The sequence below is a fragment of the Campylobacter sp. RM5063 genome, assembly GCF_024723655.1.
GTDB lineage: Bacteria > Campylobacterota > Campylobacteria > Campylobacterales > Campylobacteraceae > Campylobacter_D > Campylobacter_D lari_D.
The window spans coordinates 1-57671 of the sequence record NZ_JANQDA010000010.1 but is presented as its reverse complement, the minus strand read 5'-3'; the positions used below and the strand labels follow the sequence as shown (position 1 = coordinate 57671).

Here is a 57671-nt window from a genome sequence, read left to right as displayed (position 1 = left end):
TTTTAATCCAGCTAAATTTATAGTAATTATATTGCCACTAGTGTAAAACATAGGTAATGGTATGTATTGTAATTTACCACCTTCTATTTGATAAGAATTTGCTATAAGTTTAGAATTACCATTATTTCCAAAATCAAGCTGCAAAATAGCATTGTTTTTTTGGTTATATAGACCTTCTACAATTAAATCACTTAAGTCTTGATTTCCAGGTCTCACAATTCCTTGATTGTATAAATTATTTTTTATTAAACCATTTCCGCTAAATTTACCATTAGTTAAAACTTTAACCTCTCCACTTATAATTCCTTTATTATTTTGTGTTTTTATTAGGGAAAGCTCACCCTCTTTTACTATAGTTTTACCAAGATAAGTATTTTCTCCACTTAAAATTAACCTCCCTTGACCATCTTTGATAAATCCAATATTTAAATTTTGTATTTCATCTTTTGGAGAATTTAAAGCATCGAGTCTATGTAAACTATCATCCCATTTTTTTTGAGATATGTCATTGCTAAAAATCGCGTTATATCCTTGAGTATTTATAGCATAGTAAGCTTCTTTTTCGCCATAAGTATCGGTAATATCTTGTAAATTTAATCTATTTGCATCTAAAATTCCTATACCATTTATGGCTTTTTCAATGTCTAGAATGCCTTGTCCTAAGATTTGTTCTTTTTTGAGAGTTTGTATTCCTTTGTAGTCTTCATTGGCATTTTGCATAAGTGGATATTTGTCGATTAGATTGTTTAATATCTTATCTGCTTCAAAACTCCAATATCCAGCATCTATCAAATCTTGTTTTATTTTATTTTTATCATCAGGGATAGGCGTATCTATATAAATAATAGTATAATAGGATTGTTTTCTTCCATTGGAAGTATTAAGAAGTTGAGTTTCTTTTACTGTTAGTTTTGGAGTTTTGTAATTTTTATTTGCTGTACTTAATAAAACATCAGCTATTTGTTTTCCATTTAAAAAAGGGAATTTTTCTGACACTAAAGCAGCAGCTCCACTTACCATAGGAGTTGCCATAGAAGTACCACTCATTTTAACATATAAATTTTTATCAGGTCTTCCAAAAATGGGTTGTATATTATAAGCAGCATTAACTGAATTAACAAAACTTCCAGGTGCTACTAATGAAAAATTTTCAACTCCTTTTAATCCATTGCTATACGATGCTATAGCTTTAGAGGATAATATAAGTTTTCCATTTTCATCTTTTGTAATTTTAGAAGAATCAATGGCTCCAATGCTAAGCCATGATCTTAAATTTTCATCATAATAAGGAAGAGTAGCATTAAATCCAGGTGATACTATACCCTCATTTCCAGCTGCAAATAGTATTAGAATGTTTTTTTCTTTTGCTAACTTTATAATCCCATCAAGCGGTTTATTGTTGTTTGCTAAATTTAAAAAATAATTAGAATTTTGCTTTTTAAGATCTGATACATACCATCCGAGCTGACTCATTCCTACTATTGGATATAATTGTGTATTCCAACTATTATTGATTATTTTTATTTCTTTATCTTTAAAATAATCATAAATATTATAAGGAATTATTTTTTGACTTCCATTGTTATAGCCAAAAATTTGAATTCCATACATTTTCGCATTGTAAGCAATCCCATATGGTTCTTTAATGTTTTTAAAATTACCAAGTATAATTCCTGCTACATGTGATCCGTGAGTGTCTACTGTTAGATCAGGAGTATAAGGTTTATTATTTACTGTTGAGTATTGTTGCTCTATGATTTGTCCTTGCAAACTAGGATGATTTGCATTAAAAGCAGAATCTATAATACCTACATTTATATTTTTTCCTGTGATATTAAGATCGTGTGCTTTATGAACATTAATAACTTCAAAATCATTTAAAGCTAAAATTTGAGTTATAAAAATAAATATTATTAAATATTTTTTCATATGACTTTCTTAAATTTTATTAAAGATTCTTATAATTTTTAAGTATAACAGAAATATTTTAATTTTGATTAGAAACTCTTGTTTAAGATATTTATATTATTTCTTTTCCTTCTATAAAAAGTTTTAACACTTCTTTGCTTTGTAAGATAAATTGCAAAGGAAGTTGTTTTAAATTTGCACTATTTGGTAAAGCAAAAAGACTAAAATCAGCTATTTTGCCTTTTTGAATTTGACCTAGGTTTAAATTTAAGGCTTTTGCGGCTTTATTTGTTGCCATTAAAAGTAACATTTTGGCAAAATTTTCTAACTCTAAATCATCATGTATAAGTAAATTTGCTCTCATTTCATCAAGCATGCTTAAAGAAGTATTTGAACTTAAGCCATCGGTTCCTAGATGGATATTAATACCATTTTTTAAAGCAGATTTTAATTTAAAAGTATTTTTACTCAAAAGCCTATTTGAAAAAGCACAATGCGTGATTGAGTGCAGATTTTTATCTAGCAAATTCCATTCTTTAAAATACACGCAATGTGTAAATAAAGTCCTTTGATCTTTAAAAAGTTCTAAAAAGCTTTGCGGAGTGTAAAGTGGCATAGGATTTTTGCTAAATTTAGCCAAGCTCTTTTTAAAACCACCTTTTTTAAATCTTAGCCAGTTGTTTTCATGATTACTTTCAAGAAAATGTGTGCTTAGTAAATGATCATTTTCTCTAGCAAGTTTTATAGCAAATTTAGCAAGCTCTGGGTGGGTTGAGTAGGGTGCATGCACTGAAATAGCAGGGATAAATTTAGAAGTTTTAAAGCTCATGCTTTTTTCATAACGAGTTAAAAATTCCTCTTTTTTTGCTTGGATAAAATTTTCATTTGAACCTAAAATTTCATTAAAAAATATCACTCTAGCTTGTGAATTTACACAAGGGTTTAAATCGCCCCCAAAGCTTGAAATTTCTCCTATAGTAGCAGTGCCACTTTTTAGCATTTTATGAATATTTTGTGAGATTAATTTTTCTTTGGCTTTTTCGTTTAATTGCTCGCGGTTATTAAAAACACTATCAAGCCATTTTAAAAAGTCTCCAAAGACTAAATTTCCATTATTTGCACTAAATTCTAAATGCGTGTGTGGATTGATAAAAGCAGGTAAAAGTAAGGTATCTTTTGGAGTTGGTATAAGCTTAGCTTGTGGGTAGGATTTTTGTAAATTTTCTAAGCTATCAATTTCTAAAATATTATCATCAAAAAGAATAGCTTTTTTTTCTAAAATACTAAATTTATCATCACAGGTTAGGATGATTTTGGGTGCTATTATAAACATTTTCCATCCTTTAAAAAAGTAAATTGTAGCTAAAATTTAGCTTTAAAGTGTTATAATATAGTAAATTTTACTAAATAAAGGTTAGATTATGAAAGTTATGGTAATACAAGGACCAAACATTAATATGCTTGGTGTAAGAGAAACTCACATTTATGGTAATATGAAAATGGAAGATATCCACGAGCAAATGAAACAAGCCGCAAAACAAGCTAATGTGGAGATTGAGTTTTTTCAAAGTAATTTTGAAGGTGAGCTAGTTGATAAAATTCAAGAATGCTTAGGCAGTGTAGATGGAGTGATTATTAATGCAGCTGCTTATGCACACACTTCTATAGCAATCCGTGATGCGATTGCGGCGATTAATATGCCTGTGATTGAAGTGCATATTAGCAATACTTACAGAAGAGAAGAATTCAGACAAAAAAGCATGATAGCACCAGTTTGTGCAGGTAGCGTGGTAGGTTTTGGTCCTTTTGGTTATCATATGGCTCTAATGGGACTTTTCCAAATTTTTGATCAAATCAATGCATATAAAGCAGCTCAAGCAAAAGCACAACAAGCAAATCAATGAATTTTATCTTAAAAAACGAAAATGCACTTTTTTATGAGTGCGGCTATTCTTGCGATAATGCTTTATTTTTAAAACTTGAAGATAAAGCTTTTTTCATCACTGACGCAAGATATAGTTTTGAAGCTAGCGAAATGATAAAAAATGCTGAGGTAGTTTTAGCACAAGATCTTTTTGATAGCGCTAGAGAGCTTTTAGAAAAAGCAGGAATTGATAGGGTGTATTTTGACCCAAAAGACTTTAGCTATTTTGAATTTAAAGAACTTAGTAAAAGTGCAAATATCGTTTTTGAGGAAAAATTAGACTTGAGTAAAAACAAACGCATTATAAAAAATGCTAAGGAATTACAACTTTTACAAAAGGCTGTAAATTTTGGCAAAGAATGCTTTGAAGAATTTGCTAATTTTATCAGCCAAGAAGGCTATGGAAAAAGCGAAAAAGAATTACATTTTAAAGCGTGTGAAATTTTTCAAAAAAAAGGTGCTTTAGGACTTTCTTTTTCACCTATTGTAGCTATTAATGAAAATGCGGCTAAAGCGCATGCTTTACCTAGTGATAAATGTTTAGAATATGGAGATTTGTTATTAGTTGATGCGGGTGTGGTTTATCAAAGGTATTGTTCTGATCGCACAAGAACGGCTTGTTTTGATGAGAGTGGCATAGTGTTTGATAAAAATAAGCCAAATTTTAAAGATAAAGAAATTATGCAAATTTATGAAGTGGTTAAGCAAGCCCAACTTCAAGCTATAGAAAAAGCACGCGCTGGTATGATGGCAAGTGAGCTTGATTTTATCGCAAGAGAAGTGATTAAAAACGCAGGTTTTGAAAAAGAATTTATTCATAGCTTAGGGCATGGAGTGGGACTTGATATACATGAGTTGCCAAATATTAGTCCAAGAAGTGATTATGAGCTAAAAGAAGGTATGGTATTTACCATTGAACCTGGAATTTATATCAAAGATAAACTTGGCATTAGGATAGAAGATATGGTCTATCTTGATAAAAAAAAGGCAGTGGTGTTATAACTTGCTGATTAAAGGGGCTAGAAGGTTAGAAAAAATTCGTTTTTTTCCTTTTTATTCAAAGGCTGATAAAAAAGGAAAATACATAGCCATTATAGGACTTGGAAGCAATATAGAAGATGAAAAAAAACGCTTTCGGAGTTTATTTAGGCTTTTAATGCAAGATAAACGCTTGCAAGTATTGCAAACATCGCCATTTTTGATTAATAAAGCTTTTGGCTTTGAAGAGCAAAAAGACTTTACTAATGCAGTGATGGTTGTAAGCACAAGTTTGCATGCAAGAGCACTTTTAAAAGTTTTGTTTTTTTATGAGTTTAAATTCAAAAGAAAAAGAACTTTTAAAAATGCTCCTAGAACGCTTGATTTGGATTTGTTGTATTTTTCAAAAAAAGCGCGTAAAGATGAGTATTGCATAGTGCCTCATGCGGGGGTAAATGATAGAATTAGCGTAACTTTGCCTTTGGGCTTGTTAAGATAAGGAAAAATATGGGACAATTGATTCATACTTTTACGGTTGAAAGCACAGATGAGATTATACCTAAGGTCAAGCAAGATTATGGCGATAAGGCTTTGATAGTAACTAATAAGCAAATTCGTCCAAAAACTATCAATCAAAAGCCTTTGTATGAGGTTATAGTGGCGATTGAAGAAGCTGATTATGAAGAGCATTTAAAACAAAATAATTTGCCTATGCCACCAAAGAAAAAACCAAACACAGCAAGTTTTCCTGAGGCTAAAATTCAAACTCCAAAACTTGAAGATGAAAAAAAAGAAGAAGATGTAGTGCTTGATTTTTCTTCAAAAGCTAAGCAAAAACCTATTAATCCTTATTTAAATACAAGCAAAAAAGATGATAATTTTTTAAATTTAAAAAACAAACTTTCTCAAGTTAGTTCAGAAATTAGCAAGGTTTCAAACTATCAAGATTTTTCTATGCCAAATCCAAATTATGATAAAAAAATAGAAGCTTTTGAAAAACAAATGAACAAGCTTAATGATAAAATGAATTTACTTGTGGATATGATGTGGGATGATAAGGCAGATTTACGCAAAGAATTAGCTATACCACCTGAGTTTGCAAGTATTTATAAGCAAGCTAAAGCAAGTGGTATGCAAGAAGCGCATTTAGAAGCGATTATGAAAGCGACTATTGAAAATATGCCAAGCACCATGAAATCAAATCAAGAAGCAGTGCAAAGGTATTTTTACTCACTTTTGCGTAATATGCTTCCATGTCGTTTAGAAAGTGAAATTAAAAAGCAAAAAATCATGATGTTGGTAGGTCCAACAGGAGTAGGTAAAACTACAACTTTAGCAAAGCTTGCTTTTCGCTATGCTTATGGAGATAGACGCTATAAAACCGGTATTATAACTCTTGATACTTATAGAATAGGCGCAGTAGAGCAACTTTTTCAATATGCTAAGATGATGAAACTTCCTATTATTGATAGTATAGAGCCAAATGACTTAGATGATGCGATTAGAAGTTTAAATACTTGTGAGGTTATTTTAGTAGATACAACCGGAAATTCACAGTATGATAAGGCAAAACTTGAAAAAACAAAAGAATTTTTATCGCATTCTAATGCGCAAATTGATGTGAATTTAGTGCTTTCAGCAAATACAAAATATGAAGATTTATTAGAAACTTATAATAATTTTTCATTTTTAAATATAGACACTTTAATCATTACAAAATTTGATGAAACAAAAGTATTTGGAAATGTGTTTTCTTTGCTTTATGAAACTAGCACTCCGATGAGCTTTTTTTCCATAGGTCAAGAAGTACCTGATGATATAGAAGTAGCAAATAGCGACTTTTTGGTGCGTTGTGTGTTAGAAGGTTTTAGAAGGGATGAAAATGAGTAATCAAGCAGAAAAATTAAAAGATCTAGTAAAAAATGAAAACTCAAATGTAAAACATACCCATTTTATCGCAGTTACTAGCGGTAAAGGTGGAGTTGGAAAAAGTACTTTTAGTGCAAATTTGGGCAACATCCTAGCTAAAAATGGATATAAAGTAGGGCTTTTTGATGCAGATATAGGGCTTGCAAATTTAGATGTGATTTTAAATGTGCGTGTAGAAAAAAACCTTTTACATGTTTTAAAAGGTGAATGCTCACTAGAAGATATTCTAATAGAAGTCAAGCCAAATTTATGGCTTATCCCAGGTGAGAGTGGCGATGAAATTTTAAAATACAATGATAAAAATATTTATGAGAGATTTTTAAATCAAACAAGTATTTTAGATGATTTAGACTTTTTAATCATTGATACAGGAGCAGGTATTGGTGGCAATATAGGGAATTTCTTAGAAATGTCTGATGAGGTTATTGTCATAACTGTACCTGATCCTGCCGCAATTACCGATGCTTATGCTACTATAAAAACTACTTCAAAGACTAAAGAGAATTTATTAATGGTATTTAATGTAGTTAGAAATGAAAATGAGGCTTTAAGAATTTTTGATAATATTAAAAAAGTAGCAGATATTAACATTAAGCATAATTTAAATTTAGAATTTTTAGGATTTTTAGGTCAAAGTAAAGATATTAGTTCTAGTATTAAAAAAAGAACTTTATTTAGCGATGATGATACTAATGCAAGTGATGAACTCAAAGCCATAGCTTCTAAGCTTTTGTATAGGTTGGAACAAAAAGTGCTTAATAATGTGGGAGATAAAAGCATTATGAGTTTCTTCAAAAAGCTTTTGGATCGTTTTTAGATTGAAGGAAAAAGATGAGACCAGAAAATTTTGTTGCTTTTTTTACTGTTTGTGGTTTTTTTATAGGATTAATGTTCACCATAGTTAATATAGAAGATGCAGTAGAGATAGTTGTATATACTTGTTTGATTACTTTTGTATTTTATGTGTTAATCCATATAGTAATTATGATTTTTGTAGATGCAAATAAAATTAGTGGTAGAAGCTTTAATAAAGAAAAATATGAAAATGAAAATAATAGCTTTATAGCAGAATTAGCTGCAAGAGAAAAGAAAATGGATTACTTGCTTGAAAAACTTCAAGAAGAGCGTGAAGACCTTAAAAAACTTGATAGCTCTTCAAAAAGAAAAGTAAAACATGCAGCCGCATAATGCTTATGCTTCTACGCTAAAAAAAGAACAAGATGACTTAGTCATCTCTTATATGCCCGCATTAAGAGCTATGGCTTTTAGACTTAAAGAGCGTTTGCCTGCAAGTATTGATGTAAATGATTTAATTAGTATTGGCGTAGAAGAGATGATTAAACTCTCGCGTCGCTATGATAAAGAACAAAATGACAATTTTTGGGGTTTTGCAAGAAAAAGAGTAAATGGAGCTATGCTTGATTATCTAAGAAGCCTTGATGTAATGAGTAGAAGCAATAGAAAAATCATCAAAGATATTGACGCTATTATAGATGAGTTTTATCAAGAAAATGAAAAAGAACCTGATGATGAGTATTTAGCACAAAGATTAAATTTAGAAGTAGAAAAGGTAAAAGAAGCAAGAGCAGCTCATGCTATATCGCTTGTTATGCCTTTAGATGAACAGCTAAATTGTTTTAATGATAGTAATATCATAGAACAAATAGAAAAAGAAGAATTAATAGAAAAAATCAACGCGGTTTTGGAAGAATTTAAAGAAAGAGAAAGGCTTGTGATACAGCTTTATTATTATGAAGAATTAAATTTAAAAGAAATTGCAGAGATTTTAGAGATTAGCGAGTCAAGAATTTCACAAATTCATAAGCGTTTGCTTAAGAAGATTAGAGAAAGGCTAGTTTAATGGCTGAAATACTTTCCCAAGAAGAAATTGATGCTCTTTTAGAAGTCGTTGATGATGATAGCGATGATAGTGCTGCTTCTTCAAAATTAGAAGAAATAGAAGATAAAAGAGATATTGTAGTATATGATTTTAAGCGTCCAAATAGGGTTTCAAAAGAACAACTTCGTTCTATTAAAGGAATTCATGATAAATTAGCTAGAAATCTTGCTTCGCAAATTTCATCTATGATGAGAAGTATAGTTGAGATTAAACTACACTCAGTTGATCAAATGACTTATGGTGAATTTTTGATGTCTTTACCTTCACCGACAAGCTTTAATGTTTTTTCTATTAAGCCTTTAGATGGAAATTGTGTTTTAGAGATTAATCCAAGTATTGCTTTCCCTATGATAGATAGGCTTTTGGGTGGTCAAGGTGAAAGTTTTGACACCTTAAGAGAGCTTACAGAAATAGAACTTAACTTGCTTGATTCTATTTTGCGTATTATTATGCAAAGACTTAAAGAAAGTTGGATGAATGTTACGGAAATTTATCCAAGTGTTGAAGCAAAAGAATCAAGTCCAAATGTTGTGCAAATTGTTTCTCAAAATGAGATTGTTATCATGGTGGTAATGGAGATTATCATAGGAAATTCAAGTGGTATGGTAAATATATGCTATCCAGTTGTGCATTTGGAAAGTATTTTGAGTCGTTTAGCAAATCGTGATATTATGATGGGTGAAACTTCGGCTAAAAAGTCAAGAAACAAAGAACTTAAAACTTTGATCGGTCGTGCTGAAGTGATTTATGAAGCTATGCTTGGTAAAACTTTTATCAATGTAAATGAATTTTTAGATTTAAAACAAGGAGATATTTTAAAACTTGATAGAAGTGCAGATGATAAAGCTATAGTAGCCATAGATAAAAAAGAAGTATTTTTAGCTCAAGTAGGACTTCATAGATTTAGAAAGTCGATTAAAATCTTAGAACTTATTAAAACTGATAAAGATGAGATTAAAGAAATGCTTGAAAAATATGAAGATGAAAGAAGAGCAAAGGCAAATTCTTATGATGAAAATGAAGAATTAGAAGAGGAAGAAGATGATCAATGATTTTTTAGGCATATTTGTCAACGAGTGCATAAGCACAATAGAAGGCTTAACAGGGAAAAGTGCTGAATTTAGCGAGTATTATGAGTATGATGTAAATTCTCAAGATTCTATGACTCCGCCATTAGTTAGTGCTACTTTTAGTGTCAATAATGAGATGAAAATCAAAATCTTAGCAAGTGCGGTTTTAATGAGTGCAATTGGTGAGTGGATGATGGGAGAAGAAGAAATCTCTAAAAATAGTGAGCTAAATGAAGATGAAATGGACGCGGCTAAAGAAGCTATACAAAATATCATTTCAGCATTTTCTACAACCTTAGGTGCACAAAAAGAAATTCCAAAAATGGAATTTAGTTTAGAAAATTGTGAATTTGTTGCAGATAATCTAGAACTTGGCAGCTTTCATAAAATATATTTATATAATTTAAAAATAGCTGATTTAGAAGAGAAAATTTCCTTAGTATTTGATGAGAAAATTTATAAAGTTTTAACTAAAACTGATTTAGAAGAAATTGTTACAACTCATGAAGAGCATACTCAAGACCATAAAACCTTAGCAAGCGTTGAAGAGTTAAGAAATATCGGCTTGATTATGGATGTGCGTTTGCCTATAAGAGTGCGTATTGGTAGTAAAAAAATGCTTTTAAAGGATGTTTTAACTATGGACATAGGTTCAGTTATCGAGCTTGATCAATTAGCTAATGATCCTTTAGAAATTTTAATAGGTGATAAAAAGATTGCCTATGGGGAAGTAGTTATTGTAGATGGAAATTTTGGAGTACAAATTACTGAGATTGGCTCTAAAAAAGAAAGATTAGAGCAATTAAGATGAAAAATTAGTTCTCTAATCAAAAAACAATAAAAATCAATATAAGCTAAAAGGCTTAAAATCAAAATGCAAAGATTTTGGAGTATTTAGCTTGAAAGGTTTTAACTCTTTTTTAGGAGCAACAATTAAAGCATAACTGCCTTTATTATATCTATCCCAAATGCTAAAAAATTGACTTTTAGAGCTTATGTATTCTCCATGGCTTGGATCAAGCACTTGTAAACAATTCCCCTTGTGATTAATAATTACCACAAAATGTGGGAAGCATGGGTCATCTTCAATTTTTACAAGCATTGGAATATTTACAAGCTTGTCTAAGCTTTCTCTATTGATTTGGTATGAATTGCTTTCATAGCCTAGTTTTTTAACTGCATCGCTTAAATCTGCAAAGCTTACCATATCCGTATAAAGCTTTTGTCCGCTCATGGTTTGTAAAAGTTTAAGCTCATCAAACTTTTTATCATCAAGTATATTGAGTAAAGTTGCCAAAGATGAAGCCCCGCAAGATTGCTCGTAAGTTTGTCTTATTACTCTTTCGTTTTTAATTTCTTGATAAGACTTGACTACCCATTCTGCTTTTGCATTCAAAGAAAGAATGGATAAAAATAATAAAATTTTTAAAATTTTCTCCATAAGCTTATCCCAAATATACTATCAGGCGAAGCAGAACTTCCCCCAAAACTAGCATTAACAGAAACTGCGGTATCTGAATTAATGCTATAAGTAGAACCTAAACTTAAAGTTGGAATAGAACGCACTTCAGAATTTTGATAGCCATTGATTTTTTGCTCGGTTTGAAATCTTTGCTCTGCTCCTAAATCCAAAGTAATCTTAGGACTTAGTATGATAGATAAATCCCCACCCACATAAATACTATTTCCATACTCTATTTTAAGGGTTTTAAATTTTCTTGATTGATTATAACCAAAACCGGTATAAATGCTATATACAACAGGGTCGCTATATCCCCTTAAACTAGCTTGTAAGCTTTGTGATTTTAGATAAAAGTTTTTGGTTTGATTGATTGCTTTTTCTCTTTGAATGACTGCAGTTTGAAAGGTAATTTGTGGAATTAAATCTGCAATGCTATCTCCTGTATAAATAAAACCTAGCCATAAACATCAAAACATATTCTGTTTTTACTAGAATACTCATTTGTAAAAAAGTTTGTATATTCAGCTCTTGCATAACTTCCGCCCCCTGACACAAGTATATCGAACTTGGGTGTTAGGGTATAAATGAAAGTTTGAGTTAAAAACACTTGCTTTGTATCATTCCAAATTGTAGGATCTCCACCTACAATGATGTTGGGATAAAGTGCATAAGAATTTGCATTTCCTGTACTAAGCAAAGAAAAGCTTGTGATACTTCTTAAGCCTATTTGCTTTTTAAATAAACTGTCTATACTTAGTTCATCACTAGCAAAAATACAACTAAGTAAAACCATAAATGTTAAGAAAATCTTTTTCATTGTTACCTTTCTAAATATTTTTAGATTTTTTCCATTAAAACAATAAATGTTTCAAATAACAAATTGATTTTAATATGTAATTTATGATATTCTTTAAAAAAGAGTAAAAATAGCTAAAAAAGGAAGTTATGTTAAAGAAGTTAGCAAGTTCTTTAATTTTAGGTTCTTTGTTAGTAAGTTCTGCTTTTGCTGGGGATTTTTTAGCTAAAGTTAGTAATGGTGCTTTAAGTGATAATTCTCAAGGCGTAAAAGTTCTAAATGTAGATGAAATGAAACAAGTTAAGGGTGGATATTTAGTCGGTTTTAAATTTTTTAAAGATCGTCCAAATTTAATTTCAGAAGTTTATGCAATTGCAGATTTTTCAGAATACGAACTTAGCAATCTTAACAAGGGTCTATGTGGTGCAGGAGATGAAAAATGCTCAAACCCTAGTAGAGATAGATTAATTTCTTGGTTGCAAGCGAGTGCTAATTCTCCTGCTGAATATCGTCCTGTATATAAGGTAAAAAGACAAATAAAATACTCAAATTTAGGACAGCCTTATGTTTTATTTACTTATGGAGTCGGTGTTTATAATGTAAAGAATGGACAAATATATCAATATAATTCTAGTCCTATGTTAAATAATAATACAATCATGAGAGAAATTGCTTATAAATATCAAAATTCTATACAAGATGCCATGGGTGGTTGGAATCCAAGATTATTTTAATAAAATATCATAAAAAAAGGGTTTTCTATGGTAAATTTTGATACTCAATATACAAATATTAATTATCTAAGCAATAACACGAACAATAAAAAATCTGTGCTTAAAAACGATGATAATTATTTTAATTCCGTGATAAAAAAATTTAATTTCTCTGAAAAAACCAAAGAAGAACAAGGGTATAATGGATCTCCTGATGTAAAAGAAGTAGAAAACTCTTTATATAAAAGATATACGGAAGATAAACTAAGCAAGGATGAAATAAAAATACTTAATAAATTTGGCACAGACTATCTTACAGAAGGCGTAGATTTGTCCGCACTTCATAAACGAAAAGTTGATCTTTTAAAAACTCTTACAAGTATGAATGAATTTGAGAAAATATGGGGTGCTGAAAGGGCACAAAGAGAAAAACAATTTTTTAATGAACTTGGTAAGTCACTTACTCAAGAAGATATAGATAGGTTCTTAGCTAATAAAAACAATCAAAAAGAAGACAAAGAAAAACCCTTTAAACCTATACAAGCAGAAAGTAAAAACAAAGAAACTTACAAAGATGATAGTACAAGAAACGAACTTGTAAAAAAACTATTAGAAGATAAATTTAGTACAAGCGATGAGTTGAAAATTCTTTTTGGTGTTAAAATAGATGTAAAGATTTAAATAATAACGAATTTACTAAAATCTTTTCATAATTAAGTGTGTATAATATATAAAAGTGTGGATTTGAAAGTTTAGAAATTTAAAAAAATCTAATTTAATGCAGTTTGCAAAAGAAAATTATTTAAAAATTACATAAAAGATTATTATAAAAATTTAGCTAGAATAGAATTTATTTTAACTAAAGGTTATAAAATGAATGAAAAAATAATCCAAGATTTAGAAAAATTTGCTAACATGCCAAACCTAAAAAATGCTATAACTTTTTTTGGTTCTGCAAGATTAAAAGAAGACAATGAGTATTGTATTTTGGCTTCAAAATTAGCTCAAAAGTTAGCTGATGAGGGTTATAGCATCATCAGTGGTGGTGGCGGTGGTATTATGCAAGCTGCAAATTACGGGGCTATGCAAAGTCAAGCTTCGCACTTGAAATCTTTTGGATTTAATATACATTTACCATTTGAGCAAAAAGCAAATGACTTTTTAGAGTATAATATCACTTTTAAGAGCTTAGCCATTCGCAAAATGGCTCTTATCCAAAAGAGTCTAGCTTTTGTGATTTTCCCAGGCGGCTTTGGAACATTAGATGAATTTTTTGAAATTCTTACTCTTAAGCAACTTAGTTTTAAAAAAGATGTTCCTATTATTTTAGTTGGGCAAAAATTTTGGCAACCTCTTGATGAATTTATCAAAACTTCTTTACTAGAACTTGGAACTATATCTAAAAATGATGAGTTAAAGTATAGTATAAGTGATGATTTAGATGAAATTATAAGAATGATAAAGGAAAAAGATGAAAATTCTTGTTGCAATGAGTGGGGGTGTAGATAGCACTGTAACTGCTTATAAGTTAAAGCAAGCAGGACATGAGATTATAGGTTGTTATATGAAGCTTCATGGAAAAGCTAATTATCATGAAGAAAATATACAAAAAGTTGAAAAAGTTGCTAAATTTTTAGACATCAAATATCATATTTTAGACTTACAAGAAGATTTTAAAAATCAAGTTTATATGCCTTTTGTTAATACCTACAAAGAAGGAAAGACGCCAAATCCTTGTGCTTTGTGTAATCGCTTTATTAAGCTTGGCAAGCTTTTAGAATTTGCTAAGAGTTTGGGTTGTGAGAAATTAGCTACAGGTCATTATGCAAGGATAGAAAATGGTTTGATTAAAATTGCAGTTGATGAGAGTAAGGATCAAAGCTATTTTTTAGCAAATGCAGAGAAAGAGGCTTTGGAATATTTGATTTTCCCTCTTGGAGAGATGAGAAAAGAAGATGTGAAAAAATTTGCTTCTACAATTGATGTTTTAAAATCTTTTGCAACACAAAAGGAAAGTTCTGAAATTTGTTTTGTGGAAGATACTTATGTGCAAGTTTTAGATCAGTTTATGGATACTAAAATTCCAGGTATTGTAAGAGATAGTAGTGGTAAAGAAGTAGGAAAACACGAAGGTTATATGCACTATACCATAGGTAAAAGAAGAGGTTTTGAGGTACGCGGGGCTCATGAGCCACATTTTGTGTTAAAAATTGATCCTAAAAAAAATGAAATCATAGTAGGTAAAAAAGAAGAACTTAAGATAAGTGAATTTAATCTTGATAATATTAATTTATTTGTTGATGCTAAAGAGCTAGATTGTGAAGTAAAAATACGCTATAGATCAAGATCAACCCCATGTAAAGTTTTGATTAATGAAGATAAAAGTGCAAAAATCATCTTACAAGAGCCTGTTTATGGGCTTGCTAGCGGACAAATGGCGGTATTTTACGATAAAGATTTGGTTCTTGCAAGCGGATTTATAAATTAACGCTAAAGGGTTGCACCCCTTTGGCGTTGCACCCTTATGTAATTATACTAACTTTTTTAAAAATTAAAATTATTTTATTGTAATAGAAAATAAGAAAATTGTAGTTGAGGTTTTTCTAAGATAGATTAAGCAAATCTTGTCTTAGAAAAATTATATTGCATTTGATAAGTTGATCTTATTCAGTCATATCAACAATTACTCCACGATCTTCACATCTTTCTTGTTTTACCTATTTTCGGTATGTTTATAGTTACTTTAGACTGTGTTTTTTAAAGCTAAAATATCTCCATAATGCTTATATCAAACCATAAAAGATCAAATTTAAGTAAAATTCCATAAATTACTGCACTAAATAATCCTGCGAAAATTCCTGCTAAAACATCATCTAGCATTACACCCAAACCACCTTTTGTTTTTTTGTCAATTTTACCTATGATAGAAGGTTTTGTGATATCAAAAAATCTAAATAAAACAAAAGAAAGCAAAAAAGTAAAAACACTCTGTCCGCAAATTGCCAAGGCTAAAAATACCCCAACAACTTCATCTATTACAATATGCTTATCATCGTGTATGCCTGTTTGTTTTTCATATTGATCGATGATTTTTATAGAGATTAAAAAAAGTAAAATTGCAAGTAAGATCAAAGTTCCTATACCCAAATACCTTAAAATAAAAAAAGCAGGGATTAGCGCTGCTATTGTACCAAAGGTTCCTGGAGCTTTATTAACACTACCTGAATAAAAAAAAGTTAAAAATAATTTTTGCATGATTACACCATATATGACATTTGATGAAGTTTTATAAGTTGCTCATAAAATTCTTTATCGCTTCGATACTCTAAAATACCATGTGTAGGGAAAAGATTACTATAGATATTTTGTTTATTATGAAAGCGATTTGGGAAAAGCTCAGATAAAATCAAAGCTGAAATTTCTCTTCTTATAAAAACTGCTGGTGGAATGATACCAAGTCTAAGTAAATTTTTTAAAGAATCACCATGGTATTTCATATGATGATGAGCTCCATGGGGACATGATTTGGTACTTACTACCATTTTACATTCATCACAAAATACAAATTCAGGAAGTATGGTAACTTCTATATTATAATCTTTTGCAAAATCATCAAGCACGGTAAAGGTTCTGTTTTGATTAAAATACATCCCAAGTCCTGCATGATTTTGTCCTACAAAAAGTTTATTGCAATCAAAACTTTTAGCCAAAGCACACTCAAGCACAGGGTTTAAATGCGAGGCAAAAATTTTGATATTATGTAAAGGTATAAGTAAAACCCTAGAAGATGGTAAGTAATTTTGCGCAAAAACATCAAAACAACGCTTTTTGAGTTTTAAGCTCAATCCGTTGTTTTCATAGGATTCTATAAGGAAAATAATCACTAAATCAGATTGTTCTATAGCCCATCTTAAAATTCTCTCATGTGCTCTATGAAAAGGATCAAAACTTGAAACAATGGCTGTGATATTAGAAGGATTTAATCTTTTTTTGATTTTTTCAAAATCTTCTTTAATGGCTTTGATATTATTGTGATAAATTTCAAATTCGCCACTTATACAAATTTTTCCAAAATCTTGGATCAAGCAAGCATTAGGTCTAAAAATATCATTGCTATTTTTATCATTTTCAAATTTGCTTTCTAAAATGATATGTCCTATGGGTTTATCATTGCAAATAAAGTCTATTTTATCGCCAACTTTTGCATTTTCTAAAGCAGTATTATTTTCTTTTGTACTTGCAGGTGCAAAGGTGAGAGTATAAGGAATTTTTTGTTTATGTATCATTCCTGTGGCTATAACTTCATCTCTTTCTTTTTGATTCATTAATTTTGTAAAAGAACCAAAAACTCCTTCTTTGATAAAACATAAAACTTCGTATTCTTCTTCTGAGATTGTAATACTATTTTTTCTTTGTAATGCCATATTTTTTCCTTTTTTCCCATAAAGATTTTCTAGAAATTCCTAATTTTTTTGACAAATCTGTATCAGGAAAGACATTTTGATAACTAATGATAATATGTTTAACATAATCATCAATAGTTAAAATTCCATTACTTTCGAAGTTTTTCTCATCCTCGCCTAGTTCTAAAATTTGAAAATCACTATGTTCAACATTTGTACTTGTATGTATAATAACAGCTTTTTTTAAAGCAAGGTTTAACACTTTTTCTTTGTCTGATGATTTTAGAGTTTGGAAATTTACAAGATAGTATAAACAATTATCTTTAAAGATTTTATCTAAATTTTGTTGATGTGAAAGATCTATATAAATATTTGCGACATTATGCTCATTGGTATAGTTAAATACAAAATGATCTGCAAAATTTTGATTATTAGTTTTTAAAATTAAAGGCAATTTGAATTTTTTATAATCAAAAGTTGGTAATTTAGCTGTCTCAAATTTATGTTTTAAATAAGACTGATAAGTATGATTTAAAATATTTATTTTCTTAAATTCTTGAAAATGTTTGATTTTTCGCGTTAATTCTTCTATCATAAAAGGCTTTTGTATATAATCACTCGCACCGGCTTTTAGTGGCGCTAAAACTGTATCTGAGCTTATATAAGATATGAGTAAAATAATAATTTTATGCTTAAAAATTTCTACAATATGTTCAAAATTAGCCATACTAGTAGAAAGCAAAATGATTTCATAATCATGATGAGCAAGCTCATTAACATTTGCAATAATATCACAATCATAACCTATAGAATTAAGTTTTGAACCTATGCTTTGAGCTAAATAAAATTCATTTTCTACTATTAAAACTTTCATAATTTCATCCAATCAAAATATTTTAAATTTACATTTGCTAAAACCGCAATTCCTTCTTTTCTTCCTACAAAACCTAAATGCTCTGTGGTGGTGGCTTTGATATTGATTTTATTTGGTGTTACTTTTAATATTTTGGCTATATTAAAAGCAATATCTTCTTTAAAATCTTTCATCTTAGGTGTTTGGGCTATGATAGTAATATCAGCATTCACAAGCTCAAATCCATAATTTTGCACCAAAGTATAAGCATTTTGCAATAAAAGCATAGAATCAGCGTTTTTATATTGTATATCATTATCTGGAAAAAGTTCTCCAATATCTCCAAGTCCTGCTGCACCTAAAAGCGCATCAATTAGTGCATGAGCTAGCACATCTCCATCAGAATGAGCTTTCAAGCCCATATTTTCATGTACTTTTACTCCGCCTAAAAGTAAGGCTCTTTGCTCTCCAAATTCATGCACATCAAAACCATTTCCATTAAAAATTTCCCAAGATGGTTTTGGTAAATTTAAGCTTTTTAAATCTTCTTTAAAGGTAATTTTTTTAGCTAACTCATCACCTTGTACATACCAAATCTTACCACCAATAGCTTGTATTGCTGTGCTATCATCGGTAAAATTTGCATTTTGCTCTAAAGCTTTTTTGAGCATACTTGTGCGCGAAAGTTGAGGGGTTTGTATGAGTTTTATTTTATCTCTGTCGATAACTTCTTGAGCATAAATTGCTGTATCGCTTACTTTTAAAACAGGTGTAATACAATCTGCTTTATCGTAATTTTCTATAATATTATTAAAAAGGTTTTTAGAAATCAAAACCCTTGCGACATCGCTAACTAAAACATATTCACTTTGTACTAAATTTAAAGCATTAAGTAATGATTGTGCTCTTGTATTACCGCCTTTAACAAAATGATACTCAGGTGCAAACCTTTTCATATAAGAAATATTACCAGAAGTAACAATTACTTGTTTAAAAGGGTAAAAAGAACTTAAATTTTTAGTTGCATAAAGCCATAATGGATGTTCACCTAGTCTTAAAAACTGCTTTTTTACTGGAGCATTAAATCTTGATGACTCCCCTGCTGATAGCATAATCAAGGAAATATCTAACATTTGTTACACCTTAATTTTTTATTAATGTTACGATATTATACACCATAAAAGCCAAAATTTATATTTAAGTTAGTAGAATTAATCATTTTAAACAACAAGGAGAAAAATTGAAGGAAAAAATCGAAGAAAGACTAAAACAAGTTATATATCCGGGATTTAAAAAAGATATAGTAAGTTTTGGTTTTGTAAAAAAGATTAATTTGAATGAAAAACAAGCTCATATTGTAGTTGAAATCGTTTCGGCTAATGCTCAAATTGCACAAGAACTTAGACTAAACATTGCAAATGTTTTAAAAGATTTAAATTTAGAGCTTAATTTAGAAATCATACAGCCAAAAATTCCTGAAGAAAAAAGCAATTCAAGAAGTGGTAAAAATATCGCTCCACAAATTAAAAATTTCCTTATGATTTCAAGTGGAAAAGGTGGGGTAGGTAAAAGTACTACAACTTTAAATTTAGCGATTTCTTTGGCTAAAATGGGTAAAAGGGTAGGGCTTTTGGACGCAGATATTTATGGACCAAATATACCAAGAATGCTAGGTGAAAGTAAAAGCAAACCTGAAATTGTAGGTCAAAAAATTCGTCCTATTTTATCTCATGGAGTTTATATGATGAGTATGGGTGTGTTGATAGAAGAAGGTAAGGGTTTAATGTGGCGTGGCTCTATGATCATGAAAGCGATTGAACAACTTTTAGCTGATGTGCTTTGGCCTGAACTTGATGTATTATTGCTTGATATGCCTCCAGGAACAGGTGATGCACAAATTACCCTAGCTCAAAGCGTGCCAGTGAGTGCGGGTGTGTGTGTAAGTACTCCTCAAGTAGTGTCTTTAGATGATAGCAAAAGAGCGCTAGATATGTTTGAAAAATTGCACATTCTTGTTGCAGGTATTATAGAAAATATGAGTGGCTTTTTATGTCCTGATAATGGTAAAGAATATGATATCTTTGGTAAAGGCACCACAGAAGAAATGGCAAAAGCTTATAAGTGTGAAGTTTTAGCTCAAATTCCTATCGAAATGAGTGTAAGAGAAGGTGGAGATAGCGGTAAGCCTGTAAGTTTTTATATGCCTGAGAGTGTAAGTTCAAAAAGATATTTACAAGCTGCTGAAAAAATCTGGGAATTTATAGAAAAGGTTAATCAAGAAGGTAAAGTAGATAATTCAGCTATTCAACCTATAATGAATGGCAAAAGCGCGTGCTCGCAATAAGGAGGAAAATATGCCAATAGAAAGTAAAGAAGAATTTTTAAATTTAATCAAGCAAATCGAACAAAGGATTAATTATAAAAAGCCTAAAGTTTTTGCTATAGCAAGACTTGATCTAAGTCAAGTTGATCCTAATAAAAAACTTCAAGCTAATTTTGGTGTGATTAATTTTGAGCAAAATTATGCCGCTGCAGCTGTTATGTTTGAAGCTTTTTTTAGAAGAGGGGTTGATGTTGATTTTAATGAAAGTGAGTTTGTAGCTACTTTGATTAAAGAAGATTTGGACTTTGCACTTGAATGCTTTGCGCCATTTTTACAAGAGCAAGGGCATAAAAATATAGAAGCAATCAAAGCAGCAAAGGAAAATTTTAGAGAAAATGCTTTTTCTTTTGTTTGTATTTTTGAAGATGAAGCACCAAAAAGCTTAGAAAGTGTGTATTTAAAACTTTATTTGCTTTCAAATAAAAAAGTACCTTTGAGAAGTTTAAATTTAACAGGTGCTTTTGGGATTTTACCAAATGTTGCATGGAGTGATAATAAGCCTATTGATTTAGACTTTTTAAGAGAAAATGAGATTGATTTAAAAATGAGTGGAAGGTATCCAAGGATTGATTATGTAGATAAATTTCCAAGATTTTTAGCTCATGTTATTCCTGAGGATAATACTAGAATTTTAGAAAGTTCTAAAGTAAGAATGGGGGCGGTTTTAGCTGCAGGTACTACTATCATGCCAGGGGCTGCTTATGTGAATTTTAATGCAGGTACAACTGGAGCTTGTATGGTAGAAGGGCGTATTAGTTCATCAGCTGTTGTGGGCGAAGGTAGCGATGTAGGAGGCGGTGCTTCTATACTTGGTGTTTTAAGTGGTACAAGTGGTAATGCTATTAGCATTGGTAAAGCTTGTCTTTTGGGTGCAAATTCGGTTACGGGAATTCCTTTAGGGGATAATTGTATCGTTGATGCAGGCATTGCTGTTTTAGAAGGGACTAAATTTGCTTTAAAAAATAAAGAAGAACTTCAAAAAATCAATCCTGATTTTAAATTTGACAAAGATATATACAAAGGTTTAGAATTAGCAGGGCTAAATGGCTTGCATTTTAGACAAGACTCTCAAAGTGGAGTGATGATAGCAGCTTTAAACAAAAAAGCTGTAAAACTTAATGAAGATCTACATTAAATTCTTAGCCCTTATGGGTTAAGAATTTTAAAACTCATGTTGTAGATTTTAAATTAAACTATAGATATTATAAAAATGATTTTTAGTATTTAGCTTTTTTTAGTGAAAAATCCTACATAAAAGCTTGAACTGAATACTTATCTAAATAATATTTATGATGATAATTTTTCAATGATATATTTTTGTTTAAAAATACATTGAGTTGCTATAAATTATAATTATAAAATAGTACTTAAGCGAACTTGGAATTTTATAAGAGTAGTTTCTCTTGAGAAGTTAAATTTGTTTTTTGACTTAAAGCAATAAAGCTTTGCAAGTCAAAAAACATTATAAATTCTTACATAGAGCAAGTATTTTGGATAGTTGAATTAAGCATCCAAAGAACTTTTTCATATTTTGCGATATTTTCTTGAGCAAATGCTGCAGTTGTAGTATCGCTTGCTTTTTCAGCTTCTTCATTTAATTTTTTAAATTCAGCTAAAAGATATTTATAATCTTCTCTAATAAATTCTAAAACTTCTACAGGAGTAAAGCAATCTTTACCATTTTCTAGTTTTGGGCTTTTTGCATTTTCCATTAAAACTTTTTGGCAAGTAATAGCTTTTTCTCCAAGTTGTAAAACTCTTTCAGCGCAATCATCAAAAAGTTCTGCCATTTCTTCATAAGCTTTTTCTGTATATTCATGAATTGAAAAAAACTGTAAACCTTTTACATTCCAATGATAATTATGAAATTTAACCCATAAATGATGAGCATCTGCTTGTAATTGTAATAATTGTTTTGTTACTGACATGTTATCTCCTTTTTTTATTTTTAAAATTATAACATAAAATTCTTAAATAATAATTATTATTATCTAATAAATTTTAATGTTAATAATTATTATATTTTCATTATACTCTTTTTTTACAATAAAGCAAATTTATTTACTTAATATATTTTTGAGTATTAATTTTCCCACCTCTACGCCAGGTTGATCATAAGTGTTAATTCCAAGCATAATGCCACATGCAGAAGTAAATAACTCATAATAATACATCAAATACCCACAGTGATAAGCATCTAATTTCTCAAGTTCTATTACATCAACACTTAAATTTTCAGCAATTAATGCATGCATGGTTGCATCGCATTGCGCGTTTAAAAGATTATGTAAATTAACTTCATTAGTAAAATCACAATTTTGTAAATGATTAAAGCTTATATTCGGGATACTAGGAGATTTTTGACTATCTTTGATTTTTAAAAAAGTAACAGTTTTATCTTTAGGTCCATCCATGATAAGTTGTAAAAAGCTATGCTGATCTCTAGCACCAATTAAAGCAATAGGAGTTAAACCTATGCGTTTAAAGCCTTGTTTTTTACCTAGACTTTCAGCAATTAGTTGAATATACCATTCATTAAAACCTTTAAAAGCATCCCCATAAGAAAAAAGCACATTAATATGCGCACTTTTATGTGTGCAGTAATGATAAGCCTTTTGTAAAATTTGATCACATTTTTTCTCAAAAAAATCTACATAACAAGCTTTTGCACCTTCTAATAAGGCTTTAGTATCATAGCCACAAAAGCTCAAAGGAACAATACCAATAGCAGATAAAACACTAAATCTACCACCGACATTTTTAGGTATAAAAAAGCATTTTATGTTTAATTCTTCTCCTAGTTTGTGAAGTTTTGATTCAAAATCAGTAATAAACACAAAGTTTTCATGCAAATTTTCATTTTTAAAATCAAAATGAGCAATGATGAGTTTAAATAAAGAAATCACTTCTATAGTTGTGCCTGATTTGCTTGCTATGATGAAAAGTGTTTTTTGGGGATTTATTTTTTGCATAGTTTGGGTAAAAGTATGTGAGGAAGTATTATCTATAATGAAAAGTTTTTTTTCTTCTACTTGATCAAATAAAAGCTCTTTTAAAGCTTTAACCCCACAACTTGATCCACCCATGCCTACTAAAACGATATTTTCTATATGAGTTTTAGTTGCGATAAATTCTTTACTTTCTTTGATTAAATCAAAGCTTGTATCTACTAAATGATAATACCCTATATCGCCACTTTCTAACTCATCATTCATTCTATTTGCATAAGCGGTAATTTTTTTAAAATCTTGGGTTTTAAAAAATAAAGTATTATTTAGCATTTTTACTTTTCTCATAAAAATAATTTGTCGCCTCAACAAAGCCTTCTACGCTTCCACAATCAAACCTTTTTCCTTTAAATTTATAAGCTAAAACCATATTATTAGTTGCTTGTGAAAGTAATGCATCAGTTAGTTGAATTTCTCCGTTTTTACCTGCTTTAGTATTTTCTAAAATACCAAAAATATCAGGCGTTAGAATGTATCTTCCTATGATAGCTAAGTTGCTTGGAGCATCTTTTGGATCAGGTTTTTCTACCATAGAATTTACCATGATCAAATCCTCTTCCACAGCATTTCCTGCTATAACCCCATAGTTTGAAACTTGATCAGCTTCAACTTCCATCACAGCTATAACAGAGCAGCGGTATTTTTCATAAATTTTTACCATTTGAGCTAAGACATTTACTCCATCTTCATTTACACATAAATCATCTGCTAAAATAACTCCAAAAGCTTCATCTTGCACTAAAGGCTTTGATTTTAAAACTGCATCTCCTAAGCCTTTCATTTCATTTTGTCTTGTAAAAGTAAAAGTGCAGCGATCTATGAGTGTTCTTATTTCACTTAAAAGATATTCTTTTTTAGTACCTGCGATTTGGTGTTCAAGTTCATAAGAAATATCAAAATAATCCTCTAAAGCCCTTTTTCCACGCCCTGTAACAAAGCCCATGGTTTCCATACCAGCTTCTAAAGCCTCATCTACACCATAATGAATTAAAGGCTTAGTTAGTATAGGTAGCATTTCTTTAGGTAGGGTTTTTGTAGCAGGTAAAAATCTAGTACCATAACCTGCTGCAGGAAAAATACAAGTTTGAAGCATAGTTTATCCTTAAATTTTTATAAGTTGTTTTGATTATAATTTTATTTAAATATTATAACTAATTTAAGGAAAAAATGAAAACTATTGATCAAATTTATCAAGCAAAAATAGAAATCAAAAAATCAACTTTTTTGTCTTTTTTATGTCCTTTTGAAGATTTTCAAACTTTAATGCAAAAGCTAAGAAATGAGCATTTAAAAGCCGTGCATTTTGTATATGCTTATAGGTATTTAAATGAATTTGATCAAATCATAGAAGATAAAAGCGATGATGGTGAGCCAAAAGGAACTTCTGCTATGCCTTGTTTGAATGTCTTAAGAGGGGCTTTGCTTATTAATTGCGCAGTGATTGTGGTGCGTTATTTTGGAGGGATTAAACTTGGTACAGGTGGTCTTGTAAGAGCTTATAGTGAAGCTACAAATGAAGCTATTTTAAATGCGATGCTTTTAGAATTTGAAGCTAAAAATATTTTAAGTTTAAACATTCCTTTTTATCTTTATGCAAGATTTGAGCATTTTTTAAATAAAAATAACATTTCATATGAAAAAAATTTCAAGAAAATGTTGAATTGATTTTAAGTGTTAATGTAAAAGAAGAGGAGGAATTTAAAAAATTTGCAAAAGAGTTTGAATTTAGTGGACTTATTTGGAAGTAAGCGTTTGCTTACTTCATTTTCATAAAGAATTTAAAAGATCTTTTACCATATCTTTTTGTGGCTCTTGTTTTTCTTCTATATTAGCTTGCATAGGAGTTTCGTTTTGTCCTCTAAAACGATAATTATAAATATTTGACATATTTGAGCTAAAAATTCCTGTGCTAAATTGATCTTGACTCATGGCTTTTGAAAAAAGCTCATCAAGTTTTATACTTTGCTCGTTTAAATTTTCGCTATTGTTTTGACTAAGTAAAGACATAAAGTCTTCATTAGCTCCTTGAGTGCTTTTATAGGCACTACTTTGACCATATCCATACTCTTTAACCGATAAATTATCATGGTTAACTTGCATGTTTTCTCCTTTCAAAATATTACAAGGAAAAAACAAGCAAAAATCATTCCTTAATCACCATGAGTTGGGTAGTATTCAGCTTCTATTTCATTGTTTTTGATAAACTCTTCTCTAGCTTTATTACAGCGCTCATCTCTTAGTTTTCTATAAGCATTTCTACTTTCTAATTCTTGAGAAGTTAAAGGGCGATCTTCTAAAAATGAAATGTGAAAATAAGTATCATCTTCTTTGCTGAATTTTTCATAAAATTCAACATAGTCAAAATAATCTTTTTCACTTTGAAAATCAATACTTTCTTCTACATAAATAGTTGGGCCAAAACCTCTGTGATTTTGAGTAAAATGTCCAAAACCAGCTGCATATTTTATCTTAAACGAATTCATTCTAAACCTCCTAAAAATTCGTCATAACTTCCTTTAAAGTCTGTTAATTTCCCATCTTCTAAAAACCATATACGATTAGCAAAAGCACTAATTAGCTCTCTATCGTGGCTTATGCATATCACACAACCTTTGAAATTATACAAGGCTTCACCTAATGCAATGATACTTTCAAGATCTAAATGATTATCCGGTTCATCTAAAAGCAAGAAATTTCCGCGTTCTAACATTAATCTTGAAAGCATTAAGCGGTGTTTTTCACCTCCACTTAAGCTAGAAGCCATTTTTTCTTGATCACTTCCGCTAAAGAGCATTCTACCAAGACATTTGCGAATTTCATCTAAATCTTTGAATTTTTCACTCATTAACCATTCATAAAGTTTCAAATTTTCATTGATTAAATTTGTCGTATCTTGTGAAAAATATCCCATTTCTATGGTAGCACCAAGGTGGATATGGCCACTATCAGGTTCTAATTTTGATGCAATGATTTTAGCTAAAGTGCTTTTTCCAACACCATTTGCTCCGATTAAGGCTATTTTATCACCTTTTTCTAATTTTAATTCTAAATTCTCAAATAAAGTTTTATCATAAGCTTTGCTAATACCTTTTAATTCTAAAACTTCATTTCCTATTTCTCTATTTGTTCTAAAAATTATACTAGGATCACGCCTACTTGAAGTTTTAATCTCTTCAAGCTCAAGTTTTTCTAAAGCTTTAGCTCTACTTGTAGCTTGTTTGGCTTTTGAAGCATTAGCGCTAAAACGGCGTATGAAATTTTCTAATTCTTCTCTTTCTTTTAAAGTTTTATCGCGTTTGAGTTCAGCTTGCTTAGCAAGTAAGGTTGAAGCCATATACCAATCATCATAATTTCCAGCAAAATCGCGTATTTGTTTAAAATCCACATCTAAAATTCTTGTACAAACTTTATTTAGAAAATGTCTATCATGGCTAATTACTACTAAAGTTCCCTCATGTCTTAAAAGTTCATTTTCAAGCCAAGAAATAGCTTCTAAGTCAAGGTTGTTTGTAGGTTCATCTAAAAATAATACATCAGCACCTAAAAATAATACTTGAGCCAATAAAACTTTAAATTTATCCGCACTTTGTAAAGTGCTCATGAGAGCATTAAAATCTTTAATATTTAAAGAGCTAAGAATTTTTTCACATCTAAGCTCGCAATCATAGTTTGGATCTTCTTCTGCTGTTATGATTTCAAGCTCGCTTAATCTATCATTGATTTCATCGGTAAATTCTTCACTCATATAAAGTTTTTCTTTTTCTTTTAGTGCATCATATAATCTTTTATTTGCACACATTACCGCATCTTTGATAGTGTAGTTTTCAAAAGCAAATTGATCTTGTCCTAACACTGCGATTTTTAAATTTGGATCTATGCAAATTTCTCCACTGCTTGATTCTATTTCACCTGAGAGAATTTTTAAAAAGGTTGATTTTCCTGCGCCATTTGCACCTATAAGTCCATATCTTTCACCACGGTTTAATTTTAAATTTACATCTTCAAATAAAAGTTGGTTTGCAAAACGCATAGTGAGATTTTTTACTTCTACCATAATTTTCCTTAGAATTTTTACTTATAAAAATTTTTAAGAAATTGTAACAAAAAAAGACTTGAAATTAATTGAGTATAAATTTTGCTTGGCAATAAAATAAAATTTCATTGCCAAAATAAACTAATAATCCAAAAGTTCTACAAAAACTTGTTTTTTATCATCGCTAAATTGAGCACTATATGAAATTTGTACTTCATGCTCTCCCCCATCAAATATAATTCCTTTTAAAGTGCCTCTTGCATAATTTTCTCTCATATCATCTGGCATTTGTGGGTAAGTTAATTTCAAACTAGCTCTACAAAAACTTGTTTTTTTATCATTGCTATCTTGAGTTATAAAACTACTAAAAGAAGTATAACCTACTTCATTAGCATAATCTTTTAAGTCAAATATAGGTTTTAAATGAGCTCTTAAAATTCCAATGGTATCGGTAGATAATATAGCCTCTAAATCCCTTATATCTATGCCATTTAAGCTTATTTTTAAGGCCTTTAAAGACTGCTCACTTAGCCCATACTCAATATAAACCCACTCATCATCATCTAAAATACTTTTTAATGTAAGCTGAACAACTTCATCATCGCATTTTGGCTTATTATTAAAACATCCTGTAAATAACAAAACCATTATGAAACTTAATAAAATATTTTTCATTGCTTATTTGGTTATTATTTTAATAAACTTGATAATTTCACTATTATTAGCCCCATCTTGACTTAAAAGATTTTTTAATAAATCTAAGCTAAGCTGTGGCGGAAATATAAGATAAGAATTTTTAGGAAAATCATTTGATTTTAAACCTATGCAAAATTTTTCATCTTTATTTGTATATGTTTTTCCAGCGACAATTTTAAAAGTATTTTTCTCATAAATCAAAGTGGGTTCTGTTTCAAAAGGTGCGTGTTTTTCATTCATTTTATCTCCTTAAATAAGTAAAAATTGAGAATATTTTCTTCCACAAATATACTAAGATTTTATATCGTCTATAATTAAGTTAATTTTTTCAAGATTTTGATTTCTAAGCAATACGCCAACTATAAACAAATCTATAAACCAAATACCAAAATTACCATAATTGATTATATTTGAAGTAGCTATCCAAAATGAATCATATGAGGAATCAGCAATAAAGCCAATTATCATAGCAAGCAAAGTTAAAACTAATCTAAAAATTCCCCATCCAATTTGACCTATATAAAATCTTGCAACACCAAAACCACCTAATAAAAAATTATAAACCCAAAAGACTATAGTTGGGTTTTTGAGCTTGGTGTATTGAAGTCTTGTATATACTTTATCCAACTTATCAGAACTTAAAGTTTCAAGTTTCTTTTTTAAATCTTCATTTGACATAATAGGATCAGAATATTTATATCCTCGACTTATTCTTTTTCTAAAAGATCCATATTCTTTTGGTAATTTATTTTTTATTGATAAAAATAAACTCGTAGCATCCATTCTTTCGCTCCTTAACTTAAGATAACTTGAATTATTCCACAATTTAGCTTAATTAATATTGAAATAATCAATATTAATTAAATAAAACATAGAATATTTCAATTGTTTTTAATAAAGAATTTTTAATGTAAAATCAGCCCATAAGTATTTAAAAATTTAGGGTAGCTTATGGCAAAAAAGAGCAAACGCGATATGGCATATGAATTAGATATTGATGTTAGCACTTTGTATAATTGGAGAAAATACAAACCTAATTTATATCGTATCGTTATGCTTGGCTTTAAATTTGATGAACTTTTGGAAAAAAATAAAAAAAATTATGAAGAGCTACTTGAGATAAATCAAACCATACAAGATGAAATTGCAAAATTTAAATAAAAACAATTTAATGATTTTAATATATTTATTAGCTTTTTAATTTCATAAAGTTTTATTTTAAAAGTTTTTTCGTGTTATCATTTGTTGCTTTGAAATTTAACTATCTAAGATAAATTACATTATTTTTTACTAAGCATATTTCAGGCATATTTATTTTAATTTCTATTTTTATTTTACTTATAATATGTATTAAAAAAAATAATTCAAAATTGTTGTATAATTTTTAAAATTATTTTTAAATTAAGGTTATTTGATTGAGTTTAGTTTTATTATCTTTTTTACCTTCTTTTAGTTTTGTTTTGGAATTTTTAGCTTTATTTTTAGCTTATTTTTTTAAGCAAAATAAGATTTTTTTCTTGCTTTTGTTGATTTTATGCGCTAGGGCTTTATCTTTAGTGGCAAGTGAATATCAAGCGCATTTGTTTATTTCGGTATTTTTACCTTTTTCTTTTGTGCTTTTTGTGTTTTTGCAAGATAGTAAGCTTGTTTTTGAAAGAATTAATTTTATTAAATTTGCGTATTTAGCCTTTATGGGTTTTGTAGCGTTAATACTTAGCACAAGTACTAATTTTAATGCAAGCATTACAAGTGAAATTTTTGGCCTTTCAACGCAATTTTTTAAGCCTATTAGTGAGTTAAGCTTTTGTGTGTTTTGGGTAGGAATGATATTTTTATTATTTTCATATTTTAAAAATAATGATTTTCATTTTTTGCTAGCTTATATGGGCTTGAGTGTGCAATTTTTATTTTACAATAGTGTTGATTTGGGTTATTATGAATTTGCTTCTTTGGTGTTGATAGGATTTTTAGTGTATAAAGCTTATAAAATAGCCTTTTTTGACACTTTAACCAATTTGCCAAATTTAAAGGCCTTAAGAAGATATGCCCAAGGACTTGAAAATTTTCATTTAGCCTTGATTGAAGTAAAAAATATCAATGAAATTTATCATCAAAAAGACTCAAAAATGGGCGAGTTTATAATGCATGAATTTGCTAGGATTTTAAAAAAAGCTTTACATGCTAGGGTTTTTAAAGATGATAAGGATTATTTTATTATTGTATTTGAAAATGAAAATATAGCCTTTGTACAAAGCAAGCTTCAAATGCTTGAAAATTTTATGCAAAAATATTGTTTTGAATTTAAAGAACAAAATGTAAAGTTAGAAATTAAACTTTGTTTATCAAGCAAAAATGAAAACATAGAAGAAAGTTTAAAACAAGCAAAATTAGAACTTAGAAGATAAAAGGATTAAAATGTTAGATTTAATTTTTAGAGAGTATGATATAAGAGGGCTTTACCCAAGTGAGTTAAATGAAAAAAGTGTAAAAGCCATAGGCTATGCTTTGGGTTTAGAAATGAAATCAAGGGGTTGTGAGAAAGTAAGCGTAGGCTATGATGCAAGATATAGCGCAAATGAACTTTTTAACTATTTAATCAGTGGTTTAAATAAAGCTAATATGCAAGTTTTCAATATAGGCTTAGCACCAACTCCTATGGGGTATTTTAGTTTATTTTTTGATGAAATTTTTGATGCAAATATCATGATAACAGGTTCGCATAATCCAAAAGAATACAATGGCTTTAAAATAACGATTAATAAAGAAAGTTTTTTTGGTGCTGATTTGAAAAAGCTTTCTTTAAAAGTGCAAGAGTATTTAGAACTTGAAATCAATGATGATTTAAGATATGAAAATTATGATATTAAAAGCTTATACATAGACTTTTTAGCTAAACATTTTTCACATCTTAAGGGCTATAAAGAAAAAATCATTATTGATTGTGCAAATGGAGCTACTGGAGTGATTATAAAGCCTTTGGTGGAAAAATTAAATCTTAATGCACAAATTTTATTTGAAAATCCTGATGGAAATTTCCCAAATCACGCGCCCGATCCAACAGAGCTTGAAAATTTACACGCATTGCAAGTTGCGCTAAAAGAAAATGAAAATGCAAAAATGGGCTTTGCTTTTGACGGAGATGGAGATCGCTTGGTGGTTGCAAGTAAAGATTATGTATTTAAGGGCGATGAGCTTTGCTATTTATTTGCTAAAAATATAAAAAATCCTAGAGTTTTAGGTGAAGTAAAATGTTCTAAAAATCTTTTCGATGAGGTAGCTAAATTTGGTTTTATCATGATGGGTAAGACCGGGCATTCTAATATTAAAAAAACAATGAAAGAGCAAAATATCGACATAGCAGCAGAGCTTAGTGGGCATATTTTCTTTAAAGATAGATATTTTGGTTATGATGATGGAATTTATGCATTTTTAAGAACTTTAGAGCTTTTAGTAAATGGTTTTGATATAGAAAAATTAGTTAAAGAATTACCAAAACTTTATGCAAGTGAAGAGATTAAGCTTAAGGTTAGTGAAGAAAATAAATTTCAAATCATAGAAAAATTTAAAGAAAAAGTAAAAGCAAATGCTTTTGAAAATGTGCTTGATTGTAATGAAATTGACGGAGTTAGAATTACCTTTAAAGAAGGCTGGGCGCTTTTGCGTGCTTCTAATACAAGTCCATATCTTATCATGCGTGCTGAAGCTACAAGTGCTGAATTTAAAGACTTTTTAGAAGCAAGAGTAAAAGAACTTTTTGAAGAAATCATAAAAGAGCTTGCATAAGTTCTTTTACATCAATATTTTTTGTGTATAAATATGCTCTTAAGAGTTTAGGGATTTTTGCTTTTCTATAAATTTCTTTAAATTCTTTTGGCATTTTCTCACAACTTACAAAAGGAAAAATCAAAACTTTTTCTTGTATGTAAACAATGCCTATTTTATGCGAAATTACTCCATCGCCTTTTAAAGTTTCTTGTCTTTGTTTAGCACTTAAAAGTACTCCAAGTTTTTTAAAGCATTTTGCGATTAAACTTTCATCTTTATGAGTAATGTAAATATTTTTAAATTCACAAATATTTTCTTCTTTTAAGTCTTTTTCTAGGTATTTAAAGCTCTTTTTTACTCCATTTGGATAAAGCTTTAAAAACTCATTAGCAAAATTTTTGCGTATGAAATTTCTAAAATATTTTTCATCATCATTGCTCTCATCATGAAAATAAGCGATATTGTTGTCTTTTAGGTAGTTTGAAATTTCTTCTTTTGGAATTTCAAGCAAGGGTCTTATGATGGTAAAATATTTTCTTTTTTCAATATCTTTAAAGCCAAGCAATTCTCTAAGTCCTGCACCTTTGGAAAATTGCATTAAAAACCATTCTAGTTTATCATTTAAATGATGAGCTAGTAAAAGATTATCATAAGAGTGATTTTTGCAAAGTTCTTCAAAAAATTCATAACGCAAAGCTCTTGCACAAGCTTCGAAATTTTTTGTTATCTTGGGTGCGGTTTTGATGTAAATTTTTTTATGAAAACGCTTGGCTAATTCTTTAGCACTTTGCTCTTCTTTATCGCTATTTTTGCGAGTTTTGTAGTTTATAAAAGCAAGATCAAAATCTATATTTTTTTCTAAAAGCATGAAAAATAAAGCACTAGAATCACTCCCGTGAGAAAATGCTAAAAGATTTTTCCCTTGCTTTAAATGATTTAAATATTTGCTATCAATCATCAAACTTTCTTAAGGCTTTTGCAATGAGTTTTTTATCTAAGCTCTGTGTGATTTCACACTCATAAAGCTCGCCCATTTCCAAATTTCCACAATCACTTTCATTGATGAGAATTTCTCCATCTATATTTCTATCCCAACGCAAATCTTTTGCACCGATGAAAAATTCTCCTTCAGAGCTTTGACCTTCACAAAATGCTAAAGTCTTTTTACCAACTTGTTGATTAAAGCTTTTTTCTATGCATTCATCGACGATTTTTTCTATCACTTTTAATCTTGCATTGATGATTTTACTAGGAATTTGTTCCATGTCAAAAGCTGCAGTATCTTCTTCTTTGGAATAAGCAAAAACACTAATTCTATCAAAACCAAATTCTTTTATAAAAGTGCATAATTCTTCAAAGTCCTCATCACTTTCTCCAGGATGTCCTACTATAAAACCTGTGCGTAAAAATGAATTTGGAGCTTGTTTCATTAAATTTAAAAGTTCGATTAGTTTTGCTTTATTAGCCCCGCGTTTCATGATTTTAAGCATATTATCACTGATGTGCTGCAAAGGCATATCAAAATAATTTACAAAAACTTTTGATTGAATGATTTTTTCTATCACTTCTTTACTAATGCTTGTTGGATATAGATATAAAATTCTAGCAGCCTTTACACCTTGGATATTTTCTATAGCTTCAATAAGCTTTAAAAGTCCATCTTTTTGACCTTGATCAAACAAATACGAGCTTGTATCTTGAGCAATAAAAGAAAAATCTTTATAGCCTTTTTTAACAAGTTCTTTTACTTCATTTATAATACTTTCTAAGCTTCTTGATTTAAGTTTTCCTTTAAAACTTGGTATGGCGCAAAATGAACATTTTTGATTACATCCTTCAGCTATTTTGATAAAAGCATGATAGTTTGATCCTGTGATCACACGATTGGTATTTTTATCTTGTAAGTAAGTAGAATTTGAAAATAGATTAGTTTTTTTAAGTATCATTTCATCAATTTTTTCATAATCTCCCACACCGGTAAAAAGATCAACTTCAGGTAGTTCTTTCATTAATTCTTCGCGGTAGCGCTGCATTAAACATCCTGTTACAACCAGCAACGAGTCCTTTTTTCTTTGCTCGTGTAAGTCTAAAATCGCATTTATGCTTTCTTTTTTAGCACTATCTATAAAACCACAGGTATTTACAATCAAAACATCAGCTAAGCTTGGCTCATCACAAATTTCATAATCACTTAATCTTCCAAGCATGATTTCACTATCAACTAAATTTTTATTACAACCTAAAGACATTAAAAAAAGTTTTGGCATATTTCTCACTTTAAATGTTTTATTTTTTGCTAAAATTATAAGATTAAATTATATCAAAATTAGAAAGAAAATTTTTATGGATAATTACGAATACAGCGAACTTTTAAAAAAATTAAAAAACAAAGTTGGAAATATCGCTTCTATCATTAAGCCTGAAGAGATAAAAACAAGATTAAAAGAAATAGAAAATTTAGAAAATTCCCCTTCTTTTTGGAGTGATGTAAAACAAGCGGGGGTTATAGGTAAAGAAAAAACTAAAATTTCAAATTTACTTAAAAATTATGAAAATGCAAATAATGCTTTAAATGATGCAAGTGAGCTTTTTGATCTTGCTAATAGTGAAAATGACTTAGATACTATAGAAGCTTTATTTGAAGATGCAAACAAGCTAGAGGATCTTATCGTAAATCTTGAAATTTCTATGCTTTTAAGTGGGGAAAATGATGGTAAAAATGCTATAGTTTCCATTCACCCAGGAGCAGGTGGAACGGAGAGTAATGACTGGGCTAGCATGCTTTATAGGATGTATTTGAGATTTTGCGAAAGAGAAGGTTTTAAAGTAGAAACACTTGACTTTCAAGAAGGCGAAGAAGCAGGGCTTAAGGATGTGAGCTTTTTAGTAAAAGGTGAAAATGCTTATGGGTATTTAAAAGCTGAAAATGGCATTCATCGTTTAGTAAGAACTTCTCCATTTGATAGTGCAGGACGTCGCCATACGAGTTTTTCTAGTGTGATGGTTTCTCCTGAACTTGATGATGATATAGAAATAGAAATTGAAGAAAAAGATATAAGGATTGATTATTATAGAGCAAGCGGAGCAGGTGGACAGCATGTTAATAAAACTGAATCAGCAGTGCGCATAACTCATATGCCAAGTGGTATAGTAGTGCAATGTCAAAACGATAGAAGCCAACACAAAAACAAAGCAACTGCTTTTAAAATGCTAAAATCACGCCTTTATGAGCTTGAGCTTATGAAACAACAAGATGAAGCAAATTCAAGCGAAAAAAGTGAGATAGGTTGGGGTCATCAAATCCGCTCTTATGTGCTTTTTCCTTATCAACAAGTTAAAGATACACGCTCAAATGAAGCTTTTTCACAGGTTGATAATATCTTAGATGGGGATATTAAAAAAATCATAGAAGGTGTTTTAATAGCGCAAAAAGCGCAAGATTGATACTACAAAAGGATATTAAATGGAAAAAATTCTAGTTTGTGTAGATGTTTTAGAGCCTTGTAGGGAAAGTTTGCATTATGGGGTGTATTTAGCTAAAAAGCTAGATTTACCTTTAATGTTTTTATATACCATAGAACCAAATTTTACTAATGCTGAATTAGCTTGTAGTTTTGGCATAGGCGCTAGTGGGTGTGTGATTGAAGATTTAGTAGAAGAGCAAAGTCAAAAAAATGAAAATCTTTGCAAAAAAGGGCAAAGAATTTTAGAAGAATTTTATGCTTATGCAAAAGAACAAGGTGTAAAAGAATGCTTTAGTGTGCAAAGAGATGGAGATTTAGAAGAAGTTTTAAAAGAATACAATGGTCAAATAAGATTAGCCATAGCAGGTTTAAAAGGCGGAGGTAAAAAAAATAAAATAGGCATTCATACAGAAGAACTAGTAAGAGCTTTAAATGTGCCTATTTTGCTTGTAAATTCTGCTTTTAAAGAGATTAAAAGTGTAATGATGGCTTATGATGGGAGTAATTTAGCTAAAAAGGCTATAGAACAAGCCATTAAAAGACCTATTTTTAAAGAAGCAAAGCGTTATGTAGTAAATGTTTCTAAAGATGAAAAATCTTCTTGTGAGTTATTAGCTCAAGTAAGTCAAATTTTTAAAGAAGCAAATTTAAATGTGCAAACTCAATATTTAAATGGAGAGATTACTCAAGCTTTATTTGATTTTGGTGAGCAAAATGATATAGATTTATTGATCATGGGAGCTTATTCACATCATTGGTTAAAAAGTATTTTATTTGGTAGTTTGACAAATGATATTTTAACTAAGGCTAAAAAACCTTTATTGCTGATTCGCTAACATTAATTTATTTTGATTAAAGATTATAAAATAAATACATGAAGAATTTTCATGTATTTATAAATTTAATAATAAAATAAAACTAATTGACATAAAGATTAACCATATAAAAAGAAAAAATGCCATTAAAAATGGTTTAAAACCCGCATTTTTTAAAACATTTTTATGGATATTTACTCCTAAAGCTACCATAGCCATAGAAAGCAAAAGTGTGTCTATAGTTTGTATGCTTGGTTTTATATAGTTAAGCGCAAAATCTGTATTTAATATTTCAAGTGAGCTAATACCGCATGCAAATAAAAACCACAAAGCAAAATAAGGAATATTTGCTTTAATGGAGATTTTTTCATTATTTTTACTTAGAAATTTCAATGAAAAAAGACTTAAGAAAATCAAAAAAGGCACTAGCATTAAAACACGCATCATTTTTTCTATGACAGCACCATCTCCTGCTTTTACAGCTTCACCTGCTGCAACAGCATGTGCAACTTCATGCAAGCTTGCTCCCATGAAATACCCCATTTGCTTTAAATTAAAAAAATCAAACCAATCTAAATTCCAAGCCAAAGGATATAAAAACATCCCTAAAGTTCCAAACACAACCACAGTGCAAACTGCTACGCCAACTTTAGCAGAGCCACCTTTAACAATGCTTTCACTAGCCATCACAGCAGCTGCTCCACAAATGCTTGAGCCACTACTTATAAGTATGCTTTCTTTAAGATCAAGTTTGAATAATTTTCCTAACAAAAGCCCTATAAAAAAGGTAGAAAATACCACTAAAAATGCTAGCAAAATCCCATTTAATCCAACTTTTTCTAAATCATTAAAAGTAATTCTAAAACCATAAAGTATAATTCCAAGTCTTAAAATTTCTTTTGTTGCTATGCTTAAAACTCCTGATTTTTTAAGTAAATTTGCATTTTGATGTGCTAAATTTCCTATTAAAGCTCCCAAAATTACAGCTATGATTAAAGCTGAAATTCCAAGATTTTTAAAAAAATTAAGCTCAGAAATAGCAAAAGCACAAAAAGCAAGAGTAAAAAGCAGTAAAAAAGCTTCAAATTTTCTATTTTTATATATATTTTTATGCATGAATTTTTCCTTTTTTTGTTTTTTTGTAATCTTAATGATTTTTTTATGATAAGTAAAATTAATTTTATTTGATATAATGATTAAAAATATTTATCAAAAGAGTGCTTATGACTTTTAAACAAATAAAATATTTTCAAGCCTTGTGTAGAAATTTAAATTTAAGAGCTTGTGCTAAAGAATTAAATATAACTCAATCTGCTTTGTCTTTAGCTATATTTGAACTTGAAAAAAGTTTAAACACCAAGCTTTTTGATAGAAATGCTAAATTTTTAAGCTTAAATGAAAAAGGAAAGGTTTTTTTAAAACAAATCGCTCCTTTGATTTTAGAATTTGAACGCATAGAAAAAGCAATGCAAGATGATCAAAGCTATGAAATAAGTATGAAAGCTAGTCAAAATGTAGGTACTTATTTACTAGGAACTTTTTTAGATCAAAAGGCGGAAAATATCAAGTTAAATTTGTCTTTGGATAATAGTCAAAATATCATCAAAGATATTTTAGATAAAGAAATCGATATAGGTTTAATTGAAGGTATTTGCAAAGATAAGGATATAAAAAAGATTAAAATTTGTGATGATGAGCTTATTGTGGTGAGTAAAAATGACTTCAAAAAAGAATTTTTCATAGATGAATTAAAGGATTTTAAATGGCTAAGTCGTGAGCAAGGTTCAGGTGCAAAAGAAGTGTTTTTAAATGCTTTGCCTAAAGATGTAAAGCTTAATTTGGTTTATGAGTTAAACTCAACTGCTATGATAAAAGAGTTGGCTAAAAAAGGTAAATTTTTAGCAGTTTTACCTAAATTTAGTGTTAAAGAAGAGCTTGAAGCTAAAAGTTTATTTGAAGTAAGATTAAAAAATTTTAAAATTTCAAGAGAGCTTTGCTTGATTTATCATAAAAATAAAGAACCAAGCAATAAATTTATAAATTTATGTGAGTTTTTAAAATTTTGCATTCAAAAAGATTTAGCTTAATTCTTGAATACATTTTTTAAAAAGTTCTCCTCTTTCTTCATAAGATTTAAACTGATCTAAGCTTGCACAAGCAGGGCTTAGTAGGGCTACTTCATCATTAGTTAAGTTTTGATTGATTTTTTCTACCGCTTTAGGTAAAAACTCACAAAAATATGCTTTTAAATTAGCATTTTTAGCATAATCAAGTATTTTATTGGTGCTTTTTCCTATGGCATAAAGCTCTATATCAAGCTCTTTCATAAAAGCAAATAAAGCACTTAAATTCACTCCCTTATCATCCCCACCTATGATAAGATGAATTTTTTTATCCTTATAGCGTTTAAGAGCAGCTAAACTAGCATCAAGATTAGTCGCTTTAGTATCATTTACCCAAAGTCTATTTTTATGATCAAATATTTCTTCAAGTTTATTTTTTTCTATTTTAAACTCATTTAAAAGCTCATAAGAGCAACGATCTAGTATGATTTTTTCTATACTTAAGGCAATAAGAGCATCAAGCAAAAATGGGGTTTTAAAATGAATTTTTTCTAAATCAATTTGCATTTTTTTAGCTAAATCTTGCTCATCTTCATAGCTTATAACATAAGCATGAGTTGGATAAGCCTCGTATTTTTTAGGTAAAATTATCACATCATTTTCATTCATTCTTTCAAGCACACTAAGCTTTGCTCGCTCATAATTTTCAAAGCTTTTGTGCCAAGAAAGATGATCAGGTGTGATAGGTAAAAGTGCATAAATTTCAGGTTTAGCTACTTTGGTGTAAAAAAGCGAAAAAGATGAGCTTTCTAAAATCCATAATTTAGCACTAATATCCATTTGTGCTAAAGGAGTTCCTATGTTTGCTCCCATTTGTGCATTGATATGTTTTAAAAGATGATGTGTCATTTGGGTGGTGGTGGTTTTGCCATTTGTTCCGCTTATCCAAACACTTTTTGGCATGCCATCATAAAAAAAATCATACTCACTGCTTAAATTTTTTGCTTGCCGTATGAGAGAATGATTATTTGGAAAGCCAGGACTTGGAATTTCTAAGTCACTTTTTAAAGGATCAAATTCACAAGGTGGTAAAAGTGTATTGCCAAATTCATCTTTACTTATACTTGTAAAATGATCATCATAAATATCGCAATTTCCAAAACGCTGTGCAAAAGCTTTAGTTGTTTTTCCGTATCCAAAAAGTGAAATTTTCATTATCTTAACTTTATACTAATTAATGCAATAATATTTGCAAGTAAGGCTATCATCCAAAAACGCACAATGATTTTATTTTCCACCCAACCTATTTTTTCAAAATGATGATGAATAGGTGCCATTTTAAATACTCTTTTGTTAAAGATTTTAAAACTTCCTACTTGTAAAATCACTGAAATAGTTTCTAAAACAAATACAAAGCCTATCAGTAAAAGTAAAATTTCATTTTTACTTACTATGCCAAGATAGCCTAAAAACGCCCCTATGCTTAAACTCCCACTATCTCCCATAAAAACTTGTGCAGGATAGCAGTTATACCACAAAAATCCCATAAGCGCACCAACTAAAGCCGCACTTATTACCACAAGTTCTCCTAGACCTTGAATTTTAGGTAAAAATAAATAAGAACTATAAATAGCATTTCCACTTAAATACAAAAAAGCACCAAGACTTAAAAGAGAAAATATAGAAGGCACGGTTGCAAGACCATCAAGCCCATCGGTTAAATTTACAGCATTAGAGCTTGATATAATAACTAAAATCCATAAAAACAACATAAACATACCACCATCAAAAATAGCATGTTTGTAAAAAGGTAAATAAAATTCAGTATTTATATCAAATAAATATAATAATCCAACACAAATAAAAGCAGCGCTAAATTGTCCTAGAAGTTTCATTTTTGGGCTTAATCCTGCGTGATTGTCTTTTTTTAAAATTTTCCCCAAATCATCAACTAAGCCTATAGTGCAAAATAATACTAAACATAATAATCCAACGATTACAAAACTATTATTTAAATCAGCACTTAAAACACTTGCTATGATAGTAGCAAAGATAAAAACAAGCCCACCCATAGTAGGGGTATGAGATTTAGCTTGGTGTGATTGTGGAGCGTATTCATAAATAGGTTGATTTGCTTTTTTGTTTTGAGCCCATTTGATAAATTTTGGCATTAAATACAAACTCAAAAACAAAGCAATAAAAAATGCAAAACCAGCACGCACGCTAATATAAGAAAAAAACATATAATTTGTATATTCTGTAAGATAAAACAAAATTTTAACCTTGTATTTGTTTTTTAAAAGCATAATTTTAGTAAAATCACATAAATAAATTATAAAAAAGAGTAAAAAATGAGTCAAAAATGTATTTTGATAATCACAGATGGTATAGGACATAATACAAATTCAAACTATAATGCTTTTTTTCATGCTAAAAAGCCAACTTATGATAAGCTTTTTGAAAATACCCCTAATGTTTTGATAAAAACAAGTGGCTTGGCAGTTGGCTTACCTGAAGGTCAAATGGGTAATAGCGAAGTAGGGCATATGTGTATAGGTAGTGGACGCATAATCTATCAAAATTTAGTCAAGATAAATAAAGCCATAGAAAATGACACTTTAAAAGACAATAAGGCTTTAAAAGAATTGTTGCAAAAATGCAAAAGAGCGCATATTATAGGGCTTTATAGTGATGGCGGGGTGCATTCTATGCATACACATTTTAATGCACTTTTAAAAATTTGTAAGCAAGAAAATAAAGAAGTTTTTGCACATGCAATTAGTGATGGTAGGGATTGTCCTCCAAATTCGGGTTTAGAATTTATAAAATCTTTACAGGAATTTTGCGAAAAAGAAGGGGTTAATTTTGCTTCTTTATCGGGAAGATTTTATGCTATGGATAGAGATAAGCGCTATGATAGGGTTAAGTCTTATTATGATGCTTTATTTGCTAAGGCACCAAAGTGTGATGATTTTATGCAATTTATACAAAAAAACTATGATGAAAATATCACAGATGAGTTTTTAAGCCCAGTTATTAGTCAAAACTTTGATGGGATTAAGGCTGAAGATGGTGTGATTTTTATCAATTTTAGAAATGATAGAATGCGTCAATTAGTCGCTTCTTTAACCCAAGAAAGTTTTAATGAATTTCCAAAAGAAGTACTTGTAAAAAATGCCATTACTATGAGTTTGTATGATGAGAGTTTTAAACTGCCTGTGATGTTTGAAAAAGAAGAATTAAATAATACTTTAGCTTCTGTGATAGCTAATGCAAATTTAAGCCAACTTCACACAGCTGAGACAGAAAAATATGCTCATGTAACCTTTTTCTTTAATGGGGGAAAAGAAGAATTAGAATGCAATGAAACAAGAATTTTAATTCCAAGTCCTAAAGTAAAAACATACGATGAAAAACCTCAAATGAGTACTAAAGAAGTCACAGATGAGGTGCTTAAGGGTATAGAAAGTGGTATGGATTTTATCGTAGTAAATTTTGCAAATGGTGATATGGTAGGACATACGGGTGATTTTGAAGCTGCGATTAGTGCGGTTGAATGTGTAGATGAGTGTTTAGGTAGGGTTATTGCTAAAGCAAGAGAGCATGATTATGCTTTTATTATTACTTCAGATCATGGAAACTGTGAAGCGATGAGGGATGAAAAAGAAAATATGCTCACTAATCACACAACCTTTGATGTTTTTGCTTTTGTCGAAGCTAAAGGAGTAGAAAAGCTTAAAGAAGGCATGGGGCTTAGTAATATAGCACCAAGCGTGCTTAAAATTTTAAACTTACCTATCCCAAAAGAAATGGATGAGGCTTTATTTTAATTTAAAGGAGAACAATGAAATTTAGTGGAAAAAATGTTTTAATAACAGGTGCAAGTAAAGGTATAGGTGCAGCAATAGCCAAAGAATTAGCAAGTTATGGCTTAAAAGTTTGGATTAATTATAGAAGTAAGCCTGAACTTGCTGATGCACTAAAAGAAGAGATAGAAAAAAGTGGTGGCACTGCAGCTGTGATTAAATTTGATGCAAGTGTTGAAGAAGAATTTACAAGCGCTATTGCAACTATAGTAGAAAGTGATGGTGAGCTTAGTTACTTAGTTAATAATGCGGGTATTACTAATGATAAATTAGCACTTAGAATGAGTATGGATGATTTTTATTCAGTGATTAATGCTAATTTAAATTCAAGCTTTTTAGGTTGTAGAGAGGCATTAAAAACTATGAGTAAAAAGCGTTTTGGCGCGGTTGTAAATATCGCTTCTATAGTTGGAGAAATGGGAAATGCAGGTCAAACTAATTATAGTGCTAGTAAAGGCGGTATGATAGCATTAACAAAATCTTTTGCTAAAGAAGGTGCAGCAAGAAATATAAGATATAACTGTATTACCCCAGGTTTTATAAAAAGTGATATGACTGAAGTTTTAAGTGATGAGATTAAACAAAATTATATTAATAATATCCCTTTGAAGCGTTTTGCAGATGCAAGCGAAGTAGCTCAAGCTGTGGCGTTTCTATTAAGTGATCATTCTTCTTATATCACAGGAGAAATTTTAAAAGTCAATGGCGGGCTTTATATGTAAGCAAGGTTTTAACCTTGCTTAGTTTCTATAGCTACTACTGCTATAGCAAAACCCCCATCATGCGCTACGCTTACACTTGCTGATTTAATTTTGAATTCTTGCATGACTTTTTGAGAAAAACTAATGTGTGGAGCATTTTTGTCATCTTTAGAGATGGTGATGTCAAAAAAAGAACATTCTTTAGAAATTCCAACCCCCAAAGCCTTAGAGGCAGCTTCTTTAATAGCCCAAAATCCGGCTAGAGTGTTGGTATTTTTTATATAACTTTGCTCTTTCTTGGACAAAAATTTATCCAAGAAAAGTGTTTTATGTCTTTCATAAATTTTTTCTATGCGAGAGCATACGACTATGTCACAGCCTATCATTAAGATACTACAAAGTCGGTAAAATAAATATTTTTGATAAAACCATCAGTTAAAACTTCATTGATCTTGCCGGTTAATTCATCTTTTAATCTTTCTTTACCCTTTGTAGTGCTTACTTCTTCAAAGGTTTTTGATGTTAAAGTTCTAATGATAATATCTCTAATAATAGCAACTTTTTTATCAAGTTCAGGAGTTAAGGTTTCAACATTTTGTTCAAGTTGAATGGTGCATTTTACATATCTTGATCCACCATCACTTAATAAATTTAGCGTAAAAGGTGCTAAAGGATACATCACGCCAATATTTGCATAATCACTCCCTCTAGCTGCTACTGCATTTGTTTTTTTAGGAGCTTGTGCAACTTGTGCGCTTTCTTCGGTTTGCGGGGTAGGATTTTCTTCAGAGCCGCCACTAAACATTAGATAAGCAATTGCTCCTACAATAACAAGTAAAAATACAAATAAAAATACAACGATAATGATTACTAAAGTATTCCCGCCTTTTTTCTTTGATTCACCTTGTTCATCCATCATATCATCAGCCATATTTTTCCTTTTATAAAATTTTAAAATGTTATTGTATCAAAAATTATATTTTTTTTAAATTATGATTATTTAATCTTTTGTAAATGTCTATAAACACTAGGTTCTGAAATATTTAAAAGCTCCGCAACTTTAGGAATAACACCTTTTACATTAAATACGCCTTTTTCATATAAGCTAGCTATCATTTTTTGTTTTTCCTTTGGTTTTAAACTTTTATTTTTAAAACTTTCAATATCTATCCCCGTAATATCTTCAACGATTTCTTCTAAATCAAGTTTTATGTATTCTTTATTTTCTTGTTCAGGACTTTCATAAGAATTATCATAAATATTTCCAAGATTTAAAATTTCATCAGAGATTTTTTTAAATGCTGAAGTATCATGATTAATACAAAGCAAACCTTCAAGTTTTTCATCTTTTTTAATAAAAAAAGTAGAGCCTGACATTACTTGTGAGCTTTTAGCTGAAGTTTTATAATGTGTTATATAATCACGCTCTAAATAGATTTTGTTTTTAATCATTTCAATAGCAAAGCCTGTTAGAGGTGAATTTATAGTTCTTTTGCTAATATGATTATTAGCTATTTCTGCTATATTAGTACCATCTTCACTTACATCATGCAAAACTATTTCATAATTTCTTCCCAAAGCATCAGCAAGAAATTTCACTAATTTAATATAGTAAGTTCTTGTTTCTTTATCCATTAAACTCTCCTTGTTTTATTAATTTTGTAGTAAAAATATTTAAAATAAGAGCGCTTATTCTTATTTTTCAACAATTTTAATACAAAATAAAAATAATTATGCTTAAAAAAAGATTATTTTTTCAAAAATAATAATTTTTATTGTTTAATTTTATTTTAATAATATAGGGATATAATTTATCAAATAATAAAAATTATTATTTATAAAAAGGAGAAAAGATGAAAAAACTAACCAATGATTTCGGAAATATCATAGCCGATAATCAAAATTCATTAAGCGCAGGTGCTAAGGGTCCACTTTTAATGCAAGATTATATTTTGTTAGAAAAACTTGCCCATCAAAATAGAGAAAGAATTCCAGAAAGAACTGTTCATGCAAAAGGGAGCGGTGCTTATGGGGAGCTTAAAATCACTAAAGATATTTCTCAGTACACCAAGGCAAAAGTTTTACAGCTTGGAGAAAATACACCTTTATTTATAAGATTTTCAACCGTTGCAGGCGAAGCAGGTGCAGCTGATGCAGAAAGAGATGTAAGAGGTTTTGCTATTAAATTTTATACTAAAGAAGGAAATTGGGATTTAGTAGGTAATAATACTCCGACATTTTTTATAAGAGATGCATATAAATTTCCTGATTTTATCCACACTCAAAAAAGAGATCCAAGAAATCATTTAAGAAGCAATAATGCTGCATGGGATTTTTGGAGCCTTTGTCCTGAAAGCTTACATCAAGTTACTATTTTAATGAGTGATAGAGGAATTCCTGCAAGCTATCGTCATATGCATGGTTTTGGAAGTCACACTTATAGTTTGATTAATGATAAAAACGAAAGATTTTGGGTGAAATTTCATTTTAAAACCAAGCAAGGTATTAAAAATTTAACCAACGAAGAAGCGGCAAATTTAATAGCAAATGATAGAGAAAGTCATCAAAGAGATTTATATGAAGCTATTGAAAAAGGAGATTTTCCAAAATGGACTTTCCAAATTCAAGTTTTAAAAGAAGATGAAGCAGAAAAATTAGGTTTTAATCCTTTTGATTTAACTAAAGTTTGGCCGCATAGTATTGTACCTTTAATTGAAGTAGGCGAATTAGTACTTAATAAAAATGTACAAAATTACTTTAATGAAGTAGAACAAGCTGCATTTAGTCCAAGCAATATTGTTCCTGGTATTAGTTTTAGTCCTGATAAAATGCTGCAAGCTAGAATTTTTTCTTATCCTGACGCACACAGATACCGCATAGGGACAAATTATCATTTATTACCAGTTAATCGTGCAAAAAGTGAAGTAAATACTTATAATGTAGCAGGTGCTATGAATTTTGACACTTATAAAAATGGTCTTGCTTATTATGAACCAAATAGTTATGATGATAGTCCAAAAGAAGATAAAAATTACCTAGAGCCTGACTTAGTACTTGAAGGTAATGCGCAAAGATATGCTCCACTTGATAATGATTTTTACACCCAACCAAGAGCCTTGTTTGATATAATGAATCAAGATCAAAAAGAGCAATTATTTAAAAACATAGCAGCTTCTATGAGTGGGGTTGATGAAAAAATTATTGCTAGAGCATTAAGTCATTTTGAAAAAATTTCAAGTGAATATGCAAATGGCGTTAAAAAAGCTTTGAAGATGTAATTTTTACTTGCCACTTTAAAAGTGGCAAACTAAAGATTATAAAGGAAAAAATATGTTTAGTAATGAAGAAGAAAAAAGAATTCAAGAGCTTTGCACTATGGCTTTTGATTACGCAAGGAAAAATGATTTACAAAATTTAAAGACTATGATAGAAGCGGGTTTGAGTGTGAATTTAAAAAATCATAAAGGCGATAGTCTTTTAATGCTTGCAAGTTATCATAATGCTTATGAATGTGCTAAGTTTTTACTAGAAAATAATGCTAGGGTAGATGAGAAAAATGATAGAGGACAAACTCCATTAGCAGGGGTGTGTTTTAAAGGATATTTACCTATGTGTAAGCTTTTGGTAGAACATGGAGCAAATATTGATGAAAACAATGGTCTTGGTATGACACCTTTTACTTTTGCATTGATGTTTGGGCATAGAGATATAGTAGAGTTTTTAACAAAGTATTCTAAAAAAAGTTTTCTTAAAAAAATAGCTTTTAGTGTATTAAAAATTTTCAAAAAATAGTTAAAAATTTATAATATATTAAAAATATATTTTATTTATTTAAAATTATTAAAAAATTCTATTATTAAATTATAAATTTTTAAAATTTTTTATTATAGAAATAAAAAATTTAAGCTAAATTAAAATAAATTCAAATAAAATTACCCCTAATTTTTTAATGAAAGGATAATAAATGTCTAACAAAACAGAAAAATTATGGGGTGGGCGTTTTGATTTACCTACAAATAAATTAGTTGAAGAATATACTGCTTCACTACCAGTTGAGCCAAGACTTGCTCCTTTTGATATACAAGGTAGTATAATTCACTGCACCATGCTTGCAAAACAAGGTATTATAAAAGACGATGAAGCAAAGACTATCATTAAGGGCTTAGAGCAAGTTAGAGAAGAAATTCAAAATGGTACTTTTGTGTTTGATATAGCTGATGAGGATATTCATATGGCTGTAGAAAAAAGAATGACACAAATCGTAGGTCCAGTAGGTGGAAAACTTCACACCGCAAGAAGTAGAAATGACCAAACTACTCTTGATTCAAAAATTCATATGAGAGCAGTTATTAAAGAAGTATTAACTCAAATTACTACTTTGCAAGAAGAAATCGTCCATCAAGCTCAAAAAAATATCAAAGCTATTATGCCAGGTTATACGCATTTACAAACAGGCCAGCCAGTGCTTTTTTCACATTGGATTATGGCGTATTTTTGGATGTTAAGTAGGGATTATTCTCGTTTTGAGGATTTATATAAAAGAATGAATGAGTGTCCTTTAGGAGCAGCTGCACTTGGCGGAACTACATTTAATATAGACAGACATTTTTGTGCCAAAGAACTAGGCTTTACTAAACCAACAGAAAATAGCATTGATAGTGTAAGTGATAGAGACCACATGGTTGAATTTACTGCTATTGCTGCAATGTGTTTCATGCACCTTAGTCGTTTTTGTGAAGAGCTTATACTTTTTTCAAGTCAAGATTTTAAATTTATAGAATTAAGTGATGATTTTTGTACAGGTTCAAGCATAATGCCTCAAAAGAAAAATCCTGATGTAGCCGAAAAAATGCGTGGTAAGACAGGTAGAATGTATGGTAATGTTATGGCAATGCTAACTATTATGAAAGGTATTCCATTAGCTTATAATACTGATATGAGTGAAGATAAGGCTCAAGTTTATGATTCTATGGATACTTTAATGGCAAGTTTAAAAATTATAACTCCTATGATAGAAAAAATGCAAGTAAATGCTAATAATACAAGAGCAGCAGCTGCAAAAGGATTTTCAAATGCCACAGATATGGCTGATTATTTAGTAAGAAAAAATATACCATTTAGAGAAGCTCATAGTATAGTAGGTTCAGCTGTGAATTATTGTATTAAACACGGAAAAATGCTTGAAGAGCTTAGCATGGAAGAATTCCATCAATTTAATGAAAATATCCAAGAAGATATTTATGAAGCAATTGCTTTAGAAACTTGTATAGACGCAAGACTTTCTTATGGTGGTACAGGAACTAAAGTTGTATTAGAGCAAATTGAACATGCAAAAGAATTGTTGGATAAATGTAAAAAATAAACAATAAGGGCGAAGATTAGATGGATATTATTTTTATACTTCAACTTTTTATTATTTTTTCTATGATAGCCATAGGTGGTAGATATGGTGGTATAGGACTTGGGGTTGCAGGTGGGCTTGGTATGTGTATTTTGGTGTTAGTTTTTGGTATGCAACCAGCTTCACTTCCTGTGAGTGTTGTGTTTATTATACTTGCTGTGATTACTTGCGTGAGTGTTTTGCAAAGCGCAGGCGGGCTTGATTTGCTAGTAAAAATAGCTGAAAAAGCATTAAAGAAAAAACCTCAAGCTATTGTTTTTATGGGCCCATTAATCACATCCACATTTACAATATTTTGTGGTACTACTTATGTAGCTTTTTCTATTTATCCAGTGATTGCTGAAGTAGCTGCTCAAGCTAAAATTCGTCCTGAAAGACCACTTTCAGTTTCAGTTATAGCAGCAGGTATTGCAGTGGTAGCTTCTCCTATGAGTGCAGCCACTGCAGGTATGGTAGCCATTTTAGCCATTAGTGGTGTAGGACTTGTTCAAATATTAGCTGTGGTAATGCCAGCATTTTTAATTGGTGTTATATGTGCTTGTTTGAGCATTTTTAAAAGAGGAAAAGAGCTTGAGCAAGATGAGGAATTTCAAAGAAGAGTAAGAGCAGGGGAATATCAGTTTTTAACTCAAGATAAACAAGAAGATAAACAAGAAACAGATCCTAAAGTAAAAAGAGCTTTATTAATATTTGCTTTGGGGATTTTAACCATTATTTTCTTTGGGACTTTTACAAATTTGTTACCTCACTATGAGCTTGCAAATGGTAAAATAGAAAGACTTTCTACCCCAAATTTAATTCAAATGATCATGCTTGCAACAGCTTGTTTAATTATGCTTTTTGCTAAAGTTCCTGCCAATAAACTTGGTGAAGCTTCTGTATTTAAATCAGGACTTATAGGCGTTGTAGGGGTTTTTGGTATAGCTTGGATGACAGGGACATTTTTTGAAGCTTACAAGCCTTTATTTAGTGATTCTTTATCACATATTGTAGAAGATTATCCGTATTTATTTGGTGTAGCTTTATTTGCCTTTTCTATGGTGATTTTTTCTCCAGCTGCAACAGTAGCTGCTTTGATGCCCTTGGGTGTGAGTTTGGGAATTCCTCCTCAAATTCTTATCGTGCTTTATCCTTGCGTGAGTGGAGATTTTATAGTTCCAGGAGCTAATCAAATAGCTTGTGTGGCTTTTGATAGAACAGGCACAACAAAAATAGGAAAATTTGTGATCAATCACTCTTATTTAAGACCAGGTTTTGCTTTAATCATTGGTGCTGTTGTGAGTGCTTATTTTATATCGCAAATAGTTTTTTAGCTATTAAAGGCTATTTTTAAATTTTTGCAAATATCTATAGACGCTAGGTTCTGATATATTAAGTGACTTAGCAACTATAGGTATACTTCCTTTTATATTAAAAATTCCCTTTGAATGAAGCTTTTTAATAATCTCATCTTTTTGTTCAGTGCTTAAGCTATATCCTGAATTTAAATATTTTAAGTCTATGTTTTCAGCTAGAATATCTTCTATAGAATGACTAAGTGTTTCTATATTACTCACATTGTGTAAATTTACGTTGTTTTGATTGTGAATATCTAATAAATCACTAAAATCATTAATTTTTTCTAGTTCTATGATTTTACTAATAGCATTTCTAAGTTCTGTGGTGTCGTGATTTATACATAAAATTCCTACAATTTTATTTTGGTTTTTTATAAAAAAGGTTGATCCAGTAACGATCTTAGACTTTCCAACCTTTGCTTTGTAATCACATAAAAAATCTTTATTTAAATACTCTTTTTCTTGTACAAGCTCACTCGCAAAAGAGGTTAATGGAGAATTGATTGTCCTTCCGCTAATATGATTATTTGCAATGGCTGCTATATATGAACCCTCAGGTGAAATCACATGAAAAACTATTTCATACTGATCTCCAAGAACTTGCCCTAAAAATTGAGTGAGTTTGATAAATAATTCTTTTTGTTGTTCATCCATGATCTAGACCTTTTTGTTGTTTTTTGTTATTTTACAAAATATTTTCATCAAAGTTGTTAATATTTACAACAATAAAAAAAATTATTATTATGATAAAAAAATATTGACAATTTATTATTATGATGATAATATTATATTATGATTTTATTTAAACACAAGGAGTATACATGGCAAATTATCCAAAGGCTATAGGACCATATTCAGCTTATAGAGAAGCTAATGGTTTGTTATTTATTTCAGGACAACTTCCTATTAATCCACAAAGTGGAAACATAGAAAGTGAAGATGTAAAAGAACAAACAAGACAATCATTGTTAAATATCAAGGCTATATTAGAAGAAAATAATCTTTATTTTAATAATGTAGTTAAAACGACTTGCTTTTTGGCAAATATTGATGATTTTTTGGCTTTCAATGAGGTTTATTCTGAATTTTTCGCAGCTCCATATCCTGCAAGAAGTGCTTTTGCGGTAAAAGATCTTCCTAAAGGAGCAAAAGTGGAGATAGAGGTTATTGCTCATAAAGGATAGAGCATGTTGGGTTTATTTTTTGCGGGATGTTCTGTATTTTTACTTGTTTTTATGCTCTATAAAAAAATCAACGCCCACATGGCGTTGCTTTTAAGTGGTTTATTCTTGTTAGCTTTAGCAGGAATTTTTGGACTTTCTCCAATTATTAATGAAAAACAATCTTTACATTTAGGTCTTTTTGATATTTTTCAAGTAGTAAATACTAAAATGTCAAGTACTCTAGCAGGTCTTGGACTTACTTTAATGTGTATAGCAGGATTTTCTGCTTATATGGATCATGTAGGTGCAAGTTATGCTTTATTTAAAGTATTTGAAAGACCTTTAAAAGCTGTGAAATCACCTTATGTTTTATTGTTGGTTTCATATTTTGTGATTCAGTTTTTAGTGCTTTTTATACCTTCACATGCAGGTTTAGCACTTTTGCTTATGGTTACAATGTACCCTATTTTAGTGCGTTCAGGTGTTTCTAAGCTTTCTGCGCTTTCGATTATTGCTATTTGTCAATACATTGACCATGGCCCAGGAAGTGGTAATGTAATTTTAGCTGCAAAAACAGCTGAAATTGATCCTGCGGTATATTTTGTGCATTATCAGCTTCCTACAACTGTGCCTATTATCATAGCAGTGGGTATTGCGATTTATTTTTGCTCAAAATATTTTGATAAAAAAGAAAATTTCACATTTAACCGTGATGATGTTGAAAAAGAATTAGCAGAACATGATGGCAAAAGTGAAGAGCTTAAAAAGCCACCTAGAATTTATGCGATTTTACCTATTATACCTTTAGTGTTAATTTTGGGCTTTAGTAGTGTTTTAGATAGCATTATGGTGTTAATGGGATTTACTACCATGGAAGAAGTTAAAGCAGCTTCATCTACTGCAATTAGAATGAATGTACCGGTTGCTATGATGATTTCAACTTTTATAGCAATTATTTTTGAAATCATTCGTTATAAAAGTTTAATTGATACTTTAAATTCTATCATGGTATTTTTCAAAGGTATGGGCCATTTGTTTGTAATCACAGTTTCTTTGATCGTTTGTGGCCAAGTTTTTGCAAGTGGCCTTTTATCGGTTGGTTTTGTAGATACTTTAATAGACTTTGCAAAAGATGCAGGTTTTGGAGTGCTTGCTATCATCATAGCAGTTTCTATTTTACTTGCTGTGTGCGCATTTTTAATGGGTTCAGGAAATGCAGCATTTTTTTCTTTTGCACCACTCATTCCAAATATAGCAAAATCTTTTGGAGTTGAAACTATAACTATGATAGCACCTATCCAAATCATGACAGGTTTTGGTAGATGTGTTTCACCTATTGCACCAGCTATTTTGGCAATTTCAGCTATGGCTAAAGTAAATCCATTACAAGTTGTAAAAAGAACAGCTATTCCTATGCTTGTAGCTGCTATTGTTAATGTGATTATGACTTATGTTTATTTGTAAAAAAGGACTTAAAATGAATAATAAAACTAAATTAATCCACCTAGGAAGAGGCGATCAAAGCGCTGAAGCAAGATCAGTTAATCCAACCTTAATGCGTGCATCAACCATACTTTTTAAAGATCATGCTACTTGGCAAAAATACCGCGAGCTAAGAAAAAATGAGCGTGTTTTGAGTTATGGTGCTAGAGGAACAGCTACAAATTTTGAACTTGAAAAACTTATTTGTGAGCTTGAGGGTGGTTATAGAGCACAACTTTTCCCAACAGGGCTTGCAGCATTAGCTATGGTGCTTTTAAATTATGCTAGTAAAGATGCTCATTTTTTAATCACTGATGCTATTTATGGACCTGTTAGAACAATTTGTGATTTATTTTTAACTAAAATGGGTGTAGAAATTGACTTTTTAAAAGCTGATGCTTCTGATGTAGAGGAAAAAATCAAACCAAACACAAAATTAATCCTTTGTGAAAGTCCAGGTTCTATACTTTATGAAATCATAGACTTACCAAAACTTTGTGAAATTGCACACAAACATAACATACCAGTAGCGATTGATAATACTTATTCAAGTGGGTATTTTTTAAACCCGCTTGAGCTTGGAGTGGATATTTCAGTAATTGCAGCGACTAAGTACTTAAGCGGGCATTCAGATGTTACTATGGGTATAGTAGTGATTAATGAAAAAGAATGGAAAAATTTTGACAAATTACCAGAAGCTTTAGGATTTACTACAAGTCCTGATGATGCTTATTTAGTGCTTCGTGGTATGAGAACTTTAGATGTAAGAATGAGGGCTCATGAAAAAAGTGCAGATGAGGTAGTAGAGTTTTTACAAAGTAGAAAAGAAGTTAAAACAATTTTTTATCCAAAATTAAAAACTCATCCAAACCATGAAGTTTTTATGCGTGATCATAAAGGCGCTAATGGTATGGTAACAATTGAATTTGCAGATGGCATTTCTAAAGAACAAGCCGTTAAATTTGTAGATAATTTAGAGTATTTTTCAATCGGTGCAAGCTGGGGTGGATATGAGAGTTTAGCTACTGTTACTACTCCGCCAAGAACAGCAACAGATTGGAGTGCTAGAGGGCCTTTTGTGAGATTTCATATAGGTCTTGAAGATAGTAAGGATTTGATTGCTGACTTAAAACAATCATTTGAAAAAATAAATTTTAAAGGATAAAACATGGGTGTGAGTGTATTTGATATGAGGTTGCTTCAAGATTCTTGGAGCACTCCTGCAATGAGAGCTATTTTTAGCGAGGAAAATAGGATTCAAAAATGGCTTGATGTAGAAGCTGCCCTAGCAAAAGCTCAAGCAAAACTTGGCATTATCCCTAATGAGGCAGCTACAGAAATAGCTAAAAAAGCGCATTATAAATTTATGGATATGGATTTTATTTTTGCTGAGTTTAAAAAGACTAAACACCCTTTAGTGCCTACTGTTAGAGGTTTGGAAAAAGCTTGCGAAAATGGTCTTGGCGAATATGTGCATTTTGGTGTAACAACACAAGATATCATTGACACAGGCATAGTTTTACAATTTAAAGAAGCTATGGCTTTAATCAAACAAGATTTAAAAGATATAGCTAAAAATTTAGCAAAAATCGCAAAAGAGCATAAGAACACTGCAATGATGGGAAGAACCTTAGCTTTACAAGCTTTACCTATAACTTTTGGACACAAAGTTGCAATTTGGCTAAGTGAGCTTAATCGTCACTATGAAAGAATTATCGAACTTGAAAAAAGATTATATGTAGGATTAATCGTAGGTGCAGTGGGAACTAAAGCAAGCTTAAGTGACAAGGCTAATGAAGTAGAAAAACTTACTTTAGAAAGCTTAGGTTTAGAAGTTCCTGACATCTCATGGCAGCCAGCAAGAGATCGTTTTATTGAGCTTGGTTATGTTTTAGGTAATATCAACGCAACCTTTAACAAAATTGCACATCAACTTTTAATCTTAGCTCATAATGAAATCGATGAAATTGCTGAACCTTTTGGAAAAGGTCAAGTAGGAAGTTCTACTATGCCTCATAAAAGAAATCCCGCAGTAAGTGAAAACGCAGTGACTGTAAGTAATGCCCTAAGAGCTAATATTGCAATTTTAAGCGATATAGAAAGACATGAGCATGAAAGAGATGGTCAAGTTTGGAAAATGGAATGGAAGCTTTTACCAGAAGCATTTTTAATGCTTTCAGTGGTATTAGCAAATATGAAATTTGTCTTTGATGATTTAGAAGTTAAAAAAGACAAAATGTTAAAAAATCTTGATACGCTTAATGGCTTTGTATTGGCAGAACGCGTGATGTTTGCTTTGAGTGATCATTATGGTAAGCAACATGCACATGAAATTGTTTATGAAAATGCTATGAGAGGTATAGAAAATCATAAAACTTTTAAAGTTGTTTTACTTGAAGATGAGCGTGTAAGTAAGGTTTTAAGTGAAAAAGACATTGATGTTTTAATGGATGCTACAACTTATGTAGGTTATGCACCAAAATTAGTTGATGAGTTCTTAGAAAAAATCGCTAATGCACCAATTCTAAAGTAGGAAAAAATGTATTTAAGTGAAAAACTAGCCGAATTTATCGTAAATTTAGACTATGAAGCTATCCCTAGTGAAGTAAAGCAAAGAGCAAAAGAGCTTATGCTTGATGCACTAGGAACAGCCCTAGCTGCTAAAAATGAAGCTTGTGTTTTAAATGCAACTAAGGCTTTTGAAGCTTTAAGTGTAAATCCTAGTGAAAAAATTTGGAGTGGGGGTAAAAAGCTTGATGTAATTTATGCTGCGATGGTAAATGCTATTGCAGCGCATGCCCTTGATTTTGATGATACTCATACTGAAGCTATTTTGCACGCTAGTGCTATTTTAACTCCACTTTGTTTAACTTATGGATTTAGCGTAAGTAAAGATGGAAAGAAAGTTTTAAAAGCCTTTATTGTTGGTTGGGAAATTGCTGCTAGAGTGGGTATAGCAAGCAAAGGAAGTTTTCATAAGCGTGGCTTTCATACTACAGCTATAGCAGGAATTTTTGGTAGTGTGGCTGCAAGTTGTGTTTTACTTGGTTTAAACAAAGAACAAATCATCAATGCATTAGGTTTAGCAGGAAGTTTTGCAAGTGGGGTAAATGAGTTTTTATCTAATGGATCTAATTCTAAAGTTTTACACATAGCTAATGCTTTGAAAAATGGAATTTTAGTAGCAAATTGCGCAAAAGCTAATATGAGCGGTCCTTTGAGTATATTTGAAGGAAGGGATAATGTCTTTAGAACTTTTGGCTTAGAAGATGAATGTGATAAAAATGAACTTTGTAAGGGGTTGAATGAAATTTGGCAAGTAATGCAAGTTTCGTTAAAACCTTATCCAAGTTGTCATTTTGCACATGGGCTTATTGATTGTGCTATGAGTTTAAGAAATGATGGCTTAAAAGCACAAGATATCAAAAGTTTGCATTGCTTTGTAGATGAAGTGCCAATTTCATTTATCTGTGATCCAATAGAAGCAAAATACACTCCACAAAGTGCTTATGCGGCCAAATTTTCCATGCCTTTTTTAATGGCTTTAGCGTTTTTTGATGGCAAAATTACTTTAAAATCTTATGAAAATTTAAATAGAGCTGAACTAATAGAATTTGCTAAAAAAATTAGCTATGAGAAGAAAAAATCTAGCGGTTTCCCTAAATACTTTCCAGGACATTTAGAAGCTGTTTTAAATGATGGAAGAGTAATTAAAAAAGATGTGTTTATAAATAAAGGAAATTTTGATAATCCTTTAAGTTTTGATGAATTAAAAGATAAATTTCTTTCTAATGCTAGCATAGCACTTTCTTTAGAAAAGGCTGAGGAATTAGTCAAAAAGCTTCAAAATTTAGAAAATCTAAATGATTTTGATTTCTAGCAATCTCATTTTTTGAGATTGCTTATTATTTTAAAAAATAAATAATTGAATTTTTTATATAATGTCTTATCTTGGTTTTTGTAAGGAAAAACATGACTTTAGATACATTAAAAGACAATGAAGAAGCCTTTATAGTAGGCTTTGAAGCAGATAAACAACTCCAAGCAAGACTTTTTAGTTTTGGTTTTGCAAAAAACAAAAAAGTTAAAAAAATTCGTTCTTCTATAGCAAATTCTACTATTATGGTAGAACTTGATACAACTTGCGTGATTTTACGCTCAAGTGAAGCAAAAATAATACAAATTTCAAAAGAGTTTTAATGAAAGAAATCATCGTTGCTTTAGTAGGTCAGCCAAATGTTGGTAAAAGTTTATTAATTAACGCACTATGCAAAGCTAATATGAAAGTTGGAAATTTTAGCGGTGTTACGGTTGAAAAGGCTGAGGCTAGATTAATTTATAAAAATTATGAGTTTAAATTTATAGATTTACCAGGAACTTATGCATTAGATGGTTATAGCGAAGAAGAAAAAATTACAAAAGATTTTTTAAAAAAGGGTAATTTTGATCTTGTAGTAAATGTGCTTGATTCTACAAATTTAGAGCGTAATTTGATTTTAAGCGCATCTTTAATAGAAGCTAAAATCAAAATGATTATGGCTTTAAATATGCAAGATGAAGCTAAAAATGAAGGTTTTAGTATAGATTTTAAAATTTTATCTCAACTTCTAAATACACCTTGTCTTGGCGTGTGCGCTAAAACTAAAGAAAATCTAAATGCACTTTTGGATTTAATCATTTCAACCCATGAAGCTAAATTTGAAGCTAAAGAGCGTGTTTATAGTGATATTATAGAAGAAGAACTTGCAAAAATAAGTGAATTTTTAAATCAAAATGAAATTACTTATTTAGATTTTTCTACAAAAGATTTAGCGATAGCTTTGCTTAAAAATGAAGCTAATATAGTCATTTCGCATGCTTTGAGAAAAATACTTGATGAAGCTTTAGAAAAAATTTACATGGTATATCATAGCAAAGATATGGAAAGTATTTTTAAAGAAGAGCTGATTGCTTTTGCAAATGGTATATGTGTTAAGGTTTTAAGCAAGAGTGTTAAGTATAAAAATCATACTAAAGAAATAGATTCTATTTTAATTAATAAATTTTTAGGAATTCCTATATTTTTGTTTTTTATGTGGGCTTTATTTCAACTAACCTTTACTTTAGGTCAAATCCCTATGGATTATATAGAAATGTTTTTTGCTAATTTAGGTGATATGGTAAAAAATAATATTAGCAATGAATTTATCGCTTCAGCCTTAGCTGATGGTGTTTTAGGTGGGGTTGGTGCGGTTATAACTTTTTTACCAAATATTATGATTTTATTTTTTGGTATAGCCTTGCTTGAAACAACTGGATATATGGCTAGGGTTGCATTTTTATTAGATGGAATTTTATACAAATTTGGCTTACATGGTAAAAGTTTTATCCCTTTAATCACGGGTTTTGGCTGTTCAGTACCTGCATTTATGGCTACAAGAACTTTAAAAAATAAAAAAGATAGACTATTAACTCTTTTTATTATTAATTTTATGAGTTGTGGCGCAAGACTTCCTGTATATGTGCTTTTTGTTGGAGTGTTTTTTCCTGCTGATGTGGCGGGAAATTATCTTTTTGGG

The 57671-nt window shown here is 30.1% G+C and carries 59 protein-coding genes and 2 pseudogenes (1 of these 61 running past the window's edge); 35 read left to right on the top strand and 26 right to left on the bottom strand.

All coding sequences use genetic code 11. The annotated features are described in order from the left end of the window. Together CAMP5063_RS04965 and mqnF are read right to left on the bottom strand one after the other, a co-directional pair. On the bottom strand, positions 1–1929 hold part of the coding region annotated (locus CAMP5063_RS04965; RefSeq protein ID WP_337194918.1) for a S8 family serine peptidase (this coding region is incomplete at its 3' end). 104 nt of the annotated region lie to the left of the window's left edge; 1929 of 2033 annotated nt are visible. Between the two features lie 91 nt (positions 1930–2020). Continuing rightward, positions 2021–3241 carry an aminofutalosine deaminase family hydrolase gene (mqnF, locus tag CAMP5063_RS04960; RefSeq protein ID WP_337194917.1) on the bottom strand — a complete coding sequence of 407 codons (1221 nt, stop codon included), beginning with the start codon at positions 3239–3241 and terminating at the stop codon, positions 2021–2023. Between the two features lie 88 nt (positions 3242–3329). Here mqnF and aroQ point away from each other — a divergent pair, with 88 nt between their 5' ends. From aroQ to fliY, 9 genes are read left to right on the top strand one after another with little or no spacing between them, the layout of a single operon-like run. Continuing rightward, on the top strand, positions 3330–3812 hold the full coding sequence (gene aroQ / locus CAMP5063_RS04955; RefSeq protein WP_039625266.1) for a type II 3-dehydroquinate dehydratase: 483 nt from the start codon (positions 3330–3332) through the stop codon (positions 3810–3812). Then, the gene (locus CAMP5063_RS04950) at positions 3809–4834 is read left to right on the top strand and encodes an aminopeptidase P family protein (protein WP_337194916.1); all 1026 of its coding nucleotides are present in this window, start codon (positions 3809–3811) and stop codon (positions 4832–4834) included. Before aroQ ends, CAMP5063_RS04950 begins: the two co-directional genes overlap by 4 nt. Position 4835: 1 nt before the next feature. Continuing rightward, on the top strand, positions 4836–5309 hold the full coding sequence (gene folK / locus CAMP5063_RS04945; RefSeq protein WP_220566782.1) for a 2-amino-4-hydroxy-6-hydroxymethyldihydropteridine diphosphokinase: 474 nt from the start codon (positions 4836–4838) through the stop codon (positions 5307–5309). 8 nt (positions 5310–5317) lie between these two features. After that, positions 5318–6700, top strand: coding sequence for a flagellar biosynthesis protein FlhF (gene flhF / locus CAMP5063_RS04940; protein WP_337194915.1), 1383 nt, complete (start codon positions 5318–5320; stop codon positions 6698–6700). Next, entirely contained in the window at positions 6693–7556 is an 864-nt protein-coding gene (gene flhG / locus CAMP5063_RS04935) for a flagella biosynthesis ATPase FlhG (RefSeq protein ID WP_133319628.1), read from the top strand. Before flhF ends, flhG begins: the two co-directional genes overlap by 8 nt. 14 nt (positions 7557–7570) lie before the next feature. Then, the gene (locus CAMP5063_RS04930) at positions 7571–7927 is read left to right on the top strand and encodes a hypothetical protein (RefSeq protein ID WP_133319627.1); all 357 of its coding nucleotides are present in this window, start codon (positions 7571–7573) and stop codon (positions 7925–7927) included. Continuing rightward, a complete protein-coding gene (locus tag CAMP5063_RS04925) occupies positions 7914–8600 on the top strand; it encodes an RNA polymerase sigma factor FliA (RefSeq protein ID WP_133319626.1) in 687 nt (228 codons plus the stop codon). The genes CAMP5063_RS04930 and CAMP5063_RS04925 overlap by 14 nt, the downstream gene beginning before the upstream one ends. Further along, entirely contained in the window at positions 8600–9691 is a 1092-nt protein-coding gene (gene fliM, locus CAMP5063_RS04920; RefSeq protein WP_133319625.1) for a flagellar motor switch protein FliM, read from the top strand. Before CAMP5063_RS04925 ends, fliM begins: the two co-directional genes overlap by 1 nt. Further along, on the top strand, positions 9681–10520 hold the full coding sequence (gene fliY / locus CAMP5063_RS04915) for a flagellar motor switch protein FliY (RefSeq protein ID WP_337194914.1): 840 nt from the start codon (positions 9681–9683) through the stop codon (positions 10518–10520). Before fliM ends, fliY begins: the two co-directional genes overlap by 11 nt. A gap of 33 nt (positions 10521–10553) precedes the next feature. On the opposite strand, the gene CAMP5063_RS04910 is transcribed toward fliY, so the two are convergent. Together CAMP5063_RS04910 and CAMP5063_RS04905 are read right to left on the bottom strand one after the other, a co-directional pair. Next, positions 10554–11150, bottom strand: a complete 597-nt coding sequence (locus CAMP5063_RS04910; protein WP_337194913.1) for a C39 family peptidase — start codon at positions 11148–11150, stop codon at positions 10554–10556. After that, positions 11135–11988: pseudogene (locus CAMP5063_RS04905) on the bottom strand (hypothetical protein). The gene CAMP5063_RS04910 and the pseudogene CAMP5063_RS04905 overlap by 16 nt, the downstream one beginning before the upstream one ends. A gap of 128 nt (positions 11989–12116) precedes the next feature. On the opposite strand from CAMP5063_RS04905, the gene CAMP5063_RS04900 reads away from it, so the two are divergent. From CAMP5063_RS04900 to mnmA, 4 genes are all read left to right on the top strand, one after another. Next, the gene (locus CAMP5063_RS04900; protein ID WP_263666337.1) at positions 12117–12701 is read left to right on the top strand and encodes a hypothetical protein; all 585 of its coding nucleotides are present in this window, start codon (positions 12117–12119) and stop codon (positions 12699–12701) included. Between the two features lie 27 nt (positions 12702–12728). Continuing rightward, a complete protein-coding gene (locus CAMP5063_RS04895) occupies positions 12729–13361 on the top strand; it encodes a hypothetical protein (RefSeq protein ID WP_337194912.1) in 633 nt (210 codons plus the stop codon). A gap of 192 nt (positions 13362–13553) precedes the next feature. Beyond that, complete coding sequence (locus CAMP5063_RS04890; RefSeq protein WP_263664779.1) at positions 13554–14189, top strand: TIGR00730 family Rossman fold protein; 636 nt, start codon at positions 13554–13556, stop codon at positions 14187–14189. Continuing rightward, complete coding sequence (gene mnmA, locus CAMP5063_RS04885; RefSeq protein WP_263659443.1) at positions 14152–15168, top strand: tRNA 2-thiouridine(34) synthase MnmA; 1017 nt, start codon at positions 14152–14154, stop codon at positions 15166–15168. The genes CAMP5063_RS04890 and mnmA overlap by 38 nt, the downstream gene beginning before the upstream one ends. A gap of 275 nt (positions 15169–15443) precedes the next feature. Here mnmA and CAMP5063_RS04880 read toward each other — a convergent pair whose 3' ends face one another. From CAMP5063_RS04880 to CAMP5063_RS04865, 4 genes are read right to left on the bottom strand one after another with little or no spacing between them, the layout of a single operon-like run. Then, positions 15444–15935: a phosphatidylglycerophosphatase A family protein gene (locus CAMP5063_RS04880; protein WP_133319620.1), complete on the bottom strand. Its 492-nt coding sequence runs from the start codon at positions 15933–15935 to the stop codon at positions 15444–15446. A gap of 2 nt (positions 15936–15937) precedes the next feature. Then, positions 15938–17104, bottom strand: coding sequence for a sulfate adenylyltransferase (locus tag CAMP5063_RS04875; RefSeq protein WP_133319619.1), 1167 nt, complete (start codon positions 17102–17104; stop codon positions 15938–15940). Beyond that, positions 17082–17957 (bottom strand): hypothetical protein, encoded by an 876-nt coding sequence (locus CAMP5063_RS04870; protein WP_220566787.1) that lies wholly within the window; start codon positions 17955–17957, stop codon positions 17082–17084. Before CAMP5063_RS04870 ends, CAMP5063_RS04875 begins: the two co-directional genes overlap by 23 nt. Beyond that, positions 17954–19069, bottom strand: a complete 1116-nt coding sequence (locus tag CAMP5063_RS04865; RefSeq protein WP_337194911.1) for a bifunctional 2-C-methyl-D-erythritol 4-phosphate cytidylyltransferase/2-C-methyl-D-erythritol 2,4-cyclodiphosphate synthase — start codon at positions 19067–19069, stop codon at positions 17954–17956. The genes CAMP5063_RS04870 and CAMP5063_RS04865 overlap by 4 nt, the downstream gene beginning before the upstream one ends. Before the next feature lie 107 nt (positions 19070–19176). Here CAMP5063_RS04865 and CAMP5063_RS04860 point away from each other — a divergent pair, with 107 nt between their 5' ends. Both CAMP5063_RS04860 and CAMP5063_RS04855 read left to right on the top strand, forming a co-directional pair. Beyond that, positions 19177–20280 carry an Mrp/NBP35 family ATP-binding protein gene (locus CAMP5063_RS04860; RefSeq protein WP_337194910.1) on the top strand — a complete coding sequence of 368 codons (1104 nt, stop codon included), beginning with the start codon at positions 19177–19179 and terminating at the stop codon, positions 20278–20280. Between the two features lie 10 nt (positions 20281–20290). Next, the gene (locus tag CAMP5063_RS04855; RefSeq protein ID WP_337194909.1) at positions 20291–21454 is read left to right on the top strand and encodes a tetrahydrodipicolinate N-succinyltransferase N-terminal domain-containing protein; all 1164 of its coding nucleotides are present in this window, start codon (positions 20291–20293) and stop codon (positions 21452–21454) included. A gap of 337 nt (positions 21455–21791) precedes the next feature. Here the strand turns inward: CAMP5063_RS04855 and CAMP5063_RS04850 are convergent, their stop codons facing one another. From CAMP5063_RS04850 to galU, 3 genes are all read right to left on the bottom strand, one after another. Then, the gene (locus tag CAMP5063_RS04850; RefSeq protein ID WP_133319614.1) at positions 21792–22247 is read right to left on the bottom strand and encodes a Dps family protein; all 456 of its coding nucleotides are present in this window, start codon (positions 22245–22247) and stop codon (positions 21792–21794) included. A 129-nt stretch (positions 22248–22376) separates the two neighbouring features. Then, entirely contained in the window at positions 22377–23600 is a 1224-nt protein-coding gene (locus CAMP5063_RS04845; protein ID WP_263661162.1) for a glucose-6-phosphate isomerase, read from the bottom strand. Next, entirely contained in the window at positions 23590–24420 is an 831-nt protein-coding gene (gene galU / locus CAMP5063_RS04840; protein WP_220566791.1) for a UTP--glucose-1-phosphate uridylyltransferase GalU, read from the bottom strand. Before galU ends, CAMP5063_RS04845 begins: the two co-directional genes overlap by 11 nt. Before the next feature lie 74 nt (positions 24421–24494). Between galU and CAMP5063_RS04835 the strand changes: the two are divergent. Beyond that, a pseudogene (locus tag CAMP5063_RS04835) lies at positions 24495–25075 on the top strand (IMPACT family protein). Between the two features lie 19 nt (positions 25076–25094). Here the strand turns inward: CAMP5063_RS04835 and CAMP5063_RS04830 are convergent. From CAMP5063_RS04830 to CAMP5063_RS04805, 6 genes are all read right to left on the bottom strand, one after another. Then, the gene (locus CAMP5063_RS04830) at positions 25095–25427 is read right to left on the bottom strand and encodes a hypothetical protein (RefSeq protein ID WP_039627883.1); all 333 of its coding nucleotides are present in this window, start codon (positions 25425–25427) and stop codon (positions 25095–25097) included. A 50-nt stretch (positions 25428–25477) separates the two neighbouring features. Next, positions 25478–25810: a hypothetical protein gene (locus CAMP5063_RS04825; RefSeq protein WP_039617462.1), complete on the bottom strand. Its 333-nt coding sequence runs from the start codon at positions 25808–25810 to the stop codon at positions 25478–25480. Then, complete coding sequence (locus tag CAMP5063_RS04820; protein ID WP_220566793.1) at positions 25807–27381, bottom strand: ABC-F family ATP-binding cassette domain-containing protein; 1575 nt, start codon at positions 27379–27381, stop codon at positions 25807–25809. Before CAMP5063_RS04820 ends, CAMP5063_RS04825 begins: the two co-directional genes overlap by 4 nt. A gap of 120 nt (positions 27382–27501) precedes the next feature. Further along, positions 27502–28008 carry a hypothetical protein gene (locus CAMP5063_RS04815; protein ID WP_337194908.1) on the bottom strand — a complete coding sequence of 169 codons (507 nt, stop codon included), beginning with the start codon at positions 28006–28008 and terminating at the stop codon, positions 27502–27504. 30 nt (positions 28009–28038) lie between these two features. Next, positions 28039–28296, bottom strand: coding sequence for a hypothetical protein (locus tag CAMP5063_RS04810; RefSeq protein ID WP_263660687.1), 258 nt, complete (start codon positions 28294–28296; stop codon positions 28039–28041). A gap of 51 nt (positions 28297–28347) precedes the next feature. Further along, a complete protein-coding gene (locus CAMP5063_RS04805) occupies positions 28348–28839 on the bottom strand; it encodes a TM2 domain-containing protein (protein WP_337194907.1) in 492 nt (163 codons plus the stop codon). A gap of 168 nt (positions 28840–29007) precedes the next feature. On the opposite strand from CAMP5063_RS04805, the gene CAMP5063_RS04800 reads away from it, so the two are divergent. The 3 genes from CAMP5063_RS04800 (at position 29008) to CAMP5063_RS04790 (ending at position 31839) form a co-directional block, all read left to right on the top strand. Then, complete coding sequence (locus CAMP5063_RS04800; RefSeq protein WP_039662706.1) at positions 29008–29217, top strand: hypothetical protein; 210 nt, start codon at positions 29008–29010, stop codon at positions 29215–29217. A 254-nt stretch (positions 29218–29471) separates the two neighbouring features. After that, on the top strand, positions 29472–30461 hold the full coding sequence (locus CAMP5063_RS04795; protein ID WP_337194906.1) for a hypothetical protein: 990 nt from the start codon (positions 29472–29474) through the stop codon (positions 30459–30461). 10 nt (positions 30462–30471) lie between these two features. Next, a complete protein-coding gene (locus tag CAMP5063_RS04790; RefSeq protein ID WP_337194905.1) occupies positions 30472–31839 on the top strand; it encodes a phosphomannomutase/phosphoglucomutase in 1368 nt (455 codons plus the stop codon). On the opposite strand, the gene tilS is transcribed toward CAMP5063_RS04790, so the two are convergent. Then, complete coding sequence (gene tilS, locus CAMP5063_RS04785; protein ID WP_337194904.1) at positions 31820–32782, bottom strand: tRNA lysidine(34) synthetase TilS; 963 nt, start codon at positions 32780–32782, stop codon at positions 31820–31822. The genes CAMP5063_RS04790 and tilS overlap by 20 nt on opposite strands. Beyond that, positions 32772–34088 (bottom strand): 30S ribosomal protein S12 methylthiotransferase RimO, encoded by a 1317-nt coding sequence (rimO, locus tag CAMP5063_RS04780; protein WP_337194903.1) that lies wholly within the window; start codon positions 34086–34088, stop codon positions 32772–32774. Before rimO ends, tilS begins: the two co-directional genes overlap by 11 nt. A gap of 76 nt (positions 34089–34164) precedes the next feature. Between rimO and prfB the strand changes: the two genes are divergently transcribed. Next, positions 34165–35265: a peptide chain release factor 2 gene (prfB, locus tag CAMP5063_RS04775; protein ID WP_133319603.1), complete on the top strand. Its 1101-nt coding sequence runs from the start codon at positions 34165–34167 to the stop codon at positions 35263–35265. A 19-nt stretch (positions 35266–35284) separates the two neighbouring features. After that, positions 35285–36121, top strand: a complete 837-nt coding sequence (locus tag CAMP5063_RS04770; protein WP_337194902.1) for a universal stress protein — start codon at positions 35285–35287, stop codon at positions 36119–36121. Between the two features lie 57 nt (positions 36122–36178). On the opposite strand, the gene CAMP5063_RS04765 is transcribed toward CAMP5063_RS04770, so the two are convergent. After that, entirely contained in the window at positions 36179–37216 is a 1038-nt protein-coding gene (locus CAMP5063_RS04765) for a YeiH family protein (RefSeq protein ID WP_337194901.1), read from the bottom strand. Positions 37217–37323: 107 nt separating this feature from the next. Between CAMP5063_RS04765 and CAMP5063_RS04760 the strand changes: the two genes are divergently transcribed. Beyond that, the gene (locus CAMP5063_RS04760; RefSeq protein WP_263664788.1) at positions 37324–38187 is read left to right on the top strand and encodes a LysR family transcriptional regulator; all 864 of its coding nucleotides are present in this window, start codon (positions 37324–37326) and stop codon (positions 38185–38187) included. On the opposite strand, the gene murD is transcribed toward CAMP5063_RS04760, so the two are convergent. Next, positions 38179–39378: a UDP-N-acetylmuramoyl-L-alanine--D-glutamate ligase gene (gene murD / locus CAMP5063_RS04755; RefSeq protein WP_337194900.1), complete on the bottom strand. Its 1200-nt coding sequence runs from the start codon at positions 39376–39378 to the stop codon at positions 38179–38181. The two genes, CAMP5063_RS04760 and murD, sit on opposite strands and share 9 nt — an antisense overlap. Further along, on the bottom strand, positions 39378–40436 hold the full coding sequence (gene mraY / locus CAMP5063_RS04750) for a phospho-N-acetylmuramoyl-pentapeptide-transferase (RefSeq protein ID WP_263664790.1): 1059 nt from the start codon (positions 40434–40436) through the stop codon (positions 39378–39380). The genes murD and mraY overlap by 1 nt, the downstream gene beginning before the upstream one ends. Before the next feature lie 78 nt (positions 40437–40514). Between mraY and gpmI the strand changes: the two genes are divergently transcribed. Continuing rightward, a complete protein-coding gene (gene gpmI, locus CAMP5063_RS04745) occupies positions 40515–41993 on the top strand; it encodes a 2,3-bisphosphoglycerate-independent phosphoglycerate mutase (protein ID WP_337194899.1) in 1479 nt (492 codons plus the stop codon). A gap of 14 nt (positions 41994–42007) precedes the next feature. Beyond that, complete coding sequence (gene fabG, locus CAMP5063_RS04740; RefSeq protein WP_337194898.1) at positions 42008–42751, top strand: 3-oxoacyl-ACP reductase FabG; 744 nt, start codon at positions 42008–42010, stop codon at positions 42749–42751. Between the two features lie 8 nt (positions 42752–42759). Here the strand turns inward: fabG and acpS are convergent, their stop codons facing one another. From acpS to CAMP5063_RS04725, 3 genes are all read right to left on the bottom strand, one after another. Then, positions 42760–43116, bottom strand: a complete 357-nt coding sequence (gene acpS / locus CAMP5063_RS04735; protein ID WP_263661129.1) for a holo-ACP synthase — start codon at positions 43114–43116, stop codon at positions 42760–42762. Further along, a complete protein-coding gene (gene fliL / locus CAMP5063_RS04730) occupies positions 43116–43661 on the bottom strand; it encodes a flagellar basal body-associated protein FliL (RefSeq protein WP_133319594.1) in 546 nt (181 codons plus the stop codon). Before fliL ends, acpS begins: the two co-directional genes overlap by 1 nt. A gap of 65 nt (positions 43662–43726) precedes the next feature. Then, positions 43727–44365, bottom strand: a complete 639-nt coding sequence (locus CAMP5063_RS04725) for a helix-turn-helix transcriptional regulator (protein ID WP_220566805.1) — start codon at positions 44363–44365, stop codon at positions 43727–43729. A gap of 218 nt (positions 44366–44583) precedes the next feature. Here CAMP5063_RS04725 and CAMP5063_RS04720 point away from each other — a divergent pair, with 218 nt between their 5' ends. From CAMP5063_RS04720 to CAMP5063_RS04705, 4 genes are all read left to right on the top strand, one after another. Further along, entirely contained in the window at positions 44584–46008 is a 1425-nt protein-coding gene (locus CAMP5063_RS04720; protein ID WP_263671064.1) for a catalase, read from the top strand. A gap of 52 nt (positions 46009–46060) precedes the next feature. Continuing rightward, a complete protein-coding gene (locus CAMP5063_RS04715) occupies positions 46061–46522 on the top strand; it encodes an ankyrin repeat domain-containing protein (RefSeq protein ID WP_263661127.1) in 462 nt (153 codons plus the stop codon). A 172-nt stretch (positions 46523–46694) separates the two neighbouring features. Continuing rightward, positions 46695–48092 carry an argininosuccinate lyase gene (argH, locus tag CAMP5063_RS04710; RefSeq protein WP_337194897.1) on the top strand — a complete coding sequence of 466 codons (1398 nt, stop codon included), beginning with the start codon at positions 46695–46697 and terminating at the stop codon, positions 48090–48092. A 20-nt stretch (positions 48093–48112) separates the two neighbouring features. After that, positions 48113–49444 carry an anaerobic C4-dicarboxylate transporter family protein gene (locus CAMP5063_RS04705; protein WP_337194896.1) on the top strand — a complete coding sequence of 444 codons (1332 nt, stop codon included), beginning with the start codon at positions 48113–48115 and terminating at the stop codon, positions 49442–49444. A 3-nt stretch (positions 49445–49447) separates the two neighbouring features. Here the strand turns inward: CAMP5063_RS04705 and CAMP5063_RS04700 are convergent, their stop codons facing one another. After that, positions 49448–50122, bottom strand: a complete 675-nt coding sequence (locus tag CAMP5063_RS04700) for a helix-turn-helix transcriptional regulator (RefSeq protein ID WP_133319588.1) — start codon at positions 50120–50122, stop codon at positions 49448–49450. A gap of 167 nt (positions 50123–50289) precedes the next feature. Here CAMP5063_RS04700 and CAMP5063_RS04695 point away from each other — a divergent pair, with 167 nt between their 5' ends. The 7 genes from CAMP5063_RS04695 to feoB all read left to right on the top strand — a co-directional run. Beyond that, positions 50290–50652, top strand: coding sequence for a Rid family detoxifying hydrolase (locus tag CAMP5063_RS04695; RefSeq protein WP_044598311.1), 363 nt, complete (start codon positions 50290–50292; stop codon positions 50650–50652). Positions 50653–50655: 3 nt separating this feature from the next. Next, complete coding sequence (gene dcuC, locus CAMP5063_RS04690; RefSeq protein WP_220566810.1) at positions 50656–52095, top strand: C4-dicarboxylate transporter DcuC; 1440 nt, start codon at positions 50656–50658, stop codon at positions 52093–52095. Positions 52096–52108: 13 nt separating this feature from the next. Then, complete coding sequence (gene metC / locus CAMP5063_RS04685; protein WP_337194895.1) at positions 52109–53278, top strand: cystathionine beta-lyase; 1170 nt, start codon at positions 52109–52111, stop codon at positions 53276–53278. 3 nt (positions 53279–53281) lie between these two features. Beyond that, positions 53282–54646 (top strand): adenylosuccinate lyase, encoded by a 1365-nt coding sequence (gene purB, locus CAMP5063_RS04680; RefSeq protein ID WP_220566812.1) that lies wholly within the window; start codon positions 53282–53284, stop codon positions 54644–54646. A 6-nt stretch (positions 54647–54652) separates the two neighbouring features. After that, complete coding sequence (locus tag CAMP5063_RS04675) at positions 54653–55993, top strand: MmgE/PrpD family protein (RefSeq protein WP_337194894.1); 1341 nt, start codon at positions 54653–54655, stop codon at positions 55991–55993. Between the two features lie 92 nt (positions 55994–56085). Further along, the gene (locus CAMP5063_RS04670) at positions 56086–56313 is read left to right on the top strand and encodes a FeoA family protein (RefSeq protein ID WP_039627920.1); all 228 of its coding nucleotides are present in this window, start codon (positions 56086–56088) and stop codon (positions 56311–56313) included. Next, positions 56313–57671, top strand: a 1359-nt coding sequence (gene feoB / locus CAMP5063_RS04665) for a ferrous iron transport protein B (RefSeq protein ID WP_337194893.1), incomplete at its 3' end; no start/stop codon positions are given. The genes CAMP5063_RS04670 and feoB, both read left to right, overlap by 1 nt.

Excerpts from the sequence above, each read along its gene's own strand:
- mqnF (WP_337194917.1), bottom strand. The coding sequence starts at position 3,241 with ATGTTTATAATAGCACCCAAAATCATCCTAACCTGTGATGATAAATTT.
- aroQ (WP_039625266.1), top strand. The coding sequence starts at position 3,330 with ATGAAAGTTATGGTAATACAAGGACCAAACATTAATATGCTTGGTGTA.
- CAMP5063_RS04950 (WP_337194916.1), top strand. The coding sequence starts at position 3,809 with ATGAATTTTATCTTAAAAAACGAAAATGCACTTTTTTATGAGTGCGGC.
- flhF (WP_337194915.1), top strand. The coding sequence starts at position 5,318 with ATGGGACAATTGATTCATACTTTTACGGTTGAAAGCACAGATGAGATT.
- flhG (WP_133319628.1), top strand. The coding sequence starts at position 6,693 with ATGAGTAATCAAGCAGAAAAATTAAAAGATCTAGTAAAAAATGAAAAC.
- CAMP5063_RS04930 (WP_133319627.1), top strand. The coding sequence starts at position 7,571 with ATGAGACCAGAAAATTTTGTTGCTTTTTTTACTGTTTGTGGTTTTTTT.
- CAMP5063_RS04925 (WP_133319626.1), top strand. The coding sequence starts at position 7,914 with ATGCAGCCGCATAATGCTTATGCTTCTACGCTAAAAAAAGAACAAGAT.
- fliM (WP_133319625.1), top strand. The coding sequence starts at position 8,600 with ATGGCTGAAATACTTTCCCAAGAAGAAATTGATGCTCTTTTAGAAGTC.
- fliY (WP_337194914.1), top strand. The coding sequence starts at position 9,681 with ATGATCAATGATTTTTTAGGCATATTTGTCAACGAGTGCATAAGCACA.
- CAMP5063_RS04910 (WP_337194913.1), bottom strand. The coding sequence starts at position 11,150 with ATGGAGAAAATTTTAAAAATTTTATTATTTTTATCCATTCTTTCTTTG.
- CAMP5063_RS04900 (WP_263666337.1), top strand. The coding sequence starts at position 12,117 with ATGTTAAAGAAGTTAGCAAGTTCTTTAATTTTAGGTTCTTTGTTAGTA.
- CAMP5063_RS04895 (WP_337194912.1), top strand. The coding sequence starts at position 12,729 with ATGGTAAATTTTGATACTCAATATACAAATATTAATTATCTAAGCAAT.
- CAMP5063_RS04890 (WP_263664779.1), top strand. The coding sequence starts at position 13,554 with ATGAATGAAAAAATAATCCAAGATTTAGAAAAATTTGCTAACATGCCA.
- mnmA (WP_263659443.1), top strand. The coding sequence starts at position 14,152 with ATGAAAATTCTTGTTGCAATGAGTGGGGGTGTAGATAGCACTGTAACT.
- CAMP5063_RS04880 (WP_133319620.1), bottom strand. The coding sequence starts at position 15,935 with ATGCAAAAATTATTTTTAACTTTTTTTTATTCAGGTAGTGTTAATAAA.
- CAMP5063_RS04875 (WP_133319619.1), bottom strand. The coding sequence starts at position 17,104 with ATGGCATTACAAAGAAAAAATAGTATTACAATCTCAGAAGAAGAATAC.
- CAMP5063_RS04870 (WP_220566787.1), bottom strand. The coding sequence starts at position 17,957 with ATGAAAGTTTTAATAGTAGAAAATGAATTTTATTTAGCTCAAAGCATA.
- CAMP5063_RS04865 (WP_337194911.1), bottom strand. The coding sequence starts at position 19,069 with ATGTTAGATATTTCCTTGATTATGCTATCAGCAGGGGAGTCATCAAGA.
- CAMP5063_RS04855 (WP_337194909.1), top strand. The coding sequence starts at position 20,291 with ATGCCAATAGAAAGTAAAGAAGAATTTTTAAATTTAATCAAGCAAATC.
- CAMP5063_RS04850 (WP_133319614.1), bottom strand. The coding sequence starts at position 22,247 with ATGTCAGTAACAAAACAATTATTACAATTACAAGCAGATGCTCATCAT.
- CAMP5063_RS04845 (WP_263661162.1), bottom strand. The coding sequence starts at position 23,600 with ATGCTAAATAATACTTTATTTTTTAAAACCCAAGATTTTAAAAAAATT.
- galU (WP_220566791.1), bottom strand. The coding sequence starts at position 24,420 with ATGCTTCAAACTTGTATTTTTCCTGCAGCAGGTTATGGTACTAGATTT.
- CAMP5063_RS04830 (WP_039627883.1), bottom strand. The coding sequence starts at position 25,427 with ATGCAAGTTAACCATGATAATTTATCGGTTAAAGAGTATGGATATGGT.
- CAMP5063_RS04825 (WP_039617462.1), bottom strand. The coding sequence starts at position 25,810 with ATGAATTCGTTTAAGATAAAATATGCAGCTGGTTTTGGACATTTTACT.
- CAMP5063_RS04820 (WP_220566793.1), bottom strand. The coding sequence starts at position 27,381 with ATGGTAGAAGTAAAAAATCTCACTATGCGTTTTGCAAACCAACTTTTA.
- CAMP5063_RS04815 (WP_337194908.1), bottom strand. The coding sequence starts at position 28,008 with ATGGTTTTGTTATTTACAGGATGTTTTAATAATAAGCCAAAATGCGAT.
- CAMP5063_RS04810 (WP_263660687.1), bottom strand. The coding sequence starts at position 28,296 with ATGAATGAAAAACACGCACCTTTTGAAACAGAACCCACTTTGATTTAT.
- CAMP5063_RS04805 (WP_337194907.1), bottom strand. The coding sequence starts at position 28,839 with ATGGATGCTACGAGTTTATTTTTATCAATAAAAAATAAATTACCAAAA.
- CAMP5063_RS04800 (WP_039662706.1), top strand. The coding sequence starts at position 29,008 with ATGGCAAAAAAGAGCAAACGCGATATGGCATATGAATTAGATATTGAT.
- CAMP5063_RS04790 (WP_337194905.1), top strand. The coding sequence starts at position 30,472 with ATGTTAGATTTAATTTTTAGAGAGTATGATATAAGAGGGCTTTACCCA.
- rimO (WP_337194903.1), bottom strand. The coding sequence starts at position 34,088 with ATGCCAAAACTTTTTTTAATGTCTTTAGGTTGTAATAAAAATTTAGTT.
- prfB (WP_133319603.1), top strand. The coding sequence starts at position 34,165 with ATGGATAATTACGAATACAGCGAACTTTTAAAAAAATTAAAAAACAAA.
- CAMP5063_RS04770 (WP_337194902.1), top strand. The coding sequence starts at position 35,285 with ATGGAAAAAATTCTAGTTTGTGTAGATGTTTTAGAGCCTTGTAGGGAA.
- CAMP5063_RS04765 (WP_337194901.1), bottom strand. The coding sequence starts at position 37,216 with ATGCATAAAAATATATATAAAAATAGAAAATTTGAAGCTTTTTTACTG.
- CAMP5063_RS04760 (WP_263664788.1), top strand. The coding sequence starts at position 37,324 with ATGACTTTTAAACAAATAAAATATTTTCAAGCCTTGTGTAGAAATTTA.
- murD (WP_337194900.1), bottom strand. The coding sequence starts at position 39,378 with ATGAAAATTTCACTTTTTGGATACGGAAAAACAACTAAAGCTTTTGCA.
- gpmI (WP_337194899.1), top strand. The coding sequence starts at position 40,515 with ATGAGTCAAAAATGTATTTTGATAATCACAGATGGTATAGGACATAAT.
- fabG (WP_337194898.1), top strand. The coding sequence starts at position 42,008 with ATGAAATTTAGTGGAAAAAATGTTTTAATAACAGGTGCAAGTAAAGGT.
- acpS (WP_263661129.1), bottom strand. The coding sequence starts at position 43,116 with ATGATAGGCTGTGACATAGTCGTATGCTCTCGCATAGAAAAAATTTAT.
- fliL (WP_133319594.1), bottom strand. The coding sequence starts at position 43,661 with ATGGCTGATGATATGATGGATGAACAAGGTGAATCAAAGAAAAAAGGC.
- CAMP5063_RS04725 (WP_220566805.1), bottom strand. The coding sequence starts at position 44,365 with ATGGATAAAGAAACAAGAACTTACTATATTAAATTAGTGAAATTTCTT.
- CAMP5063_RS04720 (WP_263671064.1), top strand. The coding sequence starts at position 44,584 with ATGAAAAAACTAACCAATGATTTCGGAAATATCATAGCCGATAATCAA.
- CAMP5063_RS04715 (WP_263661127.1), top strand. The coding sequence starts at position 46,061 with ATGTTTAGTAATGAAGAAGAAAAAAGAATTCAAGAGCTTTGCACTATG.
- argH (WP_337194897.1), top strand. The coding sequence starts at position 46,695 with ATGTCTAACAAAACAGAAAAATTATGGGGTGGGCGTTTTGATTTACCT.
- CAMP5063_RS04705 (WP_337194896.1), top strand. The coding sequence starts at position 48,113 with ATGGATATTATTTTTATACTTCAACTTTTTATTATTTTTTCTATGATA.
- CAMP5063_RS04700 (WP_133319588.1), bottom strand. The coding sequence starts at position 50,122 with ATGGATGAACAACAAAAAGAATTATTTATCAAACTCACTCAATTTTTA.
- CAMP5063_RS04695 (WP_044598311.1), top strand. The coding sequence starts at position 50,290 with ATGGCAAATTATCCAAAGGCTATAGGACCATATTCAGCTTATAGAGAA.
- dcuC (WP_220566810.1), top strand. The coding sequence starts at position 50,656 with ATGTTGGGTTTATTTTTTGCGGGATGTTCTGTATTTTTACTTGTTTTT.
- metC (WP_337194895.1), top strand. The coding sequence starts at position 52,109 with ATGAATAATAAAACTAAATTAATCCACCTAGGAAGAGGCGATCAAAGC.
- purB (WP_220566812.1), top strand. The coding sequence starts at position 53,282 with ATGGGTGTGAGTGTATTTGATATGAGGTTGCTTCAAGATTCTTGGAGC.
- CAMP5063_RS04675 (WP_337194894.1), top strand. The coding sequence starts at position 54,653 with ATGTATTTAAGTGAAAAACTAGCCGAATTTATCGTAAATTTAGACTAT.
- CAMP5063_RS04670 (WP_039627920.1), top strand. The coding sequence starts at position 56,086 with ATGACTTTAGATACATTAAAAGACAATGAAGAAGCCTTTATAGTAGGC.